The sequence below is a fragment of the Cellulomonas sp. genome (assembly GCF_015234515.1).
GTDB lineage: Bacteria > Actinomycetota > Actinomycetes > Actinomycetales > Cellulomonadaceae > Cellulomonas.
Map to the genome: position 1 here is coordinate 1 of NZ_JADGMY010000033.1, position 57,671 is coordinate 57,671.

The 57,671-nt window shown below is 74.1% G+C and carries 54 protein-coding genes and 1 riboswitch (1 of these 55 running past the window's edge); of the genes, 15 read left to right on the top strand and 39 right to left on the bottom strand.

Translation table 11 applies throughout. The annotated features are described in order from the left end of the window. Positions 1–520: 520 nt before the first annotated feature. The 11 genes from tyrS to argC form a co-directional block, all read right to left on the bottom strand. Complete coding sequence (tyrS, locus tag IR158_RS17650; protein WP_291815290.1) at positions 521–1,798, bottom strand: tyrosine--tRNA ligase; 1,278 nt, start codon at positions 1,796–1,798, stop codon at positions 521–523. 107 nt (positions 1,799–1,905) lie between these two features. Continuing rightward, positions 1,906–2,631 (bottom strand): DNA-3-methyladenine glycosylase, encoded by a 726-nt coding sequence (locus tag IR158_RS17655; protein WP_291815292.1) that lies wholly within the window; start codon positions 2,629–2,631, stop codon positions 1,906–1,908. Between the two features lie 7 nt (positions 2,632–2,638). After that, a complete protein-coding gene (locus IR158_RS17660; RefSeq protein ID WP_291815294.1) occupies positions 2,639–3,277 on the bottom strand; it encodes a uridine kinase in 639 nt (212 codons plus the stop codon). A gap of 161 nt (positions 3,278–3,438) precedes the next feature. Continuing rightward, complete coding sequence (argH, locus tag IR158_RS17665; RefSeq protein ID WP_291815299.1) at positions 3,439–4,854, bottom strand: argininosuccinate lyase; 1,416 nt, start codon at positions 4,852–4,854, stop codon at positions 3,439–3,441. Then, positions 4,851–6,089: an argininosuccinate synthase gene (locus IR158_RS17670; protein WP_291815504.1), complete on the bottom strand. Its 1,239-nt coding sequence runs from the start codon at positions 6,087–6,089 to the stop codon at positions 4,851–4,853. Before IR158_RS17670 ends, argH begins: the two co-directional genes overlap by 4 nt. Before the next feature lie 70 nt (positions 6,090–6,159). After that, positions 6,160–6,666, bottom strand: coding sequence for an arginine repressor (locus IR158_RS17675; protein ID WP_291815303.1), 507 nt, complete (start codon positions 6,664–6,666; stop codon positions 6,160–6,162). Continuing rightward, positions 6,663–7,595, bottom strand: a complete 933-nt coding sequence (gene argF, locus IR158_RS17680; RefSeq protein WP_291815305.1) for an ornithine carbamoyltransferase — start codon at positions 7,593–7,595, stop codon at positions 6,663–6,665. Before argF ends, IR158_RS17675 begins: the two co-directional genes overlap by 4 nt. Continuing rightward, entirely contained in the window at positions 7,592–8,839 is a 1,248-nt protein-coding gene (locus IR158_RS17685; RefSeq protein WP_291815506.1) for an acetylornithine transaminase, read from the bottom strand. The genes argF and IR158_RS17685 overlap by 4 nt, the downstream gene beginning before the upstream one ends. Before the next feature lie 71 nt (positions 8,840–8,910). Further along, positions 8,911–9,915, bottom strand: a complete 1,005-nt coding sequence (argB, locus tag IR158_RS17690; protein ID WP_291815308.1) for an acetylglutamate kinase — start codon at positions 9,913–9,915, stop codon at positions 8,911–8,913. Positions 9,916–9,926: 11 nt separating this feature from the next. Continuing rightward, complete coding sequence (gene argJ, locus IR158_RS17695; RefSeq protein ID WP_291815310.1) at positions 9,927–11,153, bottom strand: bifunctional glutamate N-acetyltransferase/amino-acid acetyltransferase ArgJ; 1,227 nt, start codon at positions 11,151–11,153, stop codon at positions 9,927–9,929. After that, entirely contained in the window at positions 11,150–12,214 is a 1,065-nt protein-coding gene (gene argC, locus IR158_RS17700) for an N-acetyl-gamma-glutamyl-phosphate reductase (protein ID WP_291815312.1), read from the bottom strand. Before argC ends, argJ begins: the two co-directional genes overlap by 4 nt. An 82-nt stretch (positions 12,215–12,296) precedes the next feature. On the opposite strand from argC, the gene IR158_RS17705 reads away from it, so the two are divergent. The 3 genes from IR158_RS17705 to IR158_RS17715 are packed head-to-tail and all read left to right on the top strand — an operon-like array spanning position 12,297 to position 14,694. Continuing rightward, positions 12,297–13,280, top strand: a complete 984-nt coding sequence (locus IR158_RS17705; protein ID WP_291815315.1) for a quinone oxidoreductase — start codon at positions 12,297–12,299, stop codon at positions 13,278–13,280. After that, on the top strand, positions 13,277–14,029 hold the full coding sequence (locus tag IR158_RS17710) for a DsbA family oxidoreductase (protein ID WP_291815316.1): 753 nt from the start codon (positions 13,277–13,279) through the stop codon (positions 14,027–14,029). The genes IR158_RS17705 and IR158_RS17710 overlap by 4 nt, the downstream gene beginning before the upstream one ends. A 17-nt stretch (positions 14,030–14,046) precedes the next feature. Next, positions 14,047–14,694 (top strand): hypothetical protein, encoded by a 648-nt coding sequence (locus tag IR158_RS17715; RefSeq protein ID WP_291815320.1) that lies wholly within the window; start codon positions 14,047–14,049, stop codon positions 14,692–14,694. A 64-nt stretch (positions 14,695–14,758) separates the two neighbouring features. Here IR158_RS17715 and IR158_RS17720 read toward each other — a convergent pair whose 3' ends face one another. Together IR158_RS17720 and thiD are read right to left on the bottom strand one after the other, a co-directional pair. Then, positions 14,759–15,385, bottom strand: coding sequence for an HAD family hydrolase (locus tag IR158_RS17720; protein ID WP_291815322.1), 627 nt, complete (start codon positions 15,383–15,385; stop codon positions 14,759–14,761). Positions 15,386–15,389: 4 nt separating this feature from the next. Continuing rightward, a complete protein-coding gene (gene thiD / locus IR158_RS17725) occupies positions 15,390–16,901 on the bottom strand; it encodes a bifunctional hydroxymethylpyrimidine kinase/phosphomethylpyrimidine kinase (RefSeq protein WP_291815324.1) in 1,512 nt (503 codons plus the stop codon). Continuing rightward, a riboswitch (TPP riboswitch) is annotated at positions 16,890–16,989 on the bottom strand. It overlaps the preceding gene by 12 nt. A gap of 197 nt (positions 16,990–17,186) precedes the next feature. Between thiD and IR158_RS17730 the strand changes: the two genes are divergently transcribed. Then, a complete protein-coding gene (locus IR158_RS17730; protein ID WP_291815327.1) occupies positions 17,187–18,497 on the top strand; it encodes a TrpB-like pyridoxal phosphate-dependent enzyme in 1,311 nt (436 codons plus the stop codon). 41 nt (positions 18,498–18,538) lie between these two features. Here IR158_RS17730 and IR158_RS17735 read toward each other — a convergent pair whose 3' ends face one another. Then, on the bottom strand, positions 18,539–19,030 hold the full coding sequence (locus tag IR158_RS17735) for a hypothetical protein (protein ID WP_291815330.1): 492 nt from the start codon (positions 19,028–19,030) through the stop codon (positions 18,539–18,541). Between the two features lie 112 nt (positions 19,031–19,142). Here IR158_RS17735 and IR158_RS17740 point away from each other — a divergent pair, with 112 nt between their 5' ends. Further along, entirely contained in the window at positions 19,143–20,216 is a 1,074-nt protein-coding gene (locus IR158_RS17740) for an LLM class flavin-dependent oxidoreductase (RefSeq protein ID WP_291815333.1), read from the top strand. A gap of 60 nt (positions 20,217–20,276) precedes the next feature. On the opposite strand, the gene IR158_RS17745 is transcribed toward IR158_RS17740, so the two are convergent. From IR158_RS17745 to infC, 8 genes are all read right to left on the bottom strand, one after another. Next, positions 20,277–25,256, bottom strand: a complete 4,980-nt coding sequence (locus tag IR158_RS17745; protein WP_291815336.1) for an ExeM/NucH family extracellular endonuclease — start codon at positions 25,254–25,256, stop codon at positions 20,277–20,279. Between the two features lie 258 nt (positions 25,257–25,514). Continuing rightward, the gene (gene pheT, locus IR158_RS17750) at positions 25,515–28,094 is read right to left on the bottom strand and encodes a phenylalanine--tRNA ligase subunit beta (protein WP_291815339.1); all 2,580 of its coding nucleotides are present in this window, start codon (positions 28,092–28,094) and stop codon (positions 25,515–25,517) included. Between the two features lies 1 nt (position 28,095). Then, complete coding sequence (gene pheS, locus IR158_RS17755; RefSeq protein WP_291815341.1) at positions 28,096–29,166, bottom strand: phenylalanine--tRNA ligase subunit alpha; 1,071 nt, start codon at positions 29,164–29,166, stop codon at positions 28,096–28,098. Positions 29,167–29,425: 259 nt separating this feature from the next. Next, complete coding sequence (thpR, locus tag IR158_RS17760; protein ID WP_291815344.1) at positions 29,426–30,088, bottom strand: RNA 2',3'-cyclic phosphodiesterase; 663 nt, start codon at positions 30,086–30,088, stop codon at positions 29,426–29,428. A gap of 27 nt (positions 30,089–30,115) precedes the next feature. Continuing rightward, positions 30,116–30,946 (bottom strand): RNA methyltransferase, encoded by an 831-nt coding sequence (locus tag IR158_RS17765; RefSeq protein WP_291815347.1) that lies wholly within the window; start codon positions 30,944–30,946, stop codon positions 30,116–30,118. A gap of 113 nt (positions 30,947–31,059) precedes the next feature. After that, positions 31,060–31,446 (bottom strand): 50S ribosomal protein L20, encoded by a 387-nt coding sequence (rplT, locus tag IR158_RS17770; protein ID WP_291815350.1) that lies wholly within the window; start codon positions 31,444–31,446, stop codon positions 31,060–31,062. Positions 31,447–31,508: 62 nt separating this feature from the next. Beyond that, positions 31,509–31,703 (bottom strand): 50S ribosomal protein L35, encoded by a 195-nt coding sequence (gene rpmI / locus IR158_RS17775; protein WP_046528208.1) that lies wholly within the window; start codon positions 31,701–31,703, stop codon positions 31,509–31,511. An 88-nt stretch (positions 31,704–31,791) separates the two neighbouring features. Then, positions 31,792–32,931, bottom strand: coding sequence for a translation initiation factor IF-3 (gene infC / locus IR158_RS17780; RefSeq protein ID WP_291815359.1), 1,140 nt, complete (start codon positions 32,929–32,931; stop codon positions 31,792–31,794). A gap of 331 nt (positions 32,932–33,262) precedes the next feature. Here infC and IR158_RS17785 point away from each other — a divergent pair, with 331 nt between their 5' ends. The 5 genes from IR158_RS17785 to IR158_RS17805 all read left to right on the top strand — a co-directional run bounded on the left by IR158_RS17785 (position 33,263) and on the right by IR158_RS17805 (position 36,619). Further along, positions 33,263–33,676: a Fur family transcriptional regulator gene (locus tag IR158_RS17785; protein ID WP_291815508.1), complete on the top strand. Its 414-nt coding sequence runs from the start codon at positions 33,263–33,265 to the stop codon at positions 33,674–33,676. 75 nt (positions 33,677–33,751) lie between these two features. Next, positions 33,752–35,254, top strand: a complete 1,503-nt coding sequence (locus IR158_RS17790; RefSeq protein ID WP_291815362.1) for a catalase — start codon at positions 33,752–33,754, stop codon at positions 35,252–35,254. Between the two features lie 112 nt (positions 35,255–35,366). After that, positions 35,367–35,741 carry a DUF1844 domain-containing protein gene (locus tag IR158_RS17795; RefSeq protein ID WP_291815366.1) on the top strand — a complete coding sequence of 125 codons (375 nt, stop codon included), beginning with the start codon at positions 35,367–35,369 and terminating at the stop codon, positions 35,739–35,741. A 54-nt stretch (positions 35,742–35,795) separates the two neighbouring features. Continuing rightward, positions 35,796–35,930 carry a hypothetical protein gene (locus IR158_RS17800; protein ID WP_291815369.1) on the top strand — a complete coding sequence of 45 codons (135 nt, stop codon included), beginning with the start codon at positions 35,796–35,798 and terminating at the stop codon, positions 35,928–35,930. Positions 35,931–36,115: 185 nt separating this feature from the next. After that, positions 36,116–36,619 carry an FBP domain-containing protein gene (locus IR158_RS17805; RefSeq protein WP_291815372.1) on the top strand — a complete coding sequence of 168 codons (504 nt, stop codon included), beginning with the start codon at positions 36,116–36,118 and terminating at the stop codon, positions 36,617–36,619. A 31-nt stretch (positions 36,620–36,650) separates the two neighbouring features. Here IR158_RS17805 and IR158_RS17810 read toward each other — a convergent pair whose 3' ends face one another. After that, on the bottom strand, positions 36,651–37,886 hold the full coding sequence (locus IR158_RS17810; protein ID WP_291815375.1) for an MFS transporter: 1,236 nt from the start codon (positions 37,884–37,886) through the stop codon (positions 36,651–36,653). A 158-nt stretch (positions 37,887–38,044) separates the two neighbouring features. Between IR158_RS17810 and IR158_RS17815 the strand changes: the two genes are divergently transcribed. The 3 genes from IR158_RS17815 to IR158_RS17825 are packed head-to-tail and all read left to right on the top strand — an operon-like array spanning position 38,045 to position 39,841. Beyond that, a complete protein-coding gene (locus tag IR158_RS17815) occupies positions 38,045–38,707 on the top strand; it encodes a hypothetical protein (protein WP_291815377.1) in 663 nt (220 codons plus the stop codon). Beyond that, positions 38,704–39,453: a serine protease gene (locus tag IR158_RS17820; RefSeq protein WP_291815380.1), complete on the top strand. Its 750-nt coding sequence runs from the start codon at positions 38,704–38,706 to the stop codon at positions 39,451–39,453. Before IR158_RS17815 ends, IR158_RS17820 begins: the two co-directional genes overlap by 4 nt. 34 nt (positions 39,454–39,487) lie before the next feature. Next, entirely contained in the window at positions 39,488–39,841 is a 354-nt protein-coding gene (locus tag IR158_RS17825; RefSeq protein ID WP_291815382.1) for a hypothetical protein, read from the top strand. A 3-nt stretch (positions 39,842–39,844) separates the two neighbouring features. Here IR158_RS17825 and IR158_RS17830 read toward each other — a convergent pair whose 3' ends face one another. From IR158_RS17830 to IR158_RS17855, 6 genes are all read right to left on the bottom strand, one after another. Beyond that, on the bottom strand, positions 39,845–40,573 hold the full coding sequence (locus tag IR158_RS17830) for an SseB family protein (RefSeq protein WP_291815385.1): 729 nt from the start codon (positions 40,571–40,573) through the stop codon (positions 39,845–39,847). After that, a complete protein-coding gene (priA, locus tag IR158_RS17835) occupies positions 40,570–41,322 on the bottom strand; it encodes a bifunctional 1-(5-phosphoribosyl)-5-((5-phosphoribosylamino)methylideneamino)imidazole-4-carboxamide isomerase/phosphoribosylanthranilate isomerase PriA (RefSeq protein ID WP_227577669.1) in 753 nt (250 codons plus the stop codon). Before priA ends, IR158_RS17830 begins: the two co-directional genes overlap by 4 nt. A gap of 58 nt (positions 41,323–41,380) precedes the next feature. Continuing rightward, positions 41,381–42,028 (bottom strand): imidazole glycerol phosphate synthase subunit HisH, encoded by a 648-nt coding sequence (hisH, locus tag IR158_RS17840; RefSeq protein WP_291815391.1) that lies wholly within the window; start codon positions 42,026–42,028, stop codon positions 41,381–41,383. Positions 42,029–42,110: 82 nt separating this feature from the next. Then, positions 42,111–42,587, bottom strand: a complete 477-nt coding sequence (locus IR158_RS17845) for a hypothetical protein (protein WP_291815394.1) — start codon at positions 42,585–42,587, stop codon at positions 42,111–42,113. Beyond that, entirely contained in the window at positions 42,584–43,195 is a 612-nt protein-coding gene (gene hisB / locus IR158_RS17850; RefSeq protein WP_291815396.1) for an imidazoleglycerol-phosphate dehydratase HisB, read from the bottom strand. The genes IR158_RS17845 and hisB overlap by 4 nt, the downstream gene beginning before the upstream one ends. Next, on the bottom strand, positions 43,192–44,313 hold the full coding sequence (locus IR158_RS17855) for a histidinol-phosphate transaminase (RefSeq protein ID WP_291815399.1): 1,122 nt from the start codon (positions 44,311–44,313) through the stop codon (positions 43,192–43,194). Before IR158_RS17855 ends, hisB begins: the two co-directional genes overlap by 4 nt. A gap of 88 nt (positions 44,314–44,401) precedes the next feature. Between IR158_RS17855 and IR158_RS17860 the strand changes: the two genes are divergently transcribed. Then, complete coding sequence (locus IR158_RS17860) at positions 44,402–46,558, top strand: RecQ family ATP-dependent DNA helicase (protein ID WP_291815402.1); 2,157 nt, start codon at positions 44,402–44,404, stop codon at positions 46,556–46,558. Between the two features lie 23 nt (positions 46,559–46,581). On the opposite strand, the gene hisD is transcribed toward IR158_RS17860, so the two are convergent. Continuing rightward, positions 46,582–47,904, bottom strand: coding sequence for a histidinol dehydrogenase (gene hisD / locus IR158_RS17865; RefSeq protein WP_291815406.1), 1,323 nt, complete (start codon positions 47,902–47,904; stop codon positions 46,582–46,584). 96 nt (positions 47,905–48,000) lie between these two features. On the opposite strand from hisD, the gene IR158_RS17870 reads away from it, so the two are divergent. Next, positions 48,001–48,213: an RNA-binding S4 domain-containing protein gene (locus tag IR158_RS17870; protein WP_291815409.1), complete on the top strand. Its 213-nt coding sequence runs from the start codon at positions 48,001–48,003 to the stop codon at positions 48,211–48,213. An 8-nt stretch (positions 48,214–48,221) separates the two neighbouring features. On the opposite strand, the gene dnaE is transcribed toward IR158_RS17870, so the two are convergent. From dnaE to ftsZ, 9 genes are all read right to left on the bottom strand, one after another. Further along, positions 48,222–51,785 carry a DNA polymerase III subunit alpha gene (dnaE, locus tag IR158_RS17875; protein WP_291815412.1) on the bottom strand — a complete coding sequence of 1,188 codons (3,564 nt, stop codon included), beginning with the start codon at positions 51,783–51,785 and terminating at the stop codon, positions 48,222–48,224. A gap of 30 nt (positions 51,786–51,815) precedes the next feature. Then, the gene (locus IR158_RS17880) at positions 51,816–52,751 is read right to left on the bottom strand and encodes an RluA family pseudouridine synthase (protein ID WP_291815415.1); all 936 of its coding nucleotides are present in this window, start codon (positions 52,749–52,751) and stop codon (positions 51,816–51,818) included. Beyond that, positions 52,748–53,464 carry a signal peptidase II gene (gene lspA, locus IR158_RS17885; RefSeq protein ID WP_366928462.1) on the bottom strand — a complete coding sequence of 239 codons (717 nt, stop codon included), beginning with the start codon at positions 53,462–53,464 and terminating at the stop codon, positions 52,748–52,750. Before lspA ends, IR158_RS17880 begins: the two co-directional genes overlap by 4 nt. Before the next feature lie 20 nt (positions 53,465–53,484). Beyond that, the gene (locus IR158_RS17890; protein ID WP_291815512.1) at positions 53,485–53,910 is read right to left on the bottom strand and encodes a TraR/DksA C4-type zinc finger protein; all 426 of its coding nucleotides are present in this window, start codon (positions 53,908–53,910) and stop codon (positions 53,485–53,487) included. 234 nt (positions 53,911–54,144) lie between these two features. Further along, positions 54,145–54,837 (bottom strand): DivIVA domain-containing protein, encoded by a 693-nt coding sequence (locus IR158_RS17895; protein ID WP_291815418.1) that lies wholly within the window; start codon positions 54,835–54,837, stop codon positions 54,145–54,147. A gap of 166 nt (positions 54,838–55,003) precedes the next feature. Next, entirely contained in the window at positions 55,004–55,288 is a 285-nt protein-coding gene (locus tag IR158_RS17900) for a YggT family protein (RefSeq protein ID WP_291815420.1), read from the bottom strand. A 3-nt stretch (positions 55,289–55,291) separates the two neighbouring features. Then, positions 55,292–55,771, bottom strand: coding sequence for a cell division protein SepF (locus IR158_RS17905; RefSeq protein WP_291815515.1), 480 nt, complete (start codon positions 55,769–55,771; stop codon positions 55,292–55,294). A 188-nt stretch (positions 55,772–55,959) separates the two neighbouring features. Then, positions 55,960–56,751 (bottom strand): peptidoglycan editing factor PgeF, encoded by a 792-nt coding sequence (gene pgeF / locus IR158_RS17910; protein ID WP_291815423.1) that lies wholly within the window; start codon positions 56,749–56,751, stop codon positions 55,960–55,962. A gap of 5 nt (positions 56,752–56,756) precedes the next feature. Then, positions 56,757–57,671, bottom strand: partial view of a cell division protein FtsZ gene (gene ftsZ / locus IR158_RS17915; RefSeq protein ID WP_291815425.1) — the 3' portion only. Its footprint extends 366 nt past the window's final position; 915 of the gene's 1,281 nt are visible here — the last part of the coding sequence; the start codon falls outside the window, past its right edge; the stop codon is at positions 56,757–56,759.

Genomic DNA, 57,671 nt, shown 5'->3' on the forward strand with positions numbered 1-57,671 from the left:
TATGGCATCGACTACTTGGCACACTGTTGAGTTCTCAAGGAACAGACGCGCATCCTCTTCGGCGTTTCCGCTTTCCGCAGGAGGCTTGTTCGTGTTCTAATCTAGCAGGCTTTCTCGGTGTCTCTGACCACCGTGGTGGCCGTTGATCTCTCCGGATCGCCGCCGCATCACTGTACCCGACCCTGTGAGCTTCGGGCTTCACCATGCGGCGCGGATCTTCCGATCCCCGCCGCATGACTCTACCCGACGCTCTGAGCGCCGAGGTTCATCATGCGGGTAGTGCCCTGCTCCGCGGGACCGACCATCGAGCTGGGCTCGGTGTCCGTTCCTCCCTGCTGGGCGGGCTAGAGGAACGTTACGCGACTGCCGCCCGGAGGGCAAACCCGTGGGCGCGTGACGCCGGTCACCGCGCGGGCGGACCCGTGGAGACGCCGGCGGGGCGCATCGAGGCGGTCCCCCGGACGTGCCGAGGGCCCTCCGGGCAGGTGCCGGGAGGGCCCTCGTCGGGAGCGCGTCGTGGTCAGTCCGACCGCGTGCCCGGCTGCGCGTCGACGACCGCGAGCGTCCGCTTGCCACGTCGCAGCACAGCCCACCTGCCGTGCAGCAGGTCCTCTGCCGCGAGCGTCGCGTCCTCGCCGGCGACCCGCACGTTGTTCACCGACGCACCGCCCTCGCCGATGGCGCGACGCGCCGCCGCCTTGCTGGCGACCACACCGGTGGCGGCGAACAGGTCGACCAGGAGGTCCCCGGGCCGGCCGGGTGCGCTCGGCAGCTCCGCGACCGCGGCGCCGAGCGTCGCCTCGTCCAGGGCGTCGAGCGCTCCCCTGCCGAAGAGCGCCTGGCTGGCGGCGACCACCGCGTCCGCGACGTCGGCGCCGTGGACCAGCGCCGTGACGTCGTACGCGAGCGCCCGCTGCGCCTCACGAGCCGCCGGCCGCTCGGCGACCGCCAGCTCGAGCTCGGCGATCTCCTCACGCGTGCGGAACGTGAACACCTTGAGGTACCCGGCGACGTCGGCGTCGTCCGCGTTGAGCCAGAACTGGTAGAACGCGTACGGCGTCGTCATCTCAGGGTCGAGCCACACGGTCCCCGACTCCGTCTTGCCGAACTTCGTGCCGTCCGCCTTGGTGATGAGCGGCGTCGTCAGGGCGTGGACGGCCGTGCCCTCGACCTTGCGGACCAGCTCCACGCCGGAGAGCAGGTTGCCCCACTGGTCGTTGCCACCCGTCTGCAGACGCACGCCGTGCCGGCGGAAGAGCTCGAGGTAGTCCATGCCCTGCAGGATCTGGTAGCTGAACTCGGTGAAGCTGATGCCCTGGTCGCTGTGCAGCCGGCGCGCGACCGTGTCCTTGGCCAGCATCGTGCCGAGGCGGTAGTGCTTGCCCACGTCGCGCAGGAAGTCGATCGCCGACAGCCCGGACGTCCAGTCGAGGTTGTTGACCATGGTCGCGGCGTTGGCGCCGTCGAACCGGAGCAGCGGCGCGATCTGCCCCCGGATCCGCTCGACCCAGCCGGCCACGAGGTCCGGCGAGTTCAAGGTCCGCTCCCCCGTCATCTTGGGGTCGCCGATGAGGCCCGTGGCACCACCGACGAGGGCGAACGGCCGGTGCCCCGCGTCCTGCAGGCGCCGGACCGTCAGGATCTGCACGAGGTTCCCGATGTGCAGGCTCGGCGCGGTGGGGTCGAACCCGCAGTACAACGCGAGCGGACCCGCGGCCAGCTCGGCGCGCAGCGCGTCGAGGTCGGTGTGCTGGGCGAGGAGCCCGCGCCACGCGAGCTCGTCGAGGATGTCGGTCACGGTCGTCTCCAGTTCAGGTGCCGACCCGCCCGGTGGCGGGGTACGGCGGGTGGTCGTCGCAGGCCGCGCGTCCGCGCGGCACGACGCTGGTCGTGCTCGGTTCGGTGTCAGGCCGACGTCGTCGCCCCGGGGGCGTCTGCCGACGTCGGCGACCGATACGCGGGGCGATAGGCGGAGACGGTCCGCTCGCCGGTGAGCCACAGACGCCAGGGGTGCAGCCCGCCGTCACCGCCCGCGCCGGAGACACCGACGCGGGGGCCGGCCGCCACCGGGGGCTGGATCGTGCGCGGGTCCCGCCTGCGGACGAGCACGCGACCATCGAGCTCGGTGAGGTCCGCACCGTTCGCCTCGAGGTCGAGGCCCAGGGCGACGGCGAGGCGCGCCGGGCCACGCGCGAGCTGGCGCACGCTGTCGACGACGCCGGCCCGCTCGCGTCGCGCCCAGGCCAGGTCCGCGCCCTCGACGACCTCACCGGCACGCAGCAGGACGGCAGACGCCCGGCCGGCGACCTCGGTGACGACGTTGACGCAGTGGTGCAGGCCGAGATGGCGGTAGACGTAGAGCCGACCGGGCTCGCCGAACATCGCGGCGTTCCGTCCGGTCCGCCCGCGGTACGCGTGGGACCCCGGGTCGTCCTCGCCGCCGTACGCCTCGACCTCGGTGAGACGCACCGTCACGTCGCCCTCGTCGCTGCGTGTCGTGACGAATGCGCCGAGCAGATCACGCGCGACAGCCAGGGGTGGACGGGCGTACCAGGTGTGCGCGGGCACCGCCGCCAGGCCGGGGACGAGTCCGTCGTCCGACCGGCCCGTCGAGGACGCCGGGGGGTGCACAGGCTCATCATGCCAAACCGGTCCCGGACGGCGCGGGGTCGTCCGCGTCAGACGTCCGCGGGACCACCTCGCCCGCCGCGTCGAGCCACAGGTCGGCGCGCTCCCGCGTGCTCTCACGCGCGAAGTGGGCACGCTCGTCCGCCATCCACGCCTTCCAGTGGACGCGCGCGGCCTCGCCGTCACGGGCGAGCCCGCGCTCGAGCCGCAGCGCGTCGGGCGCCTCGACCCACACCCGCAACGAGGCGACGGCGTCCGCGTCACGGCGTGCGGACCCGCACCCCTCCAGGAGGAGCACGTCCTCGACGGGGACGTCGACCCAGTCGGCGAAGGCGCCGGCGGCCCAGTCGTACCGCTGGAGTCGACCCGCTCGACCGTGCCGCAACGGCTCGAGCACCTGGGCCACCACGCGGGGCCACAGCGTGCCCTCGAGCCCGTGCCAGCCGTCGTAGAGGTCGTCGAGGTGCACGACCGCGACGCCGGCACCGCGACGGATCAGGTGCTCCCGCACGCGTTCTGCGGTCGTCGTCTTGCCCGAGCCCGCAGGCCCGTCGATGCAGACCAGCCGTACCGGTCCCAGGCGAGACGGCTCACGCAGCGCACGCTCCGCCACGGCTTCCGCGCCGGGCGCACCGCCCGACGAGGGCACGACGGACCTCACTGCGCCGACCGGGCGCGCTGCACCTGCGCCCACGCCACCCACCGCTCGAGGTCGGCCCGGCACGTGACGTCGGCGACCGCGAGCGCCGTCACCGACCAGCCCGTACCCATCGCACCATCCCGCGCCTCCCGCACCGGGGCAAGGCTCCGTCAGGCGCGCCCGGCCCGCAGGCGCGCGCTGCGGTCCCGTGCGGCGACGAGCTGCTCCGCCACCCGTACCGGCGCGGTGCCACCCACCGCGTCGCGCGACGCGAGCGAGCCCTCGACCGACAGCACCGTCCGCACGTCGGGCGTCAGGTGCTCGCTGATCGTGGCGAGGTCGGCGTCCGACAGGTCCCAGAGCTCGATGCCGCGCTCCTCGCACGTCCGTACGCACGTGCCGGCGACCTCGTGCGCGACACGGAACGGGACGCCCTGGCGGACGAGCCACTCGGCGATGTCGGTCGCCAGGGAGAAGCCCTGCGGCGCGAGCGCCGCCATGCGGTCGGTGTCGAACGTGAGCGTCGCGACCATGCCGGCGAACGCCGGCAGCAGGACGGTCAGCTGGTCCACCTGGTCGAAGACCGGCTCCTTGTCCTCCTGCAGGTCACGGTTGTACGCGAGCGGCAGGCCCTTGAGCGTGGTCAGCAGACCCGTGAGGTCCCCGATGAGCCGCCCGGCCTTGCCGCGCGCGAGCTCGGCGACGTCGGGGTTCTTCTTCTGCGGCATGATGCTCGACCCGGTCGAGTACGCGTCGTGCAGACGCACGAACCCGAACTCCTTGGTCGCCCACAGGATGATGTCCTCCGCCAGACGCGACAGGTCGACGGCGGTCATCGCGGCGACGAACGCGAACTCCGCGACGACGTCGCGCGACGCGGTGCCGTCGATCGAGTTCTCGACGGGGCCCGCGAAGCCGAGCTCGGCCGCCACCGCCGCCGGGTCCAGACCCAGCGACGAGCCCGCCAGCGCACCCGAGCCGTACGGCGAACGCGCCGCGCGCGCGTCCCAGTCGGCCCAGCGCTCGACGTCGCGCAGCAGCGGCCACGCGTGGGCGAGCAGGTGGTGCGCGAGCAGGACGGGCTGCGCGTGCTGCAGGTGCGTCCGGCCCGGCATGGGTGCGTCACCGGCGACCTCGGCCTGGGCCACGAGCGCGTCGACGACGTCGAGCACCAGGGCCGACAGCACGCGCGACTGGCGGCGCAGGTACAGGCGCACGAGCGTCGCGATCTGGTCGTTGCGCGACCGCCCGGCCCGCAGCTTGCCGCCCAGGTCGGTCCCGGCCCGCTCGATGAGCCCGCGCTCGAGCGCGGTGTGCACGTCCTCGTCGTCCGGCAGGGGCGCGAACGCCCCCGACGCGACGTCGGCGCGCAGCCGCTCGAGCGCGTCGACCATGCCGGCGACCTCGTCGTCCGACAGCAGCCCGGCCGCGTGCAGCACGTGGGCGTGCGCGACCGAGCCGGTGATGTCGTCGTCAGCGAGGCGCCAGTCGAACTGCGTCGAGCGCGAGAGGTCGGCGAGGGCCGCCGCGGGGCCGGACGCGAAGCGTCCGCCCCACAGCGCGAGCGGGCCGGGCTGGTCGGTCACGCGTCGATGCCTCCCTGCGTCCCCAGGTCGGGGGCGTTGCCGAACTTGACGTCACGCGCGGCGGCGAGCTTGGAGCTCAGGCCGTAGATCTCGATGAAGCCGCGCGCCGCCGACTGGTCGAACGTGTCGCCGGAGTCGTACGTCGCGAGGTTGAAGTCGTACAGGCTCGAGTCGGAGCGGCGACCGGTGACCGTCGCACGGCCGCCGTGCAGCACCATGCGGACGTCGCCGGAGACGTAGCGCTGCGTGTCGTCGACGAAGATGTCGAGCGACTTCTTCAGCGGCGAGAACCACTGGCCGTCGTAGACCAGCTCGGACCAGCGCTGCTCCACGCCGCGCTTGAACCGCGCCTGCTCGCGCTCGACCGTGACGTTCTCGAGCTCCTGGTGCGCGGCGATGAGCGCGATGGCGCCGGGCGCCTCGTAGACCTCGCGGGACTTGATGCCGACCAGGCGGTCCTCGACGATGTCGATCCGGCCGACGCCCTGGGCGCCGGCGCGGCGGTTCATCTCCTGGATCGCCTGCAGCGGCGTCACGGGCACACCGTCGAGCGCGACCGGGATGCCGGGCTCGAACGTGATGACGACCTCGTCGGCGACCGGCGGGAACGTCGGGTCGTCGGTGTAGGTGTAGACGTCCTTGGTGGGGCCGTTCCAGATGTCCTCGAGGAAGCCCGTCTCCACCGCGCGGCCCCACACGTTCTGGTCGATCGAGAACGGGTTGTGCTTGGTGGTCGCGATCGGCAGCTTGTGCTTCTCGGCGTACTCGATCGCCTTGTCGCGCGTCAGGGCGAGGTCCCGGACCGGTGCGAGGCACTTCAGGTCGGGCGCGAGGGAGGTGATGCCGACCTCGAACCGGACCTGGTCGTTGCCCTTGCCGGTGCAGCCGTGCGCGACCGTGGTGGCGCCGAACTGCCGGGCCGCGCGCACCAGGTGCTTGACGATGACCGGGCGCGAGAGCGCCGAGACGAGCGGGTACCGGTCGAGGTACATGCCGTTCGCCTTGAGCGCCGGCATGCAGTACTCGGTCGCGAACTCGTCACGCGCGTCGGCGACGTAGGCCTCGACCGCGCCGCAGTCGAGCGCGCGGCGACGGATGACCTCGAGGTCCTCACCGCCCTGGCCGACGTCGACGGCGACGGCGATCACCTCGGCACCGGTGGCCTCGGCGACCCAGCCGATCCCCACCGAGGTGTCGAGGCCGCCGGAGTACGCGAGGACGACGCGTTCGGTCATGTCAGTTTTCTCCTTCTCGAGGTCCGCTTGCATGAACATACATGGTCATGCGGACCTATGCATAACCCGCTCAGCCCTCGGCGGCCAGCGTCAGGAAGCGGGCGGCGAGCGCCTCGCCACCGGCCGGATCGCGCGAGATGACGAGCACCGTGTCGTCCCCCGCGATGGTGCCGAGGACCGAGGGCATCACGGAGTGGTCGATCGCCGACGCCAGGAACTGCGCGGCCCCCGGTGGCGTGCGCAGCACGACCAGGTTGCCCGACGCCTCCGCGCTGACCAGCAGCTCCGCGCACAGGCGCGCGAGGCGTGCCGCGAGGTGCTCGGCGTCCGACCGCGTCGGCGTGCGGTCACCGCCCTCCGCGGGCACCGCGTAGGCCAGAGCACCGGTGGCCGTGCGGATCCGCACCGCGCGCAGCTCCACGAGGTCCCGGCTGAGCGTGGCCTGCGTGACGGTGACGCCCTCCTCCGCGAGGAGGGCAGCGAGCTCGCCCTGGGAGTGCACGGTGCCCCGCTGCAGGAGCGACACGATGAGCGCGTGGCGCGCCGCCTTCGTGGCGGCCACGGTGGGCGTGCTCACACCCCCTCCAGGAGGAAGGTCAGGACCGCCTTCTGCGCGTGCAGCCGGTTCTCGGCCTCGTCCCACACCACCGACTGCGGACCGTCGAGGACCTCGGCGGTGATCTCCTTGCCGCGGTACGCGGGCAGGCAGTGCAGCACCAGCGCGTCGGGCTGTGCGCGGGCCAGGGTGGGCGCGTCGAGCCGGAACGCCTCGAAGCGACGCTCCCGCTCGGCGACCTCGTCCTCCTGCCCCATGGACGTCCACGTGTCGGTGGCGACCACGTCGGCACCGGTGACGGCCTCGGCGACGTCGTGCACGACCGTCACCGAGCCACCCGTCCGCGCGGCGATCTCGGACGCCCGGGCGACCACCGCGGCGTCGGGCAGCGCGTCCGTGGGCGTCCCGACGCGGACGTGCAGGCCCGCCGTGGCACCGCCGAGGAGGTAGGAGTGCGCCATGTTGTTCGCGCCGTCACCGACGTACGCGAGCGTCGTGCCGGCGAGCGACGCGACGCCGCCGCGGTGCTGGGCGATCGTGGTGAGGTCGGCCAGGACCTGGCACGGGTGGAACTCGTCGGTCAGCGCGTTGACGACCGGCACACCGGCCACCGACGCCATCTCCTCGATGCGCTGCTGCCCGTGCGTCCGCCACACGATCGCGGCGACCTGCCGCCCGAGCACCCGCCCGGTGTCGGCGATCGACTCGCGCACACCGATGCGCGCGAGCGACCCCTCGACCAGCAGCGGGAAGCCACCGAGCTCGGCGATGCCCGTCACGAAGCTGACCTGCGTGCGCAGCGTGGGCTTGTCGAAGATCACCGCGACCGCGCGGGGTCCCGCGAGCGGCGTGCGCAGGAACCGGTCGGCACGGAGCGCGAGCGCGAGCTCGAGGACCTCGCCCTGCTCGTCGGGCGTCAGGTCGTCGTCACGCAGGAAGTGGCGGGTCACACGATCTCCTCGGGGGCGAGGTCGGCCGGCAGCGCGGCCACCAGGTCGACGAACGGCTGCACCTGCTCGTCCGTCAGGACGAACGGGGGTGCCAGGCGCAGGGTCGTGGGCGTGCACGGGTTCACCACGATCCCGGCCTCGAGGGCGTCCGCCGCGACCTTCGCCGCCACGGGCTGCGTGAGCTCGACGGCGATGAGCAGGCCCTCGCCGCGCACGTCGCGCACCAGGGGGTGGCCGGTCGTACGCAGGCGGTCGCGCAGCCGCTCACCGAGCGCCGTGACGTGCTCGAGCAGCCCGTCGCGCTCGATCACGCCGATCGTCGCGAGCGCCGCCGCCGACGCGACCGGGTTGCCGCCGAACGTCGTGCCGTGCTGGCCGCGGCCCAGCAGGGACGCGACGGCGGTGCCGTACGCGATCAACCCGCCCACGGGAAACCCCCCGCCGAGGCCCTTGGCGACCGTCACGACGTCGGGGCGGACACCACCACCGATGTGCGGGTGCTGGTGCGCGAACCAGCGCCCGGTGCGCCCCATGCCGCTCTGCACCTCGTCGAGGACGAGGAGAGCACCGTGCGCGGTCGTCAGCTCACGGGCGAGCGCGAGGTAGCCGGGGGGCAGGGTGCGCACGCCGGCCTCGCCCTGGACCGGCTCGACGAACAGCGCGGCCACCTGCTCACCACCCGCGGCGAACGCGGCACGCAGCGCGTCGGTGTCCCCGAAGGGCAGGAACTCGACGCCCGGCGGCAGCGGCTCGAAGGGCGCGCGGTACGCCTCCTTGTGCGTGAGGGACAGCGCACCCATCGAACGGCCGTGGAACGCGCCCTCGAGCGCGAGGACCCGGGGTCGCGCCCCGGCGGAGTGCCGGCGCGTGAGCTTGAGCGCGGCCTCGTTGGCCTCGGTGCCGGAGCTCGTGAGGAAGACGCGGGAGCCCTCGGGTGCCTCGGCGAGCGCCAGCAGCCGTTCGGCGAGCGCCACCTGGGCCGGGCTGGTGAAGAAGTTCGAGATGTGCCCGAGCGTGCCGAGCTGCGCGCTGATCGCGGCGGTGAGGGTCGGGTGGGCGTGCCCCAGGGAGTTGACGGCGATGCCGCCGAGCAGGTCGAGGTACCGCTTGCCGTCGGCGTCCCACACGTAGGGGCCCTCGCCCCGCACGAGCACGCGCTGCGGCGGGCCGAACGTGTCCATGACCGCGTGCGTGTACCGCTCGGTCCACTCGGCGACCGAACCGGCGGCCGCCGGGATCGGCAGAGCCTCCTCGGCGCCCGCGGCACGGTGCCGGCCAGGGCTCGACGTGCTCACGGCCGCGTCGGGTGTCGTGCTCACGGGGTGGCCTCCTGGTGGTCCTCGCTCGCCAGGCGCACGGCGCGCACGGGCACGGTCGACGGGTGGCCGTCGGGGTCGGCGTCGGGCAGCACCATCGTGCCGACGCCCTCGGACGTGAAGACCTCGACCAGGATCGAGTGCGTCGCGCGGCCGTCGATGACGTGCGCACGCGGCACACCGCCCTCGACGGCACGCCAGCACGCCTCCATCTTGGGCCGCATGCCCGCGTCCAGCCGCGGCAGGAGCTCGGCCAGCGCGGACGCCCTGATCCGCCGGACCAGCGACGCGCGGTCGGGCCAGTCGGTGTAGAGGCCCTCCACGTCGGTGAGGATGATCAGCTTGCGTGCACCGAGCGCGACGGCGAGCGCCGCCGCGGCCGTGTCGGCGTTGACGTTGAGCACCTGCGTCGGGTCGTCGATGTCGGGCGCCACGGTCGACACGACGGGGATCCGGCCGGCGTCCAGCAGGTCGAGCACCGCGCCGGGGTTGACCTGCACAACGTCCCCCACGAGGCCGACGTCCACCTCCCGCCCGTCGACCACGGCCGTCCGCCGGCGCGCCTGGAACAGCCCGGCGTCCTCACCGGAGAGCCCGACGGCGTGCGGTGCGTGCGCGTTGAGGAGTCCGACGAGCTCGCGCGACACCTGACCCGTCAGGACCATCCGGACGACGTCCATCGCCTCGGGCGTCGTCACCCGCAGCCCGCCGCGGAACTCGCTCGTGATGTCCAGCCGGTCGAGCATCGCGTTGATCTGCGGCCCTCCCCCGTGCACGACCACGGGCCGCAGCCCGACCTGCCGCAGGAAGACCATGTCCTCGGCGAAGGCGCGCTTGAGGGCGTCGTCGATCATCGCGTTGCCGCCGTACTTCACCACCACGAGCGCACCCGCGAACTGCTGCAGCCAGGGCAGCGCCTCGACGAGGACCTCGGCCTTCTGGTCGGGCCGCAGGTCGGTGCGGGTGTCGAAGACGAAGTCGTCGGGCACGTCGGTAGGGGTCACGTCGCTTCCGCTCATGTGGAGTACGCGCTGTTCTCGTGGACGTAGTCGTGCGTGAGGTCGTTGGTCCAGACCGTCGCGGACGCGTCACCCGCGTGCAGGTCCACCTCGACGTGCACCTCGCGCGACGCGGCGAGGTCCAGCTGCGCCGGGTCCTCGTGCGCACCGCCCTGCCGACAGATCTGCAGGCCGTTGATCGTGACGTCCAGAGCCGCCGGGTCGAAGGGCGCGACGTCCTCGGGCACGGTCCCGACCTGGGCGATGATGCGGCCCCAGTTCGGGTCGTTGCCGAAGATCGCGGCCTTGAACAGGTTCGACCGCGTGACCGCACGGGCGACGGCCACCGCCGCCGCCTCCGTCGTCGCACCGCGGACGTGCACGGCGACGTCGTGCGACGCTCCCTCGGCGTCGGCCACGAGCTGACGGGCCAGGGACGCGCACACCCGCAGCACCGCGGCGGCGAACACGTCAGCGGTCGGCGCGACCCCGCTGGCACCCGACACCAGCAGCGTGACGGTGTCGGACGTCGACATGCAGCCGTCGGAGTCGACGCGGTCGAACGTCGCGCCCGTGGCCGCCCGCAGCGCCGCGTCCGCGGCGGCGGCGTCGACCACGGCGTCGGTGGTGATCACCGACAGCATCGTGGCCATGGCGGGCGCGAGCATGCCCGCGCCCTTCGCCATGCCTCCGACGACGAACGTGCCGTCCGGCGTCTCGACCCGGACGTGGGCGGTCTTCGCGACGCTGTCCGTCGTCATGATCGCGGCGGCGGAGTCGAGCCCGGCGCCCGCGTCGAGCGCGGCGACGAGAGGGCCGATGCCGGCGAACAGCTTGTCACTGGCCAGCGGCACGCCGATGAGGCCGGTGGAGCACACGACGACGTCACCGGCGGAGACCCCGAGCTCCGCGGCCACCTTCTCGGCGGTCGCGTGCGTGTCCGCGAAACCGAGCGGGCCGGTGGCGACGTTCGCACCGCCCGAGTTGAGCACGACGGCTGCCACCACCCCGTCGGAGACGGCCTGACGCGACCAGGTCACGGGCGCACCGACCACGCGGTTCGTCGTGAACACCGCGGCACCGACCTGCAGCGGGCCGTCGTTCACGACGAGCGCGAGGTCGGGCTTGCCGGACGCCTTGAGGCCCGCGGTGACGCCCGCGGCACGGAAGCCCGCGGCCGCGGTCACGCCCGGTGACGTCCCGGGCGAGGTCCCGTCGAGCGCGGGTCCGAGGTGGTCGGTCACGGGGCGACTCCGTTCCGCGGCAGGCCGAGGGTCTCCGGCAGCCCGAGCGCGAGGTTGAGGGACTGGACGGCACCGCCGGCGGTGCCCTTGACGAGGTTGTCGATGGCCGTGACGGTCACGACACGGCCGGCCCGGGCGTCGTACGCCACCTGGACGAGCGCGGTGTTCGCGCCGGTCACCGACGCGGTCGTCGGCCACTGGCCGGCGGGCAGGACGTGCACGAACGGCTCGTCGGCGTACGCCGCGCGCCAGACCTCGCGCAGTGCGTCGTCGTCGATCGTGACGTCGGGCGCGAGGCGGGCCGTGGCGGTCGCGAGGATGCCGCGCGCCATGGGGACCAGCACGGGCGTGAACGACGTGCGGACGTCGGACGCCCCCGCGCTGCGCAGGTTCTGCGCGAGCTCCGGGATGTGCCGGTGGGTGCCGCCCACCGCGTAGGGCACAGCGGCGCCGAGCCCCTCGGAGGCGAGCAGGTGCCCCTTGAGCGACTTGCCGGCGCCGGAGTACCCGACGGCGAGCACGGCGACGAGGTCCGTCGCGTCGAGCAGCCCGGCCGCGACACCGGGCTGCAGCCCGAGCGTCACGGCGGTGACGTTGCACCCGGGGACGGCGATGCGTCGCGCACCGGCCAGCCGCTCGCGCTGCCGTCCCACCGCGTCCGCCACGACGAGCTCCGGCAGCCCGTACGTCCACGTGCCCGCGTGCGGGCTGCCGTAGTACGCCTCCCAGTCGGTCGCGTCGACGAGCCGGTGGTCGGCGCCGAGGTCGAGGACGACGGGGTCCTCCCCCAGCGCCTCGAGCTCGGCCGCGACCTGGCCGCTGGCACCGTGCGGGAGCGCGAGGACCACCACGTCGTGGCCCGCGAGCGCCTGCGCGGTCGTGGGCTCCAGGACGCGGTCGGCGAGGTCGCGCAGGTGCGGGTGGTGCACGCCGAGCGGCGTGCCCGCGTTGGAGTGCGCCGTGAGCGTGCCGATGCGGGCTTCCGGGTGGTCGAGCAGCAGCCGCAGGATCTCCCCGCCGGCGTATCCACTGGCTCCGGCCACCGCCACCGTGAACGTCATGTGCATGAACATACAGTCGAGTGCAGACAAATACCAAGGAGAAACGGGAACAGCACCGCCCGGCGGCAGGGTTGCGGCAGACATGCGTGCCGTCATCGCGACCCGGGCCGGTGGCCCCGAGGTCCTGCAGGTCACCGACGTCCCCGACCCCGAGCCGCAGGCCGACGAGGTGCTCGTGCGCGTCGCGGCGGCGGGCGTCAACTTCATCGACACCTACCGACGCGGCGGTGTCTACCGTATGCCGTTCCCGCACGTGGTGGGATCCGAGGGCGCGGGCGAGGTCGTCGCGGTCGGGTCGGACGTGACGACGTTCGCCTCCGGTGACCGCGTCGCGTGGGCGTCGGCACCCGGCTCCTACGCCGAGCTCGTCACGGTGAAGGAGACGGACGCGCTGCCCGTCCCGGCAGGCGTGGCCGACGCGACCGCCGCCGCCCTGCCGATGCAGGGCATGACGGCGCACTACCTCGTCGCCTCGACGTTCCCCGTCGCCGCCGGGCACGACGTGCTCCTGCACGCGGGCGCGGGCGGCGTCGGCCTGCTCGTCACCCAGCTCGCGACAGCCCGGGGGGCGCGCGTGATCGCGACCGTGGGCTCGCCCGAGAAGGAGCAGCTCGCCCGCGCGGCCGGCGCCACCGACGTCATCCGCTACCGCGAGCTGTCCGACCTCGCCACCGAGCTGCCCGCCCTCGTGCGGGAGCTCACCGGCGGGCGCGGCGTCGACGTCGTCTACGACGGGGTCGGCAAGGACACGTTCGACGCGTCGCTGGCCTCGCTCGCCCGGCGCGGGACCCTCGTGCTGTTCGGCGCGTCGTCCGGGCAGGTGCCGCCGGTCGACCTGCAGCGCCTCAACGCCGAGGGCTCCCTGTACGTGACACGCCCCACCCTCGGCGACTACACCGCCACGCGCGACGAGCTGCTGTGGCGGGCGACCGAGCTCTTCGACGCGGCCGCCGCGGGCGCGCTCGACGTCCGCGTCGGCGCCACGTTCCCCCTGGCCGACGCGGCCGACGCCCACCGCGCCCTGGAAGGGCGCGCCACCACCGGAAAGGTCCTGCTGCTCCCGTGAGTCTCGACACCCCCGTCTTCGCCGCCCCGCCCCGCACCGTGACCGTCGAGGTCTGGTCCGACGTCGCGTGCCCCTGGTGCTGGATCGGCAAGCGCCGGTTCGCCTCCGCGCTGCGCGAGTTCGCGCACCGCGACCACGTGGACGTGCACTGGCGGTCCTACCAGCTCTCCCCCGGGACCCCCGCCGGGCCGGGGCGGCCCGAGATCGACGCGCTGGCCGCGATGAAGAACCTGCCCCGCGAGCAGGTCGAGCAGATGTTCGCGCACGTCACCTCCGTGGGCGCCGGCGAGGGCCTGCGCTACGACTTCGCGCAGACGCTCGCCTTCAACACGTTCGACGCCCACCGACTGCTGCACCTCGCCCGGGAGGCCGGGGGCGCAGCGCTCGTCGAGGCCACCATGGAGGCGCTGTTCGCGGCGCACTTCGAGCAGGGCGTCGACCTGGGTGCGGACGGCGCACTCGTCTCGATCGCCGCGCAGGCAGGGTTCGCGACGCACGGCTGGGACGACGCACGTGTCACGGCGGCCCTCGCCGGCGGCGACGCGACCGACGCCGTCCGTGAGGACCTCGCGACCGCCCGCGCGCTCGGCGTCACCGGCGTGCCGTTCTTCGTGGTCGACCGGAAGTACGCCGTGTCCGGGGCCCAGCCGGCCGAGGTGTTCGCGCAGCTGCTCGACGCCGGGTGGCGCGAGGCCAACCCGCTCGCGGCAGCACCGACCGGTGACACCTGCAGCGACGAGGGCTGCTGACCGCTAGCCTCCCGCACATGGGCTTCTTCCGACGACGCGACGCCGACCCCGCGACCGTCCGCCGCCGTCAGGACGAGGCCATCGCGGCGTTCTGGCAGTGGTGGGTGGCGTCGGGGCGCGCCGCGGCGGCGGAGGTCTTCGACGACCGCGCCGACCCGTCCCGGCTGGCGCAGGAGATCGCGCCGCGCCTCGACGCCGTCCACCCCGGGCTGCAGTTCGAGACGGGCGCCGGGCGCGCGTCCCGTCACGTCCTCGTCGTGACGGCCGCAGGCGACCCCGACCTGCGGGAGACCGCGGACCGCTGGCTCGAGGCGGCACCAGCCGCGGACGCGTCGTTCGAGTACGACACGTGGCGTCGGCCGGTCGAGGACCCCGCCGGCATGAGCCTCGACCTCGGTGGCACGCGCCTCGACGTCGGGGACGTCGTCGTCGCGACCACGCCTGCCGGCGACCTGACCGACGTCGTGGCCTGGCACCCGGCGTTCGCGGACCTCCCCGACGAGGCGCGCGGCCAGATCACGTTCCTCCTGCTCGACGCCGTCCTGGGCGAGCGGGTCGTCGAGGAGCACCTCGGCGCCGTCGGCTGGGCGTCGGCAGAGCCTGCCGACGCCAGGCCGCTGGTCGAGCTGCGCGACCTCCTCGGGCCGTCCGCCCCGGCGCCCTGAGGGCCGCACCGCCGCCCGGCACCTCCTGCACCACCGACGCGCGCCGCCGGGACCTGCCGGACGCTCAGCGGCGCGCCGCCAGGAGGACGCCCGTGAGCTCGGTCAGCGACTCGATGCGCACGTCCGCGAGCGCGACCTGCGCACGCGACGCGTGGAGGTAGCCCCACGGGCCGCGGCGCAGGAACGCCGTCCGCATGCCCGCGGCGCGTGCCGGGAGCACGTCGTTGTCGAGCCGGTCGCCGACGTACAGCACGTGCTCCGGCGGGAGCCGGAGCTCGCCGAGGATGCGCGCGAAGAACTCGGGGGCAGGCTTGGCGACGCCCCACCGCGCCGACGACGCGACGAGCTCGAGGTCGACGCCGGCGGCGCGCAGCTGCTCCTCGGCGCCCGTGGGCTGGTTGCCCGCGACCGCGACGACGAACCCTGCCGACCGCAGCGACGTCAGGGTCGGCAACGCGTCCGGGTACAGGTCGTCCGGGCCGATCGTCGGCCGTGACGCCGGCGGCTCGACGCCGAGCACGTCCCAGACGCGCGCGACCGGCTCACCCCGCTCGGCGAGCACGCCCAGGACCCCCATGAGGGCGAACGGCGTCACGCCGACCTCCTGCGCCGCCCGTGTCCACGCGCGGGTCTCGTCGACGAGCGTCTCCCCGACGTCCAGCACGACGGCACGCACGTGCGCGAGGGTCATCGGCTCACCCTGCCACCACGGGCCCTGCCACCACGGGCTCCGCCGCGCGGACCTGGTCGAAGAACGCGACCTCGTGCGCGCACGACGTCAGGTACGCCGCCAGCATGCGCGCCCGCGTCGCGGCACCCACCTCGCGTGCGGCTGCGTCGGCCAGCTCGGTGGCCCGGGCCGCGGCCTGCGCGAAGGCGGGGTCGCCGTAGGTCGCGACCCAGTCGCCGTACGGGTGCCCGGCCAGGTCACCGGCCCGCGCGAGGATCCGTGCGCCGATGTCCGCGTACATGACGTAGCAGGGCAGCACCGCCGCGACCACCTCGGCGTAGGACCCGGTGAGGGCGACGCCGAGCAGGTGGTCGACGTACCCGGTGGTGGTCCGCCCCGCGGGGCCCGCCCACCCGGTGCCGGCGAGCCGCTCCTCGTGCAGGCGCCTCTCCACCTCGAGGCACCGGGCGGCACCCTGCGCCCAGAACACCTGCGCGTCGGCGTCCGGCGCGAGCTGGCTCGCACGGGCCAGGACGCGGGAGTACTGCGCGAGGTAGAGCGCGTCCTGGTGCAGGTACTGCTCGAACCGCTCGACCGGCAGCGTGCCGTCGGCCAGTCCGCGGACGAACGGCAGGTCGTCGCACGCGGCGCGCAGGTCGGCCGCGCGCTCCCACGCGTCGGCGCCGAACGGCCGGGCGCCCAGCGTGGGTGCGTGGTGCAGGTGGTCGACCGGGCCGCGGCCCGACCCCACCACGAGCGCCTCCCCCGCAGCGATCGCTCCCGTGAGCCACCGCTTGGCCTCGCGCACGGCCGTCACCCAGTCCGGGCGCCGAGGGCGCAGCGCCGCGACGGCCGCCGACAGCGAGCACCCGGTGCCGTGCGTGCTCGTCGTGGCGACGCGCAGGGCGTCGAGCTCGGTCACGGTGCTCGCGTCCACGACCGCGTCGGGGCTCACGTCGCCGTCGAGGTGGCCGCCCTTGAGCAGCACCGTGACCCCCGACGACCGCGCGAGGCGCCGGGCCTGCCGGACCGCGTCGGGCCACGTGGTGGCCCTCGGCTCGCCGAGCAGCACCCCCAGCTCCGGCAGGTTCGGTGTCACGAGGTGGGCGTGCGTCACCAGCCGCCGCACCGCCTCCTCGGCGTCGGTGTCGAGCAGCCGGTCCCCGCTCGTGGCGACCATGACCGGGTCGAGCACGACGACCGGGGGCTGCGTGCGGCCCAGCCACGCGCCGACCTCGTCGGCCACGGCGCGCGTGCCGAGCATGCCGATCTTCACGGCGTCCACGGTGACGTCGTCGCTGACCGCGTCGAGCTGCGCCCGCAGGAACGCGACGTCGGGAACGTGCACGGCGCGCACACCGTGCGTGTTCTGCGCGACGAGCGCGGTGACGACCGCCATGCCGTACGCGCCGTGCGCGGCGAAGGACTTGAGATCGGCGTGGATGCCGGCACCGCCGGTCGGGTCGGTGCCTGCGATCGACAGGACGCGCACGCGGCTGGCGCCGGCGCCCTCGGGGGCCAGGGCAGACGTCGTCATGGACATTCCCTTCGCTCGTACGAACGAGATCAGGTTCGACGGGTGTGATCTCAGCCCTGCTCGGTGCGGGGCACCCCGTGTCTCGTCGCCGACCCTAGACCGTCCGGGTGATCACGCCGAGGGTCGGTCTCGGCACCCGGACACGACGGGGTCGCCCGCACACGTCCGGACATCGCGACCGCACCCCACCGCTACGCTCACGGTGCTGGTCGCCGACGGAGGGGGCAGCGCGGCGGCCCTGCGCACCGATCCCGCGCGCCCCTGCGCCCGAACCTGCGAGGCGAGATGACCACCTCTCCCGACACGACCCGACCCGCACCGCTGACCGACCCGGTCGGCACCGTGGTGCCGTCCGCCGTGCCGACCCACTGGTACAACCTCGCGGCCGACCTGCCCGAGCCCTGCCCGCCGGCGCTGCACCCGGGCACCCGCGAGCCGCTGACGCCGGACGACCTCGCGCCGCTGTTCCCCATGGCGCTCATCGCGCAGGAGGTCTCGACCGAGAGGTGGATCGAGATCCCACAGACGGTCCGCGAGATCTACGCGCTGTGGCGGCCCGCTCCGCTGCTGCGGGCGCGACGCCTCGAGCGCGCGCTGGGGACGCCGGCGAAGATCTACTACAAGTACGAGGGCGGCTCGCCCGCCGGCTCGCACAAGCCGAACACGGCGGTCGCGCAGGCGTACTACAACGCGATCGAGGGCACCACGCGCCTCACGACGGAGACGGGCGCGGGCCAGTGGGGCGCGTCGCTCTCGATGGCCTGCGCGCTGCTGGGCCTGGGGTGCGAGGTGTGGCAGGTGCGCGCGTCCTACGACGGCAAGCCCTACCGGCGCATGCAGATGGAGACGTACGGCGCGACGTGCCACCCGTCCCCCTCGGACCTCACGGCGGCCGGCCGCGCGATGCTCGCCGCGGACCCGCACACCACGGGGTCGCTGGGCATGGCGATCAGCGAGGCGGTCGAGGTCGCGGCGAACGACCCGAAGGCGCACTACGCGCTGGGGTCGGTGCTCAACCACGTGCTCCTGCACCAGAGCGTCATCGGGCAGGAGGCGCTCGCGCAGCTCGACGAGCTGGGCGAGACCGCGGACGTCGTGTTCGGGTGCGCGGGCGGGGGGTCCAACCTTGCCGGGCTGAGCTTCCCGTTCCTCGGACGCAACCTGCGCGACGGGGCCACGACGCGCGTCGTGGCGTGCGAGCCCGCGGCCTGCCCGTCGTTGACCCAGGGCGAGTACCGGTACGACTTCGGTGACGTCGCGGGCCTCACGCCCCTGCTGAAGATGCACACGCTGGGCAAGGACTTCGTACCGCCGCCCATCCACGCGGGTGGGCTGCGGTACCACGGCATGGCGCCGATGGTGTCGCACGCGTACGCGCTGGGGCTCATGGACGCCGTCGCGGTGGACCAGGACGCCGCCTTCGCGGCCGGCATCGAGTTCGCGCGTGCCGAGGGCATCATCCCGGCGCCGGAGTCGACGCACGCCCTTGCCGGCGCCCTGGCGTACGCGCGGGCGGCGACGACGGACGAGACGATCCTCGTCGGCCTGTCCGGCAACGGCGTGCTCGACCTGCCCGCGTACCACGACTACGTCTGACAGGACGGGGGGCGGGTACCGGCCGACGCCGGACCCGCCCCTCAGCCGCGGGTGACGCCCTCCCTCAGTACAGCGAGGTCCTCATCCGTGAAGAGCGAGCTCGGCAGCACGACGAACGCCCTCGAGCCGCGCAGCCGCAGCACCGCGGCGGAGCCGCGCACGCGCAGCTCCCGGTAGGCGGTCAGCGACGTCTGCGACGAGCCGAGCACGCCGCTCGTGCAGAGCGCGTCCGGCTCCACCCGTGCCTCGACGGTCGCCCCGGGGGCGAACGCGACGGAGAGCGCGCGGCGAACGGAACGCCGGGTCCCCAGGATCGTCGCGAGCGCGACCGCCGGGACCGCGACGCACACCACGACGGCGCCGAAGGCGTCCGTCGGGCGCGTCGCGACCACGATCGCAAGCCCCAGCGCACCCCAGAGCGCCAACGTCTGCCAGGTGCGCAGCAGGAGCGTCGCCACGTCGCGGGTCATGTCGCGCACGAGCTGTGGTGTCACCGTGATCGCCCGCGTGCCGTCCTCGGTCATGGCGCTCATGGTGGCAGCGCGTCGGCCACCGGGTGACCGGAACGTGGGCACGATCTTAACCCGACCATCATCGTCTGCTTATCTCTCCCGGGACACGTCACCGCGCACCCCGGGAGCCCGCATGAGCTCGCACTTCCTCTGGTACATCCCCAACACCGTCGAGCCGGGCCACCGCGGTGACGAGACGACCGACGGCTGGGGCTCCCTCGACCTGTCGACCGACCTCGCGCTCGCCGCGGAGGCCCACGGCTGGGAGGGTGCGCTCATCGGTACCGGCTGGGGCCGTCCCGACACGTTCACGGTGGCCACCGCGCTGGCGGCACGCACGACGACCTTCCAGCCGCTCGTCGCGATCCGGCCCGGGTACTGGCAGCCCGCGCACTTCGCGAGCGCCGCCGCGACGCTGGACCGGCTGTCGGAGGGCCGGCTGCTGGTGAACATCGTCAGCGGGCACGACGGGGTCGCGCAGTACGGCGACACCGCGGGCGACCAGGCGCAGCGGTACGGACGCACGCAGGAGTTCCTCGCCCTCGTCCGGCGCCTGTGGACGCAGGAGCACGTGACCTTCCACGGCGAGCACTACCGCGTCGACGACTCCACCCTCGCCCCACGCCCGGTCGCCACGGACGACCGGGCGCACCCCCGGCTGTACTTCGGCGGCGCATCACCCGCCGCCGAGCGCGTCGCCGCCGCCGAGGCCGACGTCCAGCTGTTCTGGGGGGAGCCGCTCGACGGTGTCGCGGAACGCATCGCGCGGTTGCGCACCCTGAGCGAGGACGTCGAGCGCCGGCACGCGCCCCTGGAGTTCGGTCTGCGCATCACGACGGTCGTGCGCGACACGGCCGACGAGGCGTGGCACGACGCCGAGGCGAAGGTCGCGCGCATGGCCCGGGACGCCGGCACGCGACCCGACCCGCTGCGGCGTCGCGCGGTCGGGCAGCAGCGGCTCCTCGACCTGGCCGCACGCGGTGACGTCCTGGACACCTGCCTGTACACCGCACCGGGCCGGTACGGCGGCGGCGGTGCCGGGACGACCTGGCTCGTCGGGTCGGCCGAGGACGTCGCCGACGCGCTGCGCCGCTACCGCGACCTGGGCGTCACGCACTTCGTGCTCTCCGACACCCCGTACCTGCAGGAGACGGCGCGCGTGGGCGACCGCCTGCTGGGGCTGCTGCGCGAGCCCGCCCCGGCCTGAGCGCCCCTGGCGTGACGCGGGCCCGGCCGGATCGCTCCGGCCGGGCCCGCGTCGGCCGCGTCAGCCGCGCACCGAGACCGTCCGGCTCACGCTGCCCGCGACCTCGTCCGGCGCGTCCGGGACGAAGACCGCCGTCAGCCGGTGCGTCCCGGACCCGATGGTCCGCGGCACGGTCCCGATCGCGACGCCCAGGACGACGTCCGCACGGGCGACCACGCGGTCACCCTCGCGCAGCTCCACCCGCCCCTGCGGGAGACGTGCGGTGTCGAGCCCGACGGTCGCCACCCAGACCGACGGGAGCAGCCGCGGCAGCGGCGACTGCAGGACGTCCAGCGACGTGCTGCTCGTCGCCCGCGTCACCGTGACGGTGACCGGCGCGGACTGCGAACCGGCGACCGCGTCGGTCCCGGCGTACCTCGCGACGACCTCGTACGAGCCGACGGGCGTGTCCCCCGGCAGCGTCAGCACCGCGCGGCCGTCACGGAGCGTCGACGTGCCCAGCACCTCCTCGCCGGCGACGAACTGCACGCTGCCCGTGACCGGCGCCTCCGACTCGACCGACGCGGACAGCCGGACCCGCGTCCCCCGCGTCCCGAAGACCTGCGTCGTGGGCGAGGCGGTCAGCGTCGTCGACGACCCGGTCGACGCCTCCTCGACGGTGAACGGCACCGTCGCAATGGTCCCGCTGGGTGCCGCGACGACCGTCAGGGCGTGGGCACCGGGCGCGAGGCCGGCGGGCACCGTGACGGTGACCTCGGCCGCGGCGTCCGGTCCGTCGCCCTGCACGAGGGGAAAGGTGCCCAGCACGTCGTCACCGAGCCGCACCTCGACCGCCGTGTTCTGCGGTGCGCCCAGGCTCGTGAGGTTGATCCCCCCGACCGTGAACGTCAGCTGCCCGCCCGGCGCCACGGCGTCCGCGAGCGCCGGGACGGCGACGGCCCGCTCCGCGAAGTCCGGCGCGATGCCCGGGTTCGCGTGCAGGTACGCGATCCACGCGTCACGGTCGACGAGGCCCGAGTCGGCCGTCTGCGTCCCCTGCGTGAAGACGCGGAAGTTGTCCCCGCCCTGCGCGAGGAACGAGAACGTGCCGATGCGGTACGGCGCGTCGAGGTCGATGGGCTCGCCGTCGATCGTGACCGACGTGATCCGGTCGCCCATCTCGCGCGAGGCGTCGTACGTGTACGCCACGTTGTCCGAGAGCCCGAGCTGCAGGTACGGCCGGCTCGGGACCTCCCCGTCCTCGTCGGTCTGCCACTGCTGCTCCAGCATGGTCACCACCTGGGCACCCGTGAGCGTGGTCGTCCAGAGGTTGTTGACGAACGGCAGCACGGCGTTCGCCTCGGCGTAGGTGATGGTGCCGTCGGGTGCGTGCAGCAGCTCGGCGCGCATCCCGCCGGGGTTGACGACGCCGATCTGCGCACCACCGCGCTCGGGCGCGGACAGCGAATCGAGCAGCGCGTCGGCCACGAGCGACCCGAGCGTGGACTCGCGGCTGCGGTCGTCGCGGCCGGTCGTCGTGCCCGGTGCGGACCCGACGTACACGCCGTCGACGTACGAGCCGCCGCTGAACGCGGTCGTGACGTCCGCCGTGACGGACCCGACGGGCTGGGATCCCACCTCGTTCGCGAACGCGAGCGCGTCGGCCACGATCGCCGCGACGGCGGCCACCCGCGGGTACGCCGCGACGAGCTCGGCGTCGGGCGTCGTCGTGCGGGGCACGTTCTCCGCGAGAGCTGCCGTGACCGCGTCGGTCGCCGGGTCGTACGTCAGCACGACCTTGCCGAGGAACTCGCCGTACGAGCCGGTCTGCACGACCGGACGCGTGGCTCCGCCGTCCCCGACGGGCCCGTACCAGGCGTACTGCTTGTGCGTGTGGCCCGTGAACAGCACGTCCACCGCGGCCGACGTCCCGGTGACGATGTCCGCGAACGCGCCGCCCGCGGCGAGCTCCTCCTCCAGGGTCGCGCCGTCGGGCGTGCCCGCGCCCGCGCCGTCGTGGTACTCGGCCACGATCACGTCGGCCTCGCCGTTGGCCTCGTCCCCGTCGGTGAGCGCCGCCGCGACGCGGTTGACGGCCTCGACGGGGTCGCCGAAGTCGAGCGCCGCGATCCCGTCGGGCCGCACGAGCGTGGGCGTCTCCTGCGTGACGGCGCCGATCACGCCGACCGTCACCCCACCCATCTCGAGGAGCGCGTACTCGTCGAGCGCGGGGGTCGTGGTGCCGTCGAGGTACACGTTCGCCCCCAGGTACGGGAACGTCGCGTTCCGCCCGTCCGCGATCACGCGCTCGACCAGGTCGTCGTACCCCGTGTCGAACTCGTGGTTGCCGACGGCGGACGCCGCGAGCCCCAGGGCGTTGAGCACGTCGATCGTCGGCTGGTCGTCCTGCACGGCGGAGGCGAACAACGACGCACCGATGTTGTCCCCCGCCGAGAGGAGCGCCACGGGCCCGTCCGCTGCCGCACGCTGCTGCTCGACCGTCCCCGCGAGCTTCACGGTGTTCGCGTCGATGCGGCCGTGGAAGTCGTTGATGTTGAGGAACGTCAGGTCGACCGGACCGTCGTTCGCGTCACCCGCCGTCAGCCCCACCACGACCGGGTCGTGGTCCGAGGACCGGTACGGGTCCGGCGCCCAGAACGTCGTGCCGTGGTAGCCGAAGCGGCTGTACTCCAGGGCCACCGACTCCGGGGCGTTGATCTCCCAGACGTCCGCGCCGGTGGCACGGGCGGCGGCGACCTCGTTGAGGAGCACGTGGTCCAGCGAGCCCGACAGCCCGCCGAACGAGTAGCTGTACTGGCCCGGTGCGAGCGCCGCGACGGCGTCGACGTAGCCCGCGTCGTACAGCACCTGCAGGGGGTCCTCACGCGTGTACGCGTTGAAGTCACCGACCAGCGCGACCGCCTCGGCGTCGCCCTGCACGTCGCGCACCCAGTCGCGCAGCGCCGTCGCCTGCCGCACGCGCGACTCGTTCGACGCACCCTGGCCGTCGCCCGCGTCCGCGTCGCCCGGCCACGGGCCCGGCGAGCCCTTCGACTTGAAGTGGTTGACGACGACCAGGAACGGCTCCCCGCCGCCGACCGGCGCGAAGACCTGCCCGATCGGCTCGCGGGCGTTCCCGAAGGCCTGGTCGTCGCCGCTCTGGTCGCCCAGCGCGCGCGACGCCCCGACGCGGGTCACGGCGGCGGGCCGGTAGATCAGTGCGTTCGTGATGACGTCCTGCTCGGCCGCGGGCGGCAGCTCGCTCGACGAGGGCACGTAGGCCCACTGCTCGGACCCGGCGTGCGCGTTGAGCGCGTCGACCAGGGTGGCGACCGCCTCGTCCGCGACCCCGTCGACGCGGGCCGAGTTCTCGATCTCCATGAGGCCGACGACGTCGGCGTCGAGCGCGGCGATGGCCGCGACGATCTTGGTCTGCTGCCGCTCGAGGTCCTGCGCGTCCCACGCCCCGCGCTGGTCGCAGCCCTCGCGGACCGTCACGGGCTCGCCCGTGGGGTCCTGGTAAGCGACGCACGACGCGGTGGTGTCACCGAGCGTGGTGAAGTAGTTGAGGACGTTGAACGAGGCGACGGACAGGTCGCCACCGACGGCGTCCGGTGCCGCGGGCCGGTCGTCCTCGAACGTGACCGGCGCGGGCCCGCCCGCGACGACGGGCGCCGTGGGGTTCAGCTTCCAGGTGCTGTTGCGGTAGTCGACGACCAGGGGGTCGGTGACCTGCACGGCGGCACCGACGCGCACCGGGTTCTGCAGGGAGACGTACGGCGGCGTCAGGCCGCCGTTGCCGCTCCCCAGGAAGTTGGTCGACGCGCCGTCGTCCAGGACGACGCCGCGGGCGGCGTTGTCGGCCGCGGCCGCGGCGGCCTCCGGCGAGCCCGGACGTCCGACCTCGGTCGGCTGCAGCAGCGGCGTCGTCCCCGTCGCCAGGCCCACCTCGCCGTACTGGTTCGTGCTGTAGGTGTTCGTGACCGTCAGGTCGCCGGTCGGCAGCAGGAGCATCGACTCGAGCGCCTCGCGGGCCGCCGCAGCGGCCGGCCACGCACCGGTGACGGGCGTCGGTGCGTCCGCGGCGGGCAGCACCTCGACGTGCTGGGCCGCAGCGACCGTGACCTGCGTCAGGCCGTTGAACTCCGCGACCTGCCCGGTGACGCGCAGGTGCTGACCCACCGCGACCTGCCCCACCGTCGCGGGCGAGTACACGAAGACGGCGTCCGACGCGATGCGCGACGCGGTGTCACCGCCTCCGGTGCCCGGGGTCTGCAGGACGTAGCCGTTCAGGCCGCCCGTCGGGTACGCCGCCGTGACGATCCCGGACGTGGTGACCGTGAGGCCGATCAGCGGCGACGCGTCACCCGCGCCCTGGACGTCGGCGATCGTCGCCGTCTGCGGGTCGCCGGGCTCCTGCGGGTCCGTCCCCGCGGGCGTCGGCGTGGGCACGCCGGCCGTGAAGTCGGCCGCGTTGTCGGCGGTGTGCGTGTGCGCGGCGTCGCGCGCGACGGACGTCGCGTTCGTCGTCGCGGGAGCCGGGCCCGTGCCCGCCCACGACGACGCGTTGGGCCCCCATCCCACGAGGTCGACGACGGCGTCGACGTCCGCGCACCCGGTGCTGCAGGTGAGCGGCGTGACGCCCGCCACCAGCGCGACCTTCCCGTTCGTGCCGCTCATCGGCACGCCGGTGCCCTCGAGGTCGACCGGGACGTCCGGCGCGGCCGTGTTGCTGCCGAACGCCTGCCCGACGACGAACGTCGACCCGGCCGGCACGCTGCCCGACAGCGGCGTCACCTGCCACGAGCCGCCCGCGACCGACGCGTACTGCAGCGAGTAGCCGGCGAGGTCGAGCGTCGCTTCACCCGGGTTGACCAGCTCGACGAAGTCGCGGTCGAACGGTGCGCCGGAGTTGCCTCCCCCGCCGTACACCTCGTCGAGGAGCAGCGGCGCGTCGACGGACACCACCCCGTGGGCCGCACCGGCGGTGGCGACACCGCCGGTCAGGAGCAGGGCGAGCGCCGTGAGCGCTCCGGTGGCCGTTCGTCGTCGTGCGTGCACGGGGGTCCCCTCCGTCAGGCGCGGCGGAGGGGTGCGGACGCCCCGGCGCGCGAGCAGTCGCCCGCCACCTGGACGGACGTCCTCACCATGCGTGGTTCACCCGATACGCCGCAACTACCCGACAGTAACTATCTGGTGAACTCGTCCGACGACGTACCGGTTCGCCCGGTTTCGTCCGGATCGGCTCCGGCGCCCGGGCGCCCCGACAGCACGACGCGGGCCGCGGGAGAGCTCCCGGGCCCGCGTCGACGGCGGTGGTCACGCGCGCAGCGTGGCACCCACCCGGGCGTGCGCCTCGGCGACGACCGCGTCGCGCACCGCTGCCGCGTCGGCGGCCGTCAGCGTCCGGTCGGCCGCGCGCAGCCGCAGCGCGAACGCGAGCGACTTGCGCCCCGGTCCGACCTGGTCGCCGGTGTACACGTCGAACAGGTGCACGTCCTCCAGCACGTCGCCCGCGGGGCTCCCCGCAGCGCCCGCGCGGACCGCCGCGAGGACGTCCGCGGCGGGCACGTCGGCGGCGACGACCAGGGCGACGTCCTCCTTGGCGACCGGGAACGTCGAGACCGGCACGGCCGTCACCGGCTCGTCACCGGCCGCCGCGAGCAGGGCCGTGAGGTCCAGCTCGAAGGCGACCGCGCGGGCCGGCAGGTCCAGGGCGGCGACGACCTTCGGGTGCAGCTCGCCCGCGTGGCCCACGACGACGCCCGAGGGCACCGTCAGGCGCGCGCACCGGCCGGGGTGGAACGGTGCCCGCTCCGGGTCCGCCGTCGACGTCACGTCGACGCCGACCACCTGCGCGACACGACGCACGTGCGCCAGGACGTCCTCGACGTCCGCACGACGCCCCGCACGCCCCGGGCCGGCCGGCTCGGCGAGACCCGTCAGCACAGCCGCGACGTGCAACGGCTGCGCCGGGACGGCCGCGGCGAGCGCGGCGAGCTGGTCGTCGCTCGGGCGCACCCCCCCGGGCAGGCGCGGCGCGGGCGCCGCTCCCGCGTCCGGCCGCGTGACCAGGCCCATCTCGAACAGCCCGACGTCGGCGTTCCCGCGTGCGACGTTGCGCCGTGCGGTGTCGAGCAGCGTGACGAGCAGGTCCGTCCGCATCAGCGGCTGCCCGTCGGTCAGGGGGTTGACCAGACGGACGGCGCGGCGACGCTCGTCGTCCGCCGGCAGGCCGAGCGCGTCGAGCTGGTCGGTGCCGACGAACGGGTAGCTCAGCACCTCGACGAGGCCGCCGCCGGCCAGCGTGTCCGCGACCGCCCGTCGGACCCGCTGCCCGCGCGTCAGGCCGCGGCCCGACGGTGCGGGCGGCACGATCGAGGGGATCGCGTCGTAGCCCCGCAGCCGCGCGACCTCCTCCACGAGGTCGACGCCCGCCGTGAGGTCCGGGCGCCACGTCGGCACGCGCACCTGCCACGTGGCGTCCGCGTCGTCGACCTCGCAGCCGATCTCGGTGAGAGTCGCGCGCACCTCGTCGTCCGTGTACGGCACACCCACGAGACGGGCCGCCTGCGCGGGGTCGAACGCCACCGGAGGCGGCGCCACCGTGGTGTCGACGTCCGTGAGCGCGTCGTCGACCGTCCCGCCGCCGTGCTCGACGAGCAGCGCTGCCGCCCGCGCGACGGCGACCCGCGGCAGCCGGGGGTCCACTCCCCGCTCGAACCGCTTGGACGCCTCGGACGTCAGCCGGTGGCGCCGCGACGAGCGCGCGACCGTCACCGGGTCGAAGTGCGCAGCCTCGAGCAGCAGGTCCGTGGTCGCGGCACCGACCTCGGAGTCGGCCCCGCCCATGACGCCCGCGATCCCCAGCACGCGGGCTCCGCGCCCGCCGGTGGAGTCCGTGATCAGCAGGTCCTGCGGGTCCAGCGTGCGCTCGACGTCGTCGAGCGTCGTGACGCGCTCCCCCGCTCGTGCCCGCCGCACGACGACGGGCGCGGTCAGCGTGCCCAGGTCGTAGGCGTGCATCGGCTGCCCGAGGTCGAGCATGACGTAGTTCGTCACGTCCACCGCGAGGCTGATCGGACGCATCCCCGCCTGCGTGAGCCGCCGCTGCATCCACGCCGGCGACGGCCCGGACGCCCGCACGCCACGCACGACCTGCGCGACGAACCTGTCGCAGCCGGGCACCCCGTGGATGCCCTCGTCGTCGTCGACCTCGACGCCGAACCCGGCGGGCCGCTCACGCAGCACGTCGTCCGTCGCGAGACCCGCGTCCGTGAAGCGCGCCCCGGTCGAGTGCGCGTACTCCCGGGCGACGCCGCGCATGGAGAAGCAGTACCCGCGGTCCGGGGTGACGTTGATCTCGAGGACCTCGTCGGCCAGCCCCAGCAGCCGCAGCGCGTCCGTCCCCGGTTCCGTGACGTCCTCGCCGTACCCGAGCCGCGACAGCACGATGATGCCCGCGTGGTCCTCGCCCAGGCCCAGCTCGCGGGCCGAGCAGATCATGCCGTCCGACACGTGGCCGTAGGTCTTGCGCGCCGCGATCGGGAACGGCCCGGGCAGGACCGCGCCGGGCAGCGCGACGACGACCCGGTCGCCGACCCCGAAGTTGTGCGCGCCGCACACGATGCCGCGCGGGACCGTCGGGTCCCCCGCGTCGTCGAGGTCGTTGTGCCCGCCGACGTCGACGCGGCACCAGTTGATGGTCTTGCCGTTCTTCTGCGGCTCGGGCGTCAGCTCGACGACCTGCCCCACGACGAGCGGGCCGGTGACTCCGGAGGTGTGGATCGCCTCCTCCTCGAGCCCGACGCGCACGAGGTCGGCGGCCAGCTGCTCCGCCGTGAGGTCGGTGGGGACGTCGACGTGCTCGGCGAGCCACGTCAGCGGGACACGAGGCATGTCAGATCACCGTCCGGAACTGCTCGGAGAAGCGCACGTCGCCCTCGACCATGTCACGCATGTCGGCGATGCCGTGCCGGAGCATGAGCGTGCGCTCGAGGCCCATGCCGAACGCGTACCCGGAGTACACGTCGGGGTCCACGCCGCAGGCGCGCAGGACGTTGGGGTTGACCATGCCGCACCCTCCCCACTCGATCCAGCCGGGCCCGCCCTTCTTCTGCGGGAACCACAGGTCCATCTCCGCCGACGGCTCGGTGAAGGGGAAGAACGACGGCCGCAGGCGCGTGCGGGCCTCGGGACCGAACATCGACCGCGCGAAGTGGTCCAGCGTGCCCTTGAGGTGCGCCATCGTCAGGCCCTTGTCGATCGCGAGCCCCTCGACCTGGTGGAACACCGGTGTGTGGGTCGCGTCCAGCGCGTCGGTGCGGAACACCTTGCCCGGGCACGCGATGTACACCGGCACGCCGCGCTCGAGCAGCGTGCGCGCCTGCACCGGCGACGTGTGCGTGCGCAGCACGAGCCCCGACGCGTCGTCCGGCACCTGCGGGTCCTGCGGGGCGACGAAGAACGTGTCCTGCATCTGCCGCGCCGGGTGGTCGACGCCGAAGTTCAGCGCGTCGAAGTTGAACCACTCGGCCTCGAGCTCGGGCCCCTCGGCGATCTCCCAACCCATCGCGACGAACACGTCGGCGATGCGCTCCGAGAGCGTGGACAGCGGGTGCCGTGCCCCGAGCGGGAGCCGCTCGGCGGGCACCGTCACGTCGACGGACTCCTCGACGAGCACCCGCGCGTCGCGCTCGGCCTCCAGCTGCGTCGTGCGGGCCGCGACGGCCGCGTTGACGCGACCGCGCGCCTGGCCGACGAGCTTGCCGGCCACGGCCTTGTCGGGGCCGGGCAGGCCGCCGATCGCGCGGTTGGCCAGCGCGAGCGGGCTGGCGTCACCGGTGTGCGCGAGCCGTGCGGACTTCAGGGCGTCGAGGTCGCCGGCGGCGGCGACCGCCGCGAGCGCGGCGTCGACGGCCGCGGCGACGCCGTCGGCGTCGAGCGGGGACAGCGGTGTGTCGCTGGTCATCAGGACCTTCCAGGGCGGTTCGGCGACGGCCGGGTCGTACCCCACGAACAGCGCGGGGGCGCACGTCGGCCGACTGGCGAGTCTAGTGGCGCCCGTCCGGGGGCTGTCGGACCGTCCCGCAGTGCGGTGACGTGTCAGGCACGCCGGTCAGCGTGCGCGTGCGCGGTCCGCGCGGCCCGGGACGGGCCGGCGAAATCGGTGACCACCGCCGGTGACGGCGAGCAGGGCGCGCATGCGTCCATGCTGCCACAGCACCGCCTCAGCGCCCGAGCGGATACGTCGCGACGGTCGAGTACAGCGGCCCGCCGCCGCGGCCCTCGCCAGGCCGCGAGTCGACGAGCGTGAGCGCGTCCACGCGCCACGTCGGCCCCTCGTACACGGCGAGCGCCTGCTCGAACACCTCGGGGGGCAGCAGGTCCGCCCTGTCCGTGCCGGGCGGGCGGCCCGGTCCGTGCCCTCCGGCGCGCCCGCCGGAGCCGGTCGCGCGGGAGCCCCGGCGTGGTGGCCGCGCAGCAGGTCGCGCGCGGCCCACCGTCAGGTGCGGCCGGTGCCGCACGCGCGCGTCCGGCCGCACGTCGTGCTCCTGGCCGACCTCGCGCGCCGCGTCCGCGAGGGCGACCATCGCGGCGACGTCGCCCCCGGTCCCGACCCACAGGGTGCGGTGGGCGAACACCCCGGCGCCCCGCAGCTGCAGGTCGAACGGCTCGACCTCCGCCGCGGCGCGTGCCAGACCCGCGCCGATCGCCTCGGTCACGCCGTCGGGCACCGCGCCGTAGAACGCGGCCGTCAGGTGCCAGGTCTCACGCGCGGACCAGCGCACGCCGTCGTCCTGGGACGGGGAGCCGCGCCGCACGACGGCCAGCGCGAGGTCGAGGTGGTCGAGGACGTCGTCGGGGGGCCAGACGGCGGCGAACAGTCGCATCGGACCAGCGTGCCAGGTGCCGGCACCTCAGCGCTGGGCGCGCCCCGACGCGTACAGGCAGACGGCCGCCGCAGTGGCCAGGTTCAGCGACTCGGCCCGGCCCCGTAGCGGCACCCGGACCGCGGCGTCGGCCAGCGCCAGGTCCTCGTCCCGCAGACCCCACGCCTCGTTGCCGAACACCCAGGCGGTCGGGGCGGCCAGGTCCGGCACCCCCGCCGGTGGCGCGCCCGCGACGTCGAGCAGGTCGTCGAGGTCGTGCGTCCCGGTGCCGGCGGCGGCGAGCACCTGCAGACCCGCCGCCCGCAGCGCGGCGACCGCCTCGGCGAGCTCGGGCCCGGTCACCACCGGCAGGTGGAAGAGCGACCCTGCGGTCGCCCGGACGCACTTGGGGTTGTGCACGTCGACGCTGCTCGCGGTGAGGACCACCGCGTCGGCGCCCGCCGCGTCCGCCGCGCGCAGCACGGTGCCCGCGTTGCCCGGGTCCCGCACGTGCGCCAGCACGGCGACGAGCCGGGGACGCTCCGCCAGGACGGGCGCCAGCTGCGCGCGGACCACGTCCACGACGGCGACGACGCCCTGCGCGTCCGGGCTCATCGCGTCGAGCACCTCGGGCGTGCCGGTGCGCACGCGCGCGCCCGCGGCCAGCGCGGCATCGACGATCTCGGGGTACCGGGCCTCCGCGTCGGGCGTCACGAACACGTCGTGCACGCGTGGACCGCCGGGGGCCACGGCCTCGCGCACGGCCTGCGGCCCCTCGACGAGGAACGTGCCGGACCGCCGCCGGACGCTGCGGCCCGCGAGGGCGCGCACCGCCTTGACGCGGTCGGCGCGAGGGTTCGTCAGCAGGTCGTCGGGCACTCCCCCATCATCCCCGGTCCTGCGGGGACGACGACGCCCCCGCCGTCACGTGGACGACGGGGGCGTCGACAGCGCCTGCCGGGCCGCGAACGGCTCGGAGGTGACGCGTCAGGTCAGGCTGCTGCGCGGGGCGCGTTGACGTCCTCGGGCAGGGCCGCCTTGGCGACCTGCACGAGCGCGGCGAACGCCGCGGCGTCGTTGACGGCCATGTCGGCCAGGACGCGACGGTCCACCTCGACACCCGCGGCCTTGAGGCCCTGGATGAGGCGGTTGTACGTCATGCCGTTCTCGCGCGCCGCCGCGTTGATCCGCTGGATCCACAGCTTGCGGAAGTCGCCCTTGCGCGCCTTGCGGTCGCGGTAGGCGTAGACCAGGGAGTGGGTGACCTGCTCCTTGGCCTTGCGGTACAGGCGCGAGCGCTGCCCGCGGTAGCCGCTCGCCCGCTCGAGGGTCGTCCGGCGCTTCTTCTGGGCGTTGACCGCCCGCTTCACGCGTGCCACGTGATGCTCCTTGCGTAGTCCGGGGCTCGTCGCTCCGTCGGCGCCGTGCGGCGCCGATCAGGTCAGCGACCGAGCAGCTTCTTGATCTTGGGGGTGTCAGCGGGCGAGACGACGACGTCGCCGGCGATACGGCGGGTGCGGCGGCTCGACTTGTGCTCGAGGAGGTGACGTCCGCCAGCCTGCTCGCGCATGACCTTGCCGGTGCCGGTGACCCGGAACCGCTTCTTGGCACCGGAGTGCGTCTTGTTCTTCGGCATGGCTGCCGTGTCTCCTTGTCGTTCGCATCGCACGGTCGTGCGACTCGTGGGTCGTCCGGGCGCGGGGTGGGCGCGCCCGTGCGGATGATCAGTCGGACTTCTCGCCGTCCGTCGTGCTGCGCGGGCCGGGGCGCGGCGCAGGCTTGGGCGGTCCCCCGGCCGGGGGACCCGGACGGGCTGCGGGGTTCGGCGCCGAGGTCGGACGCGGCACCGCGGGACGCGGAGCCGACGCACCCGCGGCCGGCGACGGGGCCGGACGGGCGGCGGGCGCCGACGAGGCGGCAGGACGCGCGGCCGGTGCCGACGACCGCGGCGCGGACGACGACGGGCGCGGTGCGGACGTGGACCGCGGTGCGGAGGACGTCGAGCGGGGTGCGGACGACGTCGAGCGCGGCGCGGGCGGACCCGAGCGACGCGGTGCCGACGACGCGGCCGGTGCCGAGGGCTGGACGCGCTCGGCGGGCGTGTCCGCCGCCGGCGTCTCGGCCGGCTGCACGGGCTCGGGACGGCGCTCGCGCGCCACGGGGGGCCACGGGATGTGCTCGACAGGCGCCTCGGACTCGTCGGTCGACGTCGTGCCGTCCTCGTTCTGCGAGGCGGCCCGACGCTGCTCGTTGCGCTGCTCGGCCTTCTTCTTGGTCGGCCCGAGCACCATGATCATGTTGCGGCCGTCCTGCTTCGGCATGCTCTCGATGAAGCCGAGCTCGGCGACGTCGGCTGCCAGACGCTGCAGGAGGCGCACGCCCATCTCCGGGCGCGACTGCTCGCGGCCGCGGAACATGATCATGACCTTGACCTTGTCGCCGGCCTTGAGGAACCGCTCGACGTGGCCCTTCTTCGTGCCGTAGTCGTGCGGGTCGATCTTCAGCCGGAAACGGATCTCCTTGAGGATCGTGTTGGCCTGGTTGCGCCGGGCCTCACGCGCCTTCATGTCGGCTTCGTACTTGAACTTGCCGAAGTCCATGATCTTGCACACGGGAGGACGAGCGGTCGGGGCCACCTCGACCAGGTCGAGGTCCGCGTCCTGGGCCAGACGCAGAGCGTCCTCCAGGCGCACGATGCCGACCTGCTCACCGTTGGGTCCGACGAGTCGGACCTCGGCGACGCGGATCCGATCGTTGATGCGGGGCTCGCTGATGTGGTGCTCCTCGGGTTCGTCGTGGTGGACCCCCAGGAACGAGGAAGGCCCCCGCCCTGGGCACAGGGGGAGGCCTCGTCCGACGTCCACGGTCGTCAGACGACCGTCGACCGGCCGACGGGGAGGACCCGTCGACCTTCGGACCGTGACCCGGTTCCCTGTCGTCGGACGAGCCGAGCGGTCGGGGCCAGGTGGGAGGGACTCCACTTGTGCATCCGCTCCGCCGCGTGCCCCCGACTCCGGCACGGGCACCCGGGACATCTCCCGGGGGGCCGTGCGACAGGACGAGGGCGCGCGACAGCGCGAATCAGTCGAGCCCAGGCTAGCAGACCCGGCGGGCGGCGTGCACGTACGGCAGATCATCGTGCGGCCTGCACCACCACACTGGAATGATTCCAGAAAACGTGCTCAGATGACCCCCATGACGGACACCGACCTGCTGCGGCAGCACGGGCTGCGGGTCACCGCTCCCCGGCTCGCCGTGCTCGACGCGCTCGAGGGCCACGCGCACCTCGATGCCGACGCCGTGCTCCAGCGGGTCCGCGCCGCCGTGCCCACCGTCTCCGTGCAGGCGGTGTACGACGTGCTGCACGCGCTGTCCGACGCCGGGCTGCTGCGCCGCATCGAGCCGGCCGGGCACCCCGCCCGCTACGAGCGGCGCACGGGCGACAACCACCACCACGTCGTGTGCCGCGCGTGCGGCGCGGTGGACGACGTCGACTGCGCCGTCGGGCACGCGCCGTGCCTGACCCCGAGCTCGACCGCGGGCTTCGCCGTCGAGACCGCCGAGGTCACGTACTGGGGCCTGTGCCCCGCCTGCCGCACCGTCGGCTGACACCACCCGCGCCGGCCACGCCGGCGCCCACGATCCCGCCGGGCCCGTCCGCCCGGTCGACGAGAGGAACACGCCTTGACCCAGGTCCCCACCACCACGACCAACTCCGGTGCACCCGTCGCGTCCGACGCGCACGCGCTGTCCGTCGGCGCCGACGGCCCCATCGCGCTGCACGACCACTACCTGGTCGAGAAGCTCGCGCAGTTCAACCGCGAGCGCGTGCCGGAGCGCGTCGTGCACGCCAAGGGCGGCGGCGCGTTCGGCACCTTCACCGTGACGCAGGACGTGTCGGCGTACACGCGCGCCGCGGTGTTCCAGCCGGGCGTGGCGACCGAGATGCTCGCCCGCTTCTCGACGGTCGCCGGCGAGCAGGGTTCCCCCGACACGTGGCGCGACCCGCGCGGCTTCGCGCTGAAGTTCTACACGTCCGAGGGCAACTACGACCTGGTGGGCAACAACACCCCGGTCTTCTTCATCCGGGACGGCATCAAGTTCCCCGACTTCATCCACTCGCAGAAGCGTCTGCCGGGCTCGCACCTGCGCGACAACGACATGCAGTGGGACTTCTGGACGCTGTCGCCGGAGTCGGCGCACCAGGTGACGTGGCTCATGGGCGACCGCGGCATCCCGGCGACGTGGCGCACCATGGACGGCTTCGGCTCACACACCTACCAGTGGATCAACGCGGCCGGCGAGCGGTTCTGGGTCAAGTACCACTTCAAGACCCAGCAGGGCATCGAGAACATGCCTGCCGACGTCGCTGCGCAGCTCGCAGGGTCCGACGCCGACCACCACATCCGGGACCTGCACGAGCACATCGAGGCCGGCGACTTCCCGCGCTGGACGCTCAGCGTGCAGGTCATGCCGTACGCCGACGCCGCGGAGTACCGGTTCAACCCGTTCGACCTGACGAAGGTGTGGCCGCACGGCGACTACCCGCTGATCGAGGTCGGCGTGATGGAGCTCAACCGCAACCCGGAGAACTACTTCGCGCAGATCGAGCAGGCGACCTTCGCGCCGAGCAACTTCGTGCCCGGCATCGCGGCGAGCCCCGACAAGATGCTGCTCGCGCGGATCTTCTCCTACGCCGACGCCCACCGGTACCGCGTCGGCACCAACCACGCGCAGCTCCCGGTGAACGCGCCGAAGTCGCCCGTGCACTCCTACTCGCAGGACGGTGCCGCGCGCTACACCTTCTCGTCGGCCACGACGCCGGTGTACGCGCCGAACTCGGTCGGCGGCCCCGCGGCCGACCCGGCCCGCGCCGGCGAGGGCGGCTGGGAGTCGGACGGCGCCCTGGTGCGCACGGCGGCCACCCTGCACCCCGAGGACGACGACTTCGGCCAGGCGGGCACGCTGTACCGCGAGGTCTTCGACGACGCCGCACGCGCCCGGTTCCTCGACACCATCACCGGCCACGTCGGCGGCGTGAAGCGCTCGGACATCCGCGAGCGCGCGATCCAGTACTGGACGAACGTCGACGCCGGCCTGGGCAGCGCCCTGCGCGGGCGCCTGACCGCGATCGACGCACCCGTCGAGACCGGCGAGCCGGGCACCGCGAGCCTGCCGGTCGCCTGACCTGCACGGCATCGGCCGGTCCCCCACCGGCCGCGACGGCCCCGCACCCTCGTGGTGCGGGGCCGTCCGCCGTCCGGCGTGGACCGTGTCGCCGCGGTGAGAGGATCGGCCCATGAGCGAGACCACCCCCGAGGACGCGACGGACCCGACGACCCAGGCCGTCCGCGACATCGCCGACGTCGCCGCCGTCGAGGTCATCACGGCGGCAGCCGTGCACCTCATGAGCGCCGCCGCGGTGAAGTGCGGCCTCGCGGAGGACGACGCGCAGGGGCCCGGCGGCCGTCACCGGGACCTCGACGAGGCGCGCAAGCTCATCACGGCGCTCGCCGCGCTGGTCACCACCGCGGCGCCCGACATCGGCAACCAGCACGCGCGCTCGCTGCGCGACGGCCTGCGGTCGTTGCAGCTGGCGTTCCGCGAGGCGTCGCCGTTCCCGGACGCCCCCGGTGAGGGGCCGGGCGAGAAGTTCACGGGGCCGGTGTCCTGACGATCGTCCCGCATCGAGGGCGTACCCTCGATGCGGCGCGAGCGTCGGCGACCGGTGAACGAGGACCGCCGACGCGACGCCGACACCCAGGACGAGGCACGAGGAGCGAGCATGCGGCACGAGCCCGCGGGGACCGAGGTGGCCGACGTGGCCTGCTCGGGCGACCCCCGCCGCCGCACCGCCGCCTGAGGACCCTGCCGACCAGCTCTGCGAGGTCCGTCGCCACCGCGCGACGCCCGACGGCCCGGTCGCGGCGCTCCCCGCCGCCCTCCCGCCGACCACCACCCCGCTCCCCCGTGCCCGCCAGGGCCGGACGAGCCGTCGCGCCCTCGCGACCGGTCGGCGGTCCCGACGTACGGAAACCGAGACCCGACATGCTCCCCCTGACCGAGAAGCAGCTGCGCACCTCGTTCGTGAACGCCTCACGACGCGAGGCGAACGACGCCACCCTGCCCGACCTGTCCGCCCTCGACTGGGACCGCCTCGAGTACCTCGGGTGGCACGACCGGCGCGCGCCGCTGTCCGCCTACGTCGTCGTCGAGCTCGACGACGGACCGGTCGGCGTGCTGCTGCGCGCGGCCGACCCGCCGAAGGTCCGCCGTCGCACCATCTGCGCGTGGTGCGAGGACGTCGTCGTCACGGACGACGTCTCGATGTACGTCGCCCGCCGCGGCGGCGCGTCCGGCAAGCGCGGCAACACGATCGGCACGCTGATCTGCACCGACTTCACGTGCTCGCGCAACGTGCGACGCCCGCCCACGCGCACCGAGGCGGGTTCGGACGCCGAGGCCCTGCGGGAGCAGATCGTCGCGCGTCGCATCGCCGGGCTGCGTGAGCGCTCGGTGCGCTTCGTCGAGGAGATCCGCCGCACCCGCTGAGGCGGACGGGCCCGCCGGGCGCTGCGCGGCGTCAGCGCGACGCGCTGCCGCCGACGGTGGCGTCCGGCGGGCCGTCGACCCGGTCGCGCGACGCCGCGAGCGCCGCGCGACGCCGCCCCGCGATCGCGACGACGACCAGCCCGGCGCCCGCCACCGCGCCACCCACGACGGCCGCGGTGGCGAACCCGGCACCGGCACCGGCGCGGTCGATCACCATGCCGCACACCGGCGCACCGAGCGCGTTGCCGAAGGTCTGCATCGTGCCGGCCCACCCCATGACCTCACCGCGCCGGTGCTCCGGGACCAGCCGGACGAGCGTGGCGTTGATCGACGAGAGCGCCGGCGCGCACGGCAGCCCGGCGACGAACATCGCCACGGCGAGCGCCAGGGGGCCGGTGGCGACCACGGCCGGGACCGTAGCCACCGCCAGTACCGCGACGAGGGCCAACGGCGACGGCTGCCGGGCGCGCGTGCCGTGCACGAGGCCGCCCAGGAGGGACCCGCCGGCCCACAGCGCGAGCATCCAGCCGACGTCCCCGGCGCGTCCGGCGTCGTTCAGCTCCGCGACGAGCGAGACGTCGGTCCCGATGAGGACGAACGACGCCGCGACCGCCGCGAGCAGCACGACGAGCAGCTGCGGGGTCACCACCCGACCGCCCGGCTCCTCGGGTGCCAGGTCCGAGCGGGGTGCCGACCGGGTGGGCGGGTTGGCCCACAGCAGCAGCGCGCCGGCCCCGACCGTCGCGACACCGACGACCGTGAGGCCGACCAGGCTCGACCCCTGGGTCACCAGCAGCACCCCGAGCACCGGCGCCAGCATGAAGGTCATCTCGGTGCACACGGAGTCCAGCGCGAAGGCGGCCTGCTGCTGCGCGGGCGGCACGAGGACCGACAGCGACTGGCGCACCACCGAGAACACGGGCACGAGGAACATGCCGCCGAGGAACGCCACCACGATCAGTGCGCCGTACCCGAGGTGGGGCGCGACGAGCCAGACTGCGGACTCGACCACGATCGACGGCAGCACCGCGCGGCGCAGGCCGAGACGGTCCACCAGGCGCCCGCGCCACGGCGCGCCGACCGCCAGCCCGACCGTGAGCGACGCGGTGACGATCCCCGCGCGCCCGTAGCCCTCGTCGAGGGCGCCGACCACGTGCAGTGTCAGGACCACGCCCGACATCGCGTGCGGGAGCCGTGCGACCAGCGCGATGAGGAAGAGCCGCAGCACGCCCGGCAGGCGCAGGACGTCGGAGTAGGCGGAACGCACGGTCCCCCATGCTCACGCCTCGCCCGGGGGCAGCCCGCACCGGCGCCCGGGATGCCGGGAAGGTCGTCTCCCCCGGTCGTGCGTCGCGCACCGCCTCCGGACGCGCGGCCCTCCGGGCGGTCACCGGCCGGCCGGAGCACCCGCCCTATCCTGGGGCGATGACCGGACCGCACGGATCCTTTCCCGACCCGGGGCACGCCCGTCCGGCCCCCGCGGCCCCGACCGCGCCCCTGCCGCCCGGCTGGGCGGGACCCGCAGCCGCGTCCGCGCCGTCGGCCGACCCGGTCCCCGACGTCGCGCCGCGTCGCCGTTCCAGCCGCGCGGTCCCGGTGCTCGCCGTCGCGCTCGTCGCCGTCCTCGTGGCGTCCAGCGTCCTCGGGTGGCGGCTGTGGACCACGACGCAGGCGTGGCAGGAGTCGGCGGCCGGGTGGGAGGAGCTCGCCCGCACGCACGGCGAGGACCTCGCGCAGACCACGGCCGAGCTGGAGGCGACGACGGGAGAGCTCGGGGCGACCCGTGGCCAGCTCGCGGCCGCCACCGCGCGTATCACCGAGCTGGCCGACGAGAAGGCGCAGCTCGGCGACACGACGGCCGCCCAGCAGCAGCTGGCCGACTACCAGCAGCGCGTCTCGCAGGCGGCGGGCCGTGTCGCGACGGCGCTCGCCACCTGCATCGACGGCCAGGAGAAGCTCATCGGGTACCTGGAGGACGCGGCCTCCTACGACGCGGCGGACATCGCCCGCTTCCGCGGGGACGTCGAACGGGTCTGCGGGGCTGCGACGGACGCCAACGCCCAGCTGCAGACCGAGCTCTCCCGGTGACGCCTCGTCCAGGGGCCGCGCGCTGCGTCCTGGTCGCCGGTGGCACCGCCCTGCTGACCGCGCTCACCGGGTGCGCCTACCTGCCCGACCCTCCCCCGCCGGTTCCCACGAGCGTCGTCCCCACGGCTGCTCCCGCCCCCGCTGCCGCCGCGGACGGCACCCAGCTGTCGCCGGACGGCTTCGACGCCGCGCAACGCATGGCGGTGCGCATCCGCAACATCGGGTGCGGCGGGCTGTCGACCGGGTCGGGCTTCGCGCTCGACGAGCACACGCTCGTCACCAACCGGCACGTCGTCGCGGACTCCGCCGAGCTGCAGCTGAGCACGTACGACGGCCGCGACGTCGCCGCCGAGGCCGCGAGCACCGCCGGGCTGGCCGACCTGGCGGTGGTCCGCACGGTCGACGCCCTGCCCGCCGCGCCGGTGCTGGCGGAGGCCGACCCCCAGGTCGGTGACGCCGTGACGGTGGTCGGCTACCCGCTGGGGCGGCAGCTGACCGTGACGGACGGCAGGGTCGTCGGCGCGGTCACCGACCCGCTCAACGAGAACCTCGGCGAGGTCCTCGTGACGGACGCACCCGTCGAGCCCGGCAGCTCCGGCTCGGCGGCGCTGGACGCGCAGGGACGGGTGATCGGCGTGGTGTACGCGAAGAACGCCGACGGGATGAGCTTCCTGGTCCCCGTGAGCACGCTGCGCGCCATGCTGGGGGACGACACGGCGTTCGCGCCCGCACCCACGTGCGGGTGACGCGCGAGCGCCCGACCGGCAGGGAGACCACCGCATGACCGAGCGGAGCTTCGACACGAGCGGCCTGACCCGGGCCGCGTCCGACACGTTCACGGTCCGCCGGGTGTTCGGTGAGCCGTACGAGCGCGGCGGACGCCTCGTGGTGCCCGTCGCGCGGGTCACCGGCATGACCGGGTCCGGCGCGGGCAATGACGAGCGCGGCTCGAGCGACGGAGGTGGTGGCGGGTTCGCGGCGCACGTGCGGCCGCTGGGCGTCTTCGAGCTCGGCGACGACGGCGCCCGCTGGCACCCGACCGTCGACGTGAACCGCGCGATCCTCGGCGGGCAGATCGCCGCCACGGTCGTCGCGAGCTTCTGGGCGCTGGCCTGGGCGGTCCGCCGGCGCTGACCCTCAGGCGGGACGGACCCGCAGCTCGAGGGAGTCGACGCGCGCCGCGATGACCGGGTCGTGCGCCAGCGCGTCGTTGACCTGCGCGAGGACCCCGTCCAGACCCGCGCGATCCAGCCCTGCGGGCAGGGCGAGCCGGACCGCCACCTCGGCGCGCGTGCCCGGGACCGCGTCGGCCTCGACGACGAGACGGATGTCGGCGAGCGCCGCGCCCACCGCGGCGCGGACGTCCTCGTCGACACGTCCGTCGCGCACCGCGGGCTGCCAGTCGCGCCCCTGGGCGAGCGCGTACACGGCCGTGCGTGGCAGCGCGACCGTCACCGGCCCGGCAGGGTCCAGCACGAGGACCTCCCAGCCCTCGGCGACCGCCGACAGTGCGGCCCGCGGCACCGCCGTGGGCACCGGGCGCGCGTCGGGCCGCCACCGCGTCATGGCGTCGACCCCTGAGAAGACAGGCAGCGCGGTGCGCCCGTCGGGCGTGCGCAGGGCGACGATGCCGGCCGACGCCTCCTTGTCCACGGTGTGCGCGTGGCCGTCGTGCTCCACGACGCCCGCGGCCTCGAGCTCGGCCAGGACGGGGACGAGGACGCGCGTCGGGGCGAGCGCCACGACGACGTCCGTGAGCGGGACCTCGCCCGCGCCGTAGCGCGCCAGGACCGCCGCCAGGCCGGGGTCGGGCGATCCGTCGTCCCCCGCGAAGGGCGACGACGGCGGCAGCTCGCGGCCCCTCACGGGCGACCGGCGACGTCCAGGGCCTGCGGCAGCGTGAACGCACGCGCGTACAGCGCCTTGCCGACGATCGCACCCTCGACGCCGACCGGCACGAGCGTGCGCAGCGCACGCACGTCCTCCAGGCTCGACACGCCGCCCGACGCCACGACGGGGGCCGACGTCCGGGCACACACCTCCCGCAGCAGGTCGAGGTTGGGCCCGCGCAGCGTGCCGTCCTTCGTCACGTCGGTCACGACGTACCGCGAGCAGCCGGCCTCGTCGAGGCGAGCCAGGACCTCCCACAGGTCGCCGCCCTCCTGCGTCCAGCCGCGCGCCGCGAGCGTCGTGCCGCGCACGTCCAGCCCGACGGCGATCTGCTCGCCGTGCGAGGCGATCACCCGGGCGGTCCACTCGGGGTCCTCGAGGGCGGCCGTGCCCAGGTTGACGCGGGTGGCGCCCGTCGCGAGCGCACGCTCGAGCGACTCGTCGTCACGGATGCCGCCGGACAGCTCGACCTTGACGCCCTTGGCCGCGAGGTCGGCGGCGACCTTGCCGAGCAGGACGGCGTTGCTGCCCCGCCCGAACGCCGCGTCGAGGTCGACCAGGTGGATCCACTCCGCACCGCCGGCGTACCAGTCGAGGGCGGCGGCCAGCGGGTCGCCGTACGAGGTCTCCGACCCTGCCTCGCCCTGCACGAGCCGCACGGCCTGGCCGTTGGCGACGTCGACGGCGGGCAGCAGCTCGAGCCGGGGCTCACGCGTGGATGTCATGGGTCCTCTCCGGGTGGTGCCGCACCGGTCCCAGGGCGGGGCCGGTGCCGGGCGGTGCTCAGCGCAGCGAGCCGACCCAGTGGGACAGCAGCTGCGCGCCGGCGTCGCCGGACTTCTCGGGGTGGAACTGGGTGGCGGCCAACGGGCCGTTCTCGACCGCGGCGACGAACCGCCCGCCGTGCTGCGACCAGGTCACGAGCGGGCGGGGCAGCGGGTGCTCCCCCGCGGTCGGCTCGTCGGCCAGCGGGAACGTCCGCGCGGCGTAGGAGTGCACGAAGTAGAAGCGCTCGTCGGCGAGGCCCTCGAAGAGCACGGACCCGGCCGGCGGCTGCACCGGGGACCAGCCCATGTGCGGGACGACGTCCGCCTCCAGGCGGTCGACCACGCCGGGCCACTCCCCGAGGCCGTCCGCCCGCACGCCGTGCTCGACGCCCTCGCTGAACATGACCTGCATGCCGACGCAGATGCCGAGCACGGGGCGACCGCCCGCGAGACGACGGTCGACGATCTGCTCACCACCGACGGCCCGCAGACCGGCCATGCAGGCGGCGAACGCGCCCACGCCGGGCACGACCAGACCGTCGGCGTCGAGCGCCGCCTTCTTGTCGGCGGTCAGCACGACGTCGGCACCGACCCGGGCGAGCGCACGCACCGCGGAGCGCACGTTGCCGAAGCCGTAGTCGAGAACGACGACACGGGGAGACACGCGGACAGGGTACCCGCGGGGCCGGGTGGCTCCGGCGACCGTCCGGACGCCGGGACGTGCTGCGCCCCGCCCCCTGCCCTGCTCAGCGTCGGTGGGAGGCCAGCAGCCGCATCGCCTTCCAGCGCGAGAGGCCGACGGACGAGACCACGCCCTCGACCTCCGAGGCGGGGACGTCGCCGAGCAGCAGGTCCTCGAGGACGGGCGGCGCGCCGGAGAGGACCAGCCCCGCGGGGAGGTCCTTCTCGTGCGCTCCGGCGACCCACTGCGACGCGGAGACCTTGCCCTCGCGACGCTCGAGCAGCACGACGGGCACCTGGCGCAGGAGACGCGAGACCGCCGCTGCCGCCGTCGCGCCGGACGCCGGGTCGCGCAGCACCGCCAGGGCACCGACCGGCGAGGGGACGGCGTCGACGTCGACGGACGCGAGCGAGCAGGCAGCCGCGAGCGCGTCGGCGACAGCGACCTGCGTGACGACGACGGCGACCGTCGGTGGCTGCGCGGCGGTCAGCCCCGACAGGTCGTCGGGCACCTGGAGGCCGCCCAGGTCGTCGTCGCTCACAGCGCACCCTTCGTCGAGGGGACGCCGTCCACGCGCGGGTCGAGGGCGACGGCCGCACGCAGGGCACGCGCGAGCGCCTTGAACTGCGCCTCGATGATGTGGTGCGGGTCGCGGCCCGCCAGGACGCGGACGTGCATGCTGAACGCGGCGTGGTGCGCGATCGACTCCAGCACGTGGGCGGTCAGGGAGCCCGTGAAGTGCCCCCCGATGAGGTGGTACTCCTGCCCGGCCGGCTCACCGCTGTGGACGAGGTACGGACGTCCGGACACGTCGACCACGGCCTGCGCCAGCGCCTCGTCGAGCGGCACCGTCGCGTCGCCGTACCGCGCGATGCCGCGCTTGTCGCCCAGCGCCTCGCGCAGCGCCTGCCCCAGGACGATCGCCGTGTCCTCGACGGTGTGGTGCACGTCGATGTGGGTGTCGCCCTTCGCCTGCACCGTCAGGTCGATGAGGGAGTGCTTGCCGAGCGCCGTGAGCATGTGGTCGTAGAAGGGCACGCTCGTGTCGATCTGGGTGCGTCCCGTGCCGTCGAGGTCGAGCTCGACCAGGACGCTGGACTCGCTCGTGCTGCGCTCGATGCGCGCCGTACGGCGGCGTGCCTCACTCATCGTCCCGTCACCTCCACCAGGGCGTCCTTGAACGCCGACGTCTCCGCCGGGGTGCCGACCGACACCCGCAGCCATCCCTCGGGGCCCGTGACGCGCACGAGGACCCCGCGGTCGAGCAGACCCTGCCAGACCGCGCCGCGGTCGTCGAACGTGCCGAAGAGCACGAAGTTCGCGTCCGAGTCCGCCGCCTCGAGGCCCTGGGCCCGCAGCCACGTCACGAGCGCGTCGCGCTCGGCGCGCAGCGAACCCACCTGGGCCATCAGCTCGGGGGCGTGCCGCAGCGCGGCGCGCGCGACGGCCTGCGTGACGGCCGACAGGTGGTACGGCAGCCGGACGACGCGCAGCGCGTCCACGAGCTCGCGGGACGCGGACAGGTAGCCCACCCGCGCGCCGGCCAGGCCGAACGCCTTGGACATCGTGCGGCTCACCGCGAGGTTCGGGTGCGCGTCGAGCAGCTCGAGCGCGGACGGCGTCCCGGCGCGACGGAACTCGCCGTACGCCTCGTCGACCACGACGACGCAGCCGCCGGGCACGCGGGACGCACCGTCGAGCACGGCGCGGACCGTGTCGCGCGGCAGCGCCGTGCCGGTCGGGTTGTTGGGGCTCGCGAGCAGCACGACGCTCGGCGCGTGCTCCGCGATCGTCGCCAGCGCGTGCTCCGGGTCGAGCGTGAAGTCCTCCGCACGCCGCCCGACGACCCAGGCGGTCGACGTGTCCCGCGCGTACTCGGGGTACATCGAGTACGTCGGCGCGAAGGACAGGGCGGTACGGCCCGGGCCGCCGAACGCCTGCAGGACGTGCAGCATGATCTCGTTCGAGCCGTTCGCCGCCCACATCTGCTCGGGCTCGCGGTGCACACCGGACTCGACCTCGAGGTACGCGGCCAGGTCGGCGCGCAGGGCGGCGAAGTCGCGGTCCGGGTAGCGGTTGAGCCCACGCGTCGCCTCGGCCACGGCGGCGGCCACGTCGGCCACGACCTGCTCGGACGGCGGGTAGGGGTTCTCGTTGACGTTGAGCAGCACCGGGACGTCGAGCTGCGGGGCACCGTACGGCTCGAGGCCGACGAGCTCGGGGCGCAGCGGCAGCGTGCCGGGCGACAGGTCGGGGGCGGCGGTCACGTCCCCGAGTCTAGGTTCCGCGTTGCACCGGTCGGCGGTGCCGCCCACCCAGCGGTCCGTGTCGGCACGCGGACGTACGCTGCCGGACATGCCCCCGCACACCGCCCCCGCGCCCGTCGTCGACCGCGTCGCGCTGCGGGCCCAGGCCGAGGAGGTGCTGCGGGCGCTCGTCGGGCGCGACGACGCCCGCCTGCACGAGGACCAGTGGCAGGCCGTCGAGGCGCTCGTCGCGGACCGCCGCCGCGTGCTCGTCGTGCAGCGCACCGGCTGGGGCAAGTCGGCCGTGTACTTCGTCGCGACCGCGCTGCTGCGGCGCGGGGTCGCCGGGCCGCCGCGCGGGGCGACGATCATCGTCTCGCCGCTGCTCGCGCTCATGCGCAACCAGGTCGACGCGGCCCGCCGCGCCGGCATCGCGGCCGAGACGCTGAACTCGGCCAACCAGCAGGACTGGGACGACGTGCACGCGCGCATCGCCGCAGGCCAGGTCGACGTGCTGCTCGTCTCCCCCGAGCGCCTCAACAACCCGGGGTTCCGCGACGAGGTGCTGCCACGGCTCGCGGCCGACGCGGGGCTCGTCGTCGTGGACGAGGCGCACTGCGTCTCCGACTGGGGCCACGACTTCCGGCCCGACTACCGCCGCATCGGGACGCTGCTGGGCGAGCTGCCCGCCGGCGTGCCGGTGCTCGCGACCACGGCGACGGCCAACGAGCGCGTCACGGCGGACGTCGCCGAGCAGCTCGCCGTGACGGACGTCGGCGGCGCGACCCAGGACGGCACGCTCGTCCTGCGCGGCACGCTCGACCGCCCGAGCCTGCGGCTGCAGGTCACCTCGCTGCCGGACGTCGCGACGCGGCTGGCGTGGCTCGCCGCGACGCTGCCCACCCTCGAGGGCTCGGGCATCGTGTACTGCCTGACGATCGCCGCGGTCGAGCAGGTCACCGAGCACCTGCGCGCCGCGGGCCTCGACGTGCGGGCGTACACGGGGCAGACGGACCCGACCGAGCGCGAGGCGATCGAGGGCGACCTGCTGGCCAACCGCGTCAAGGCCCTGGTCGCGACCTCGGCCCTCGGCATGGGCTACGACAAGCCCGACCTGGGGTTCGTCGTGCACATGGGCGCGCCGTCCTCCCCCATCGCGTACTACCAGCAGGTGGGGCGCGCCGGGCGCGCGACCGCACGCGCCGACGTCGTCCTGCTCCCGGGTCACGACGACCAGGCGATCTGGGAGTGGTTCGCGTCGACCGCCTTCCCGCCCGAGGACCAGGTCCGCGCGACCCTCGCGGCGCTCGACGCCCACGGCACGCTGTCGACGGCTGCGCTGGAGACGTACGTCAGCCTGCGCCGCAGCCGCCTCGAGGGGATGCTCAAGGTGCTCGACGTGGACGGCGCGGTGCGGCGCGTCCGCGGCGGGTGGCAGTCGACGGGGCGCCCGTGGGCCTACGACGGCGAACGGTACGCACGCGTCACCGCGGCGCGCCGGGCCGAGCAGCGCACCATGCTGGACTACCAGGCCACCGAGGGCTGCCGCATGGCGTTCCTGCGCGCCGCCCTCGACGACCCCGAGCTCCCCGAGGGCTGGCGGTGCGGCCGCTGCGACCGGTGCACGGGCACGTCCGTCGGCGCGGTCCCCGACGCGTCGGCCGTCGACCACGCGCGCGAGCTGCTCGCGGTGCCGGGCGAGCCGGTGACGGCGCGGCGGCAGTGGCCCTCGGGGCTCGGCGCGCTCGGTCTGGACCTCAAGGGACGCCTTGCCGCCGGTGAGCAGGTGGGCGAGGGTCGTGCGGTCGGACGTCTCGACGCGCTCGGCTGGGGCGGCCCGCTGCGGGAGGCGCTGCGCGAGCAGGTGCCGGCGGAGCTGCCGGGCAACCTGCGCCCCGCGGTCCGCACGGTCCTGGAGGCGTGGTCTCCGCAGGTGGACGTCGTGGTCGCGATCGCCTCCGACAGCCGCGGCGCCCTCGTCGAGCACCTCGCGGCGGGCACGGCACGCCTGCTCGGCGTCCCGCTGCTCGGTGCGTTCGCGTCCACGGGGTCCCCCTCGCGGCACGACGTGAACTCGGCACAACGGCTCGCCGACGTGCTGCGCCACCTGGACCTGCCGTCGGACGTGGCGCAGGACGTCGCCGGCAGGCGCGTCCTGCTCGTCGACGACCGCACGGACACGGGGTGGACCCTGACCGTCGCGGGGCGTCTCCTGCGCCGCGCGGGTGCGAGCGAGGTGCTGCCGTTCGTCCTCGGCGTGGGCTGAGCCGGCCCGGTGACGCCTCCCGCTCAGAACCTGGCGCGGACGGCCTCACCGTGGGCGGGCAGCCCCTCGGCGTCGGCGAGCGCCACGATCCGGTCGGTGACGGCCGCGAGCGAGTCGGCGTCGTACTCGATGACCTGCACGGCGCGCAGGAACGAGTGGACACCCAGGCCGCTGGCGAAGTGCGAGCAGCCGCCGGTGGGCAGGACGTGGTTCGACCCCGCCATGTAGTCGCCCAGCGACACCGGTGACCAGGGCCCGACGAAGATGGCGCCGGCGCTGCTGACGCGGTCCGCCCACGCCGCGGCGTCGGTCGTCTGGATCTCGAGGTGCTCGGCGCCGTACGCGTTGACGACGTCGAGGCCCGCCTCGAGGTCGTCCACGAGCACGATCGCGGACTGCGAGCCCGCGAGTGCGGTCGACACCCGCTCCCGGTTGGGGGTGACCTCGACGCGGTCGACGAGCGCGGCCTCCACCGCGCCGGCGAGCTCGACGGACGGCGTGACCAGCACCGCCGCGGCGAGCGGGTCGTGCTCCGCCTGCGAGATGAGGTCCGCGGCGACGTGCGCGGGGTCCGCGGTCCCGTCGGCGAGGATCGCGATCTCGGTCGGCCCGGCCTCGGAGTCGATGCCCACCAGACCCCGCACGAGCCGCTTGGCCGCGGTGACGTAGACGTTGCCGGGTCCGGTGATGACGTCGACCGGTTCGCACAGCGTCACGTCGTCCACGTCGTCGCTGCCGTCGGCGCCGTAGGCGAGCATCGCGACCGCCTGCGCCCCGCCGACCGCGTACACCTCGTCGACGCCGAGCAGCGCGCACGTGCCCAGGACCACGGGGTCGGGCAGGCCGTCGCGGTCCTTCTGCGGCGGCGAGACGACCGCGAGCGAGGTCACCCCCGCCTCCTGCGCGGCGACGACGTTCATCACCACGGACGAGGGGTACACGGCGAGCCCACCGGGCACGTACAGCCCCACCCGCCGCACGGGGAGCCAGCGCTGGCGCACCTGGGCGCCGGGCGCGACGTCGACCGTGAAGTCCTGCGGGCGCTGGGCGGCGTGCACCCGTCGCACGCGGGCGATGGTCTCCTCGAGCGCGGAGCGCACCTGAGGGTCCAGCGCGGCTGCCGCGTCGGCGAGGACGTCGGACGGCACGCGCAGGTGGACGGGCCGCACGCCGTCGAGGCGTTCGGCCAGGTCACGCAGGGCGGCTGCGCCCCGGGTGCGGACGTCCTCGAGGATCGGCGTGACGACGGCAGCGGCGTGCTCGACGTCGAGCTCGGCGCGGGGCAGCTCGGCCAGCAGCTCACGACGTGACGGACGGCGACCACGCAGGTCGATGCGGGAGATCACGCCCTGAGTCTAGGACGGGGCGCAGAGCACCCGCGTGATCGTCCCGCGCCCCGGTCGCCCGGCTCCCGAGGAGCGCGTGACTGTCACACTGGACCCGTGACGCGTGACGACGAGCCCATCCGCCTCGGCCAGTTCCTCAAGCTCGGCGGTATCGCCGAGACCGGTGGTCACGCCCGCGCACTGCTCGACGACGGCGCCGTCACCGTGAACGGCGAGCCCGAGTCCCGCCGCGGCCGGCAGCTGCGGCCCGGCGACGTCGTGGAGGTCGACCTCCCGAACGGCGTGCAGCGCGCGACCGTCAAGGGCTGACGCGTACCTCAGGACGCCAGGCAGCTCGGTCCCAGCAGCGCCTTGAGGTCGCCGAACAGCGAGGGCGACCGCTCGACGCGCAGACCGTCCTCGAGCCGCATGATCACCGCGCGGCCGGGGCTCGTCAGGCGCAGGTGCACCTCCGTCACCCCAGGGTGCGTCGAGAGCACCTCGCGCAACCGGTCCACCACGGGGGGCGTGCAGCGCCCCTCGGTCAGCGACACGACGACCGGCGAGTCCGCGGCCTGCGAGGTGTCGGGGATCGACACCTCCATCGCCTGCAGCTGCATCGTGTCGTCGCGACGCCGCACCCTGCCGCGCACGACGAGCACGGCGTCCTCGGCCAGCACGGTCGAGTACGCCAGGTAGGTCTCGCCGAAGAACATGATCTCGACTGAGCCCTCCATGTCCTCCAGGGTCACCGCCGCCCAGGGGTTGCCCTGCTTGGACATCTTGCGCTGCAGGCTCGTCACCAGGCCCGCGACCACGACGGTGGACCCGTCCGGCCGCGCCTCGTCCGCGTTCAGCGTCGCGATCGAGACGTCGGCCTGCGCCGAGAGCACGTGCTCGAGCCCCGACAGCGGGTGGTCCGACACGTACAGGCCGAGCATCTCGCGCTCGAACGCCAGACGCTGCTTCTTGTCCCAGTCCGGCAGGTCGGGGATCGTCACGGCGATGCCCGAGCCGGTCTCGTCCTCACCGGCCAGGTCGGCGAACAGGTCGAACTGGCCGGTCGCCTCCTTGCGCTTGACGTCGATGACCGCGTCGACCGCCTGCTCGTGCACGAGCAGCAGCGCGCGGCGCGGGTGCCCCAGCGCGTCGAACGCCCCCGCCTTGATGAGCGACTCGATGGTCCGCTTGTTGCAGACGACGGCCGGCACCTTGTCGAGGAAGTCCGTGAACGACGTGAACGCGCCCTTCTCCTCGCGTGCGGCGACGATCGCGTCGACCACGTTCGCCCCGACGTTGCGCACGGCCGTGAGCCCGAACCGGATGTCGGTGCCGACCGCCGTGAAGTTCGCGGACGACGAGTTCACGTCGGGCGGCAGCACCGTGATGCCCATGTGGCGGCACTCGCCGAGGTACAGCGCCGACTTGTCCTTGTCGTCGCGCACGCTCGTGAGCAGCGCGGCCATGTACTCGGTCGGGTAGTTGGCCTTGAGGTACGCCGTCCAGTAGGACACGACGCCGTACGCCGCGGAGTGCGCCTTGTTGAACGCGTACCCCGCGAACGGCACGAGGACGTCCCACACCGCCTGGATCGCGGCGTCGGAGTACCCGCGCTCGCGCATGCCCGCCTGGAAGGGGACGAACTCCTTGTCGAGCACCTCCTGCTTCTTCTTGCCCATGGCGCGACGCAGCAGGTCGGCCTGTCCGAGCGAGTAGCCGGCCAGCACCTGGGCGGCCTTCTGCACCTGCTCCTGGTACACGATCAGGCCGTGCGTGACGCCCACCACGTCCTGGAGCGGCTCGACCAGCTCGGGGTGGATCGGCTCGATCTCCTGCAGGCCGTTCTTGCGCAGCGCGTAGTTGACGTGCGAGTTCATGCCCATCGGCCCCGGGCGGTACAGCGCGATGACGGCCGAGATGTCCTCGAAGTTGTCGGGACGCATCTGCCGCAGCAGCGACCGCATCGGCCCACCGTCGAGCTGGAACACCCCGAGGGTGTCACCGCGGCCCAGCAGCTCGTAGGTCGGCGGGTCGTCCAGCGGCACCTCCTCGATGAGGATCGCGGGCTTGCCGTTCATCACGATGTTCTCGAGCGCGTCGTCGAGGATCGTGAGGTTGCGCAGGCCGAGGAAGTCCATCTTGATCAGCCCGAGCGCCTCGGACGCCGGCTGGTCGAACTGCGTGATGATCGCGCCGTCCTGCGGACGCTTCATGATCGGGATGATGTCGATCAGCGGCTCGCTGGACATGATGACGCCGGCCGCGTGCACGCCCCACTGCCGCTTGAGGTTCTCCAGGCCGCGCGCGGTCTCGAGCACGCGCTGCGCCTCGGGGTCCGCCGCGACGACCTGCCGGAACTCGTCGGCCTCCGCGTACCGCGGGTGCTCCGGGTCGTACATGCCCGACAGCGGGATGTCCTTGCCCATGACGGGCGGCGGCATCGCCTTGGTGAGCTTCTCCCCCATGGCGAACGGGAAGCCGAGCACGCGCGACGCGTCCTTGAGCGCCTGCTTGGCCTTGATGGTGCCGTAGGTGACGATCTGGCAGACCCGGTCGTCGCCGTACTTGTCGCTGACGTAGCGGATGACCTCGCCGCGGCGGCGCTCGTCGAAGTCGACGTCGACGTCGGGCCAGGAGACGCGCTCGGGGTTGAGGAACCGCTCGAAGATCAGACCGTGCTCGAGCGGGTCGAGCTCGGTGATGCCGACCGCGTAGGACGCCATGGACCCGGCGGCCGAGCCACGACCTGGCCCCACCCGGATGCCCTGCTTCTTGGCCCAGTTGATGAAGTCGGCGACGACGAGGAAGTAGCCCGAGAAACCGAGCTGGGTGATGACACCCGTCTCGTAGTCCGCCTGCTTGCGCACGGCGTCCGGGACCGAGCCGTGGTACCGACGCAGGAGGCCGTTCTCGACCTCCTTGATGAACCACGAGTCCTCGTTCTCCCCGGCCGGGACGGGGAAGCGTGGCATGTAGTTGGCGTCGGTGTTGAACTTCACCTCGCACTGCTCGGCGATCCGCAGCGTGTTGTCGCACGCCTCGGGCAGCTCGGCCCACGTGCGGCGCATCTCGGCGGCCGACTGCACGTAGTACCCCGTGCCACCGAACGCGAACCGCGAGCCCCCCTGGTCGCTCGTGGGCTCGTCGAGCGTCGAGCCCGACTGCACCGCGAGCAGGACCTCGTGCGCGTGCGCGTCCTCCTGCCGCGTGTAGTGCAGGTCGTTCGTCGCGACGAGCGGCGCCCCGACGCTCTCGGCGACACGCAGGAGGTCCTTGATCACCCGGCGCTCGATGTCGAGGCCGTGGTCCATGACCTCGATGTAGAAGTAGTCCTTGCCGAAGATGTCCTGCAGCTCGCCGGCGGTGCGCACGGCCTCGTCGTAGTGCCCCAGACGCAGCCTCGTCTGGATCTCGCCCGACGGGCACCCGCTCGTCGCGATCATGCCCTCGGAGTACCGGGACAGCAGCTCACGGTCCATGCGGGGCCACTTGCCCATCTGCCCCTCGACCGAGGCCAGCGACCCCATCCGGAAGAGGTTGTGCATGCCCTCGGTCGTGCGGCTCAGCAGCGTCAGGTGCGTGTAGGCGCCGCGTGCCGAGACGTCGTCGGCCGCCTGGTGCGCCTCGCCCCAGCGCACCCGGTTCTGGTCGAACCGGCTGGTGCCGGGTGTGACGTACGCCTCGAGGCCGATGATCGGCTTGATGCCGCGATCGGTCGCCTTCTGCCAGAACTCGAACGCACCGAACAGGTACCCGTGGTCGGTGATCGCCATCGCCGTCTGACCCAGGCGTGCAGCTTCGTCGAGCATCTCGCCGATGCGCGCCGCACCGTCGAGCATCGAGTACTCGCTGTGCACGTGGAGGTGGACGAAGGACGGGTCCGGGGATCCTCCAGCAGCCATGCGGGCGATCCTACGTCGCCCCGCCGACGCTCAGGCGTACTCACCCCGGAGCGTCTCGAGGCCCGCGACGAGGTCGGCGGGATACTCGCTCGTCGCCTCGAACCACTGCCCGGTCCCCGGGTGCTCGAACCCGAGGCGCACCGCGTGCAGCCACTGCCGGGTCACGCCCAGACGCGCGGCCAGCGCCGGGTCCGCGCCGTACGTGAGGTCGCCCACGAGGCTGTGCCGCAGCGCCGCGAAGTGCACACGGATCTGGTGCGTGCGGCCCGTCTCGAGGTGCACCTCGACCAGCGAGGCGCCCGGCAGCATCTCGAGGACCTCGTAGTGCGTGATGGACGGCTTGCCGTCCGCGACGACGGCGAACTTCCAGTCCGACGACGGGTGACGCCCGATCGGCGCGTCGATCGTGCCCGTCGTCGGCGACGGGTGGCCCTGCGCGAGCGCGTGGTAGACCTTCTCGACCGTGCGCTCCTTGAACGCGCGCTTGAGGACCGTGTACGCGTGCTCGCTCTTGGCGACGACCATGAGCCCCGACGTGCCGGCGTCCAACCGGTGCACGATGCCCTGCCGCTCGGCCGCACCGGACGTCGAGATCCGGTAGCCGGTCGCGGCGAGCGCGCCGACCACCGTCGGACCGGACCACCCCGGCGACGGGTGGGCCGCGACGCCGACGGGCTTGTCGATGACGACGACGTCCTCGTCGTCGTGCACGATGCGCATGCCGGGCACCGGCTCGGGCACCACCACAGGGGTCGCCGGCGCGGACGGCGTCAGGTCGACCTCGAGGTACGCACCGGCGACGAGCCGGTCCGACTTGCCGACCGGCCTGCCGTCGACCCGCACGCAGCCCTCGGCCGCCAGCTCGGCTGCACGGGTCCGCGAGAGCCCGAGGAGGCGCGCCAGAGCGGCGTCCACGCGCTCCCCGGCCAGTCCGTCGGGCACGGGCAGGGCTCGCGTGCCGCTCACCGGGCACCGCCGGTCGCGTCGTCCGGGCCGGCAGGATCCTGGTGCCGGTCGTCTCGCGTGCCGTCGACATCCTCGTGGTGCCGGTCGTCTCGCGTGCCGTCGACATCCTCGTGGTGCCGGTCACGCGTGCCGTCGACGTGGATGCCGCGCGCGGTGAGCCACACCACGAGCACGGCCGCGACGACGATCGCGATGTCCGCGACGTTGCCGATGAAGAGCCGCCCGTACGCGAGGAAGTCGATGACGTGCCCGTGCAGCGGGCCAGGTTCGCGCACCATGCGGTCGACAAGGTTGCCCAGCGCGCCGCCGAGCAGGAGCCCGAGCGCGACGGCCCACCCTCGCGACCCCAGACGGCGTGACACCCGCACGATCACCACGACCACCGCGGTCGCCACCAGGGTGAGCGCCCACGTCATGCCGCTCGCGATGGACAGCGCCGCCCCGTCGTTGCGGATCAGCTGGAGGCCGAGGAGGTCACCGACCAACGGCGTGCGCACACGCGGTTCCAGTGCGGCCACGGCCCACACCTTCGTGAGCTGGTCGACCAGGAGCACCAGGGCCGTGAGCACCGCGAAGAGGCGCAGCAGTGCACGACGACGCCGGGGGTCGACCCCGGTCTCGGGGCCGACCCCCGGCGCATCGCCGTCCGCGGCCGACCCGTCGGCCCGCTCGTACTCGTCGGGCAGGGTCGTCTCGTCGTCCGTCGTGGGCACTGCTGGAGTCTACGGGCGGCTCAGCGTCGCTCCTCCCGCTGCTTGCAGGCCACGCACAGCATCGCGCGCGGGAACGCCTGCAGGCGCGCCTTGCCGATCGCCTGCCCGCAGGACTCGCAGGCACCGAACGTGCCCGCCGCCAGGCGGTCGAGCGCGTGCACGGTCTGGTCCAGCAGGTCGCGCGTGTTGTTGACGAGCGTGAGCTCGTGCTCACGCTCCAGCGCGGACGAGCCGGAGTCCGCCTGGTCGTCCCCGGCACCGTCGCCGGAGTTGCGCAGCAGGTCGGACAGCTCAGCACCGGCCGCGATCAGCTCGGCAGCGAGCCGTTCGCGGTCAGCGGCGAGGTCGGCGGCGACCTCGTCGATCTCGCTGCGGGTCCACGGAGCCTCGCCGTCACGTACCGGCAGAAGCCCTATCAGTGCGTCCCGCTGCTCGTCGGACCCCATCGTCAGTGTGCTCAAAGCGTCGTTCATTGTCACGGACGTTCCCCCCGTCTCGAGTCCCGCGACTTTATGCGCGTCTGCGTCCGGGCACAACAGCACGAGTCGGGCGGCGCCCGAGGGCGACACGCCGGGGCGACCAGCACGGCCGCCCGCCGGGGGCACCGGGAGCAGACCTGCGGTGCCGAGGCACGACGACGCCGCCGGGGACGGGCACGCGTCCCCGGCGGCGGAGTCGGATCAGATGCTCTGGCTCTCCGGCATCGGCTGGCCCTGGCCCGAGCGCGGCGGCAGTGCGTTGCCGCGGTTCTCCAGGTCGCCGAGGAGGTTCTCGAGGTAGCTCTTGAGCCGCGTGCGGTAGTCCCGCTCGAAGACCCGCAGCTCGTCGATCTTGCGCTCCAGCAGCGAGCGCTCCTGCTCGAGCTGCCCGAGGGTGCGCTGCGACGTCTCCTCGGCCTCGCGGACGATGCGGTTGGCGCGGGTCTTCGCCTCGTTGATGAGGCGGTCCGACTCTTCCTGCCCGCTGCGCACGTAGTCGTCGTGGAGCTTCTGCGCGAGGGCCAGCATGCCGGTGGCCGACTCGGGCTCGTTGCCGCGCACCGGCGCAGACACGGAGGCGACCGGCGGCTGGGCCATCGCGGGTACGGGTGCGGGCGCTGCCTGCACGGGGGCCGGAGCCGGCGTCGGCTCGGGGACCGGCTCGGGCTTCGGGGCGGGCGCCTGCTGCTGCGCGCCCGCACGGCTGAGCTCGGCGATGCGGCGCTCGGCAGCGGCCAGCTTCGTCTTCAGGTCCTCGTTCTCGCCCTGGACGTCCCGCAGGGTGTTGACGACCTCGTCCAGGAAGTCGTCGACCTCGTCCTGGTCGTACCCTTCCCGGAACTTCGTCGCCTGGAACTTCTTGTTCAGGACGTCGTCTGCGGTGAGCAGTGCCATCGTCGTCACCTCTGTCGGTCGTACTGGCTCTGGCCGGCAGTCAGTCCACCGACCACCTCGGGCCACGGTAGCGGAGAATCCGGGCGGTGCACGCCCCCCGGCGCTCCTGTGGAGCGTGCCGCGCCCGGTGTCCCGGGTCGCGCGCAACGGCGTGTCGTGGGGGCGCTCACACGCCTCCCAGCACGTTCAGCAGCAAGGAGCAGACCAGCGCCAGGACCAGGAAGGCCAGGTCGAGCCGGACCGACCCGAGCGTCAGCGGGGGCAGGAACCTGCGGAGCAGACGCAGCGGCGGGTCGGTCACGGAGTACGTGACCTCGGCCACCACGAGAGCGACCCCCGACGGACGCCACTCGCGCGCGAAGAACTGGACCCAGTCCAGCACGAGGCGCACGAGCAGCAGCAGGAAGAAGACGAGGACGACCAGGTACAGCAGGCTACGGATCAGGTCCACGCGTCAGCTCTGGTTGTAGAAGCCGGAGCGTGCCGCCGGTTCCGGGGAGGTCGTGGCGTCGCCGGCGAGCTCGACGTGCGCAGGCGAGAGCAGGAAGACCTTGCTCGTCACGCGCTCGATCGCGCCGTGCAGCCCGAAGATCAGGCCCGCGGAGAAGTCGACGAGGCGCTTGGCGTCCGCGTCGTCCATGTCCGTCAGGTTCATGATGACGGGCGTGCCCTCACGGAAGGCCTCGCCGATCTTGCGGGCGTCGTTGTACGACCGCGGGTGGATCGTGGTGATGCGGCGCAGGTCACCCGCTTCACGGGGTACGGGCGCCGCCTGCACGCGCGGTGTGCGGTGCAGCGGCATCACCTGCGCCTCGTAGGTGTCCTCCGGCACGGCGACCTCCGCCTCCTCGTACTCCTCGAGGTACTCCTCGTGGTCGGACCGGTCGTCGGCCAGGCCGAGGTACAGCATCGTCTTGCGCAGCGCTCCGGCCATCGCGTCGTCTCCCATCCGCCGGGCCTCCCCGACTCCTGCGGCCCGCCTGACCACTCGAGCACCGCCGGTCCGGCCGGTGCCGGTGCGGTGCGGGAGCGGTGTCGAAACGTCCCAGCGCTGGTCACGCTAGCAACGGGTGGCAGCAGCGGCCTGCCGACACGCGGGCGTGTCGCAAGCGCGTAGCGACGTCACCCGCTCGCTGCACGCGAGGTGTCGAGCAGCCGCACGACCCCGGCGAACCGACCGGTCGTCGCCACACCGTCGTGCACGGCACGCCGGTGGGAGTAGAGCGCGGCGTCGCGGTAGGTGTCACGCCCGTCCACGTGGACCGCCGACGGCGCGAGCCCGCAGCGCAGGAGGACGGCGCGCACGCCGGCAGCGAGGTCGAGCGCGGGCGTCCCGGCCGGGGTGAGGCAGGCGGCCTCGGGCACGACGGCGGCGACCTCGTCACGCATCGCCGCGGGGACCTCGTAGGACGCACCCGCGATGCACGGCCCGATCGCGGCGGCGACGCGCGACGGGTCGGCGCCGTCACGCACCATCGCCTCGACCGTGGCCTGCAGCACGCCCGCCGCCAGGCCCTGGCGCCCTGCGTGCGCCGCTGCCGCGACGCGCGCGACGGGGTCGGCGAGCAGGACGGGGACGCAGTCCGCGACGTACACCGCGACCGCGACGGCGCCCGACCGGGTCACGAGGCCGTCGGCCCGGGTCTCGTCAGCCGTCTCCTGCGGGACCCGCACCACCCGCGCACCGTGCACCTGCGTCGCGAAGACGACCGGAGCGCCCACCCGTCGTTCGAGCGCGCGCCGGTGCGCCGTCACGACGTCCGGGTCGTCACCCACACGCATCCCGAGGTTGAGACCGCGCCACGGCCCCACGGACGTCCCACCGGCACGGGACGTGAACCCGGCGAGCACACCGGGACCGAGCTCGACGACGTCGAGAGGGACGTCGTCGAGTGGCCCCGGGCGCCCGCGCACGCGTCCTACTTGAGGAAGTCGGGCACGTCGAGCTCGTCGCGGTCGCGCCGCGACTCCTCGGCCAGCACCCGCGGCACCTCGAGCGGCCCGGTGGCCGGGGCGGGCTCGCCCTGCGAGGACAGGAACGCCGGCACCTCGGGACGCGGGGCCTCCCCCGGACGACCCGCGGCGCGGCCCGTGCTCACGGGGACGAGGTCCTCGTCGGGGACGTGGACCGGGCGCGGCGTCGGCACCGACGAGGCGCTCGGCAGGGCCGTCACGGGTGCGACCGCGGGGACCTGGCGAGCGGTCGCACCGCTCACCTGGCCGAGCGCGCGCGCGTCCCGCCGGACCACCGGCCCGCCGTTGTCGAACCCGGCGGCGATGACCGTGACGCGGACCTCGTCGCCCAGCGCGTCGTCGATGACCGCGCCGAAGATGATGTTGGCCTCCGCGTGCGCGGCCTCCTGGACGAGGCGGGCCGCCTCGTTGATCTCGAACAGGCCCAGGTCGGACCCACCCTGGATCGACAGCAGGACACCGTGCGCACCGTCGATGCTGGCCTCGAGGAGCGGCGAGGAGATCGCCATCTCCGCAGCCTGGACGGCCCGGTCCTCGCCGCGTGCGAAGCCGATGCCCATCAGCGCGGACCCCGCTCCCTGCATGACCGACTTCACGTCCGCGAAGTCCAGGTTGATGAGGCCGGGGGTCGTGATCAGGTCGGTGATGCCCTGCACACCGGACAGCAGCACCTGGTCTGCGGAGTGGAAGGCGTCGAGGACCGACACCGACCGGTCCGAGATCGACAGGAGCCTGTCGTTGGGGATGACGATGAGCGTGTCGACCTCGGCGCGCAGGGCGTCGATGCCCGCGTCGGCCTGGACGGAGCGCCGGCGGCCCTCGAACGTGAAGGGGCGCGTCACGACACCGATGGTCAGGGC

Bases quoted from the DNA above. Each gene is read 5' to 3' on its own strand.
- IR158_RS17670 (WP_291815504.1), bottom strand. From the start codon at position 6,089: ATGACCGAACGCGTCGTCCTCGCGTACTCCGGCGGCCTCGACACCTCG.
- argC (WP_291815312.1), bottom strand. From the start codon at position 12,214: ATGACGTTCACGGTGGCGGTGGCCGGAGCCAGTGGATACGCCGGCGGG.
- IR158_RS17705 (WP_291815315.1), top strand. From the start codon at position 12,297: ATGCGTGCCGTCATCGCGACCCGGGCCGGTGGCCCCGAGGTCCTGCAG.
- IR158_RS17715 (WP_291815320.1), top strand. From the start codon at position 14,047: ATGGGCTTCTTCCGACGACGCGACGCCGACCCCGCGACCGTCCGCCGC.
- IR158_RS17720 (WP_291815322.1), bottom strand. From the start codon at position 15,385: ATGACCCTCGCGCACGTGCGTGCCGTCGTGCTGGACGTCGGGGAGACG.
- thiD (WP_291815324.1), bottom strand. From the start codon at position 16,901: ATGACGACGTCTGCCCTGGCCCCCGAGGGCGCCGGCGCCAGCCGCGTG.
- IR158_RS17730 (WP_291815327.1), top strand. From the start codon at position 17,187: ATGACCACCTCTCCCGACACGACCCGACCCGCACCGCTGACCGACCCG.
- IR158_RS17735 (WP_291815330.1), bottom strand. From the start codon at position 19,030: ATGAGCGCCATGACCGAGGACGGCACGCGGGCGATCACGGTGACACCA.
- IR158_RS17740 (WP_291815333.1), top strand. From the start codon at position 19,143: ATGAGCTCGCACTTCCTCTGGTACATCCCCAACACCGTCGAGCCGGGC.
- pheT (WP_291815339.1), bottom strand. From the start codon at position 28,094: ATGCCTCGTGTCCCGCTGACGTGGCTCGCCGAGCACGTCGACGTCCCC.
- pheS (WP_291815341.1), bottom strand. From the start codon at position 29,166: ATGACCAGCGACACACCGCTGTCCCCGCTCGACGCCGACGGCGTCGCC.
- thpR (WP_291815344.1), bottom strand. From the start codon at position 30,088: ATGCGACTGTTCGCCGCCGTCTGGCCCCCCGACGACGTCCTCGACCAC.
- rpmI (WP_046528208.1), bottom strand. From the start codon at position 31,703: ATGCCGAAGAACAAGACGCACTCCGGTGCCAAGAAGCGGTTCCGGGTC.
- IR158_RS17785 (WP_291815508.1), top strand. From the start codon at position 33,263: ATGACGGACACCGACCTGCTGCGGCAGCACGGGCTGCGGGTCACCGCT.
- IR158_RS17795 (WP_291815366.1), top strand. From the start codon at position 35,367: ATGAGCGAGACCACCCCCGAGGACGCGACGGACCCGACGACCCAGGCC.
- IR158_RS17805 (WP_291815372.1), top strand. From the start codon at position 36,116: ATGCTCCCCCTGACCGAGAAGCAGCTGCGCACCTCGTTCGTGAACGCC.
- IR158_RS17815 (WP_291815377.1), top strand. From the start codon at position 38,045: ATGACCGGACCGCACGGATCCTTTCCCGACCCGGGGCACGCCCGTCCG.
- IR158_RS17825 (WP_291815382.1), top strand. From the start codon at position 39,488: ATGACCGAGCGGAGCTTCGACACGAGCGGCCTGACCCGGGCCGCGTCC.
- priA (WP_227577669.1), bottom strand. From the start codon at position 41,322: ATGACATCCACGCGTGAGCCCCGGCTCGAGCTGCTGCCCGCCGTCGAC.
- hisB (WP_291815396.1), bottom strand. From the start codon at position 43,195: ATGAGTGAGGCACGCCGCCGTACGGCGCGCATCGAGCGCAGCACGAGC.
- IR158_RS17860 (WP_291815402.1), top strand. From the start codon at position 44,402: ATGCCCCCGCACACCGCCCCCGCGCCCGTCGTCGACCGCGTCGCGCTG.
- dnaE (WP_291815412.1), bottom strand. From the start codon at position 51,785: ATGGCTGCTGGAGGATCCCCGGACCCGTCCTTCGTCCACCTCCACGTG.
- IR158_RS17890 (WP_291815512.1), bottom strand. From the start codon at position 53,910: ATGGGGTCCGACGAGCAGCGGGACGCACTGATAGGGCTTCTGCCGGTA.
- IR158_RS17895 (WP_291815418.1), bottom strand. From the start codon at position 54,837: ATGGCACTGCTCACCGCAGACGACGTCCTGAACAAGAAGTTCCAGGCG.
- IR158_RS17905 (WP_291815515.1), bottom strand. From the start codon at position 55,771: ATGGCCGGAGCGCTGCGCAAGACGATGCTGTACCTCGGCCTGGCCGAC.